The organism is Gordonia amarae NBRC 15530, from assembly GCF_000241345.1.
Taxonomy (GTDB): Bacteria; Actinomycetota; Actinomycetes; order Mycobacteriales; family Mycobacteriaceae; genus Gordonia; species Gordonia amarae.
This window is the reverse complement of sequence record NZ_BAED01000070.1, coordinates 1-44,193: the sequence shown is the minus strand read 5'-3', so window position 1 is coordinate 44,193 and position 44,193 is coordinate 1. Positions and strand designations below refer to the sequence as shown.

Annotated in this window: 40 protein-coding genes and 1 tRNA gene; 26 read left to right on the top strand and 15 right to left on the bottom strand. The window is 67.9% G+C overall.

Annotation, left to right across the window (positions count from 1 at the left end):
• Positions 1-53: 53 nt before the first annotated feature.
• Together GOAMR_RS20940 and GOAMR_RS20935 are read right to left on the bottom strand one after the other, a co-directional pair.
• Positions 54-941: a universal stress protein gene (locus GOAMR_RS20940; protein ID WP_005192686.1), complete on the bottom strand. Its 888-nt coding sequence runs from the start codon at positions 939-941 to the stop codon at positions 54-56.
• A 143-nt stretch (positions 942-1,084) separates the two neighbouring features.
• Positions 1,085-2,926 carry an NAD(P)/FAD-dependent oxidoreductase gene (locus GOAMR_RS20935; RefSeq protein WP_005192682.1) on the bottom strand — a complete coding sequence of 614 codons (1,842 nt, stop codon included), beginning with the start codon at positions 2,924-2,926 and terminating at the stop codon, positions 1,085-1,087.
• A 311-nt stretch (positions 2,927-3,237) separates the two neighbouring features.
• On the opposite strand from GOAMR_RS20935, the gene GOAMR_RS20930 reads away from it, so the two are divergent.
• The 3 genes from GOAMR_RS20930 to nucS all read left to right on the top strand — a co-directional run bounded on the left by GOAMR_RS20930 (position 3,238) and on the right by nucS (position 6,678).
• Positions 3,238-4,443 (top strand): helix-turn-helix domain-containing protein, encoded by a 1,206-nt coding sequence (locus GOAMR_RS20930; RefSeq protein ID WP_040516001.1) that lies wholly within the window; start codon positions 3,238-3,240, stop codon positions 4,441-4,443.
• A gap of 106 nt (positions 4,444-4,549) precedes the next feature.
• Positions 4,550-5,971 carry a glutaminase A gene (gene glsA, locus GOAMR_RS20925; RefSeq protein ID WP_005192677.1) on the top strand — a complete coding sequence of 474 codons (1,422 nt, stop codon included), beginning with the start codon at positions 4,550-4,552 and terminating at the stop codon, positions 5,969-5,971.
• Between the two features lie 23 nt (positions 5,972-5,994).
• On the top strand, positions 5,995-6,678 hold the full coding sequence (gene nucS, locus GOAMR_RS20920; RefSeq protein ID WP_005192676.1) for an endonuclease NucS: 684 nt from the start codon (positions 5,995-5,997) through the stop codon (positions 6,676-6,678).
• 42 nt (positions 6,679-6,720) lie between these two features.
• Here the strand turns inward: nucS and GOAMR_RS20915 are convergent, their stop codons facing one another.
• Together GOAMR_RS20915 and mce are read right to left on the bottom strand one after the other, a co-directional pair.
• Positions 6,721-7,770 (bottom strand): hypothetical protein, encoded by a 1,050-nt coding sequence (locus GOAMR_RS20915; RefSeq protein ID WP_040515993.1) that lies wholly within the window; start codon positions 7,768-7,770, stop codon positions 6,721-6,723.
• Positions 7,771-7,795: 25 nt separating this feature from the next.
• Positions 7,796-8,290 carry a methylmalonyl-CoA epimerase gene (gene mce / locus GOAMR_RS20910; RefSeq protein WP_005192672.1) on the bottom strand — a complete coding sequence of 165 codons (495 nt, stop codon included), beginning with the start codon at positions 8,288-8,290 and terminating at the stop codon, positions 7,796-7,798.
• 102 nt (positions 8,291-8,392) lie between these two features.
• On the opposite strand from mce, the gene GOAMR_RS20905 reads away from it, so the two are divergent.
• The 5 genes from GOAMR_RS20905 to GOAMR_RS20885 all read left to right on the top strand — a co-directional run bounded on the left by GOAMR_RS20905 (position 8,393) and on the right by GOAMR_RS20885 (position 14,527).
• Entirely contained in the window at positions 8,393-9,577 is a 1,185-nt protein-coding gene (locus GOAMR_RS20905; RefSeq protein ID WP_005192668.1) for an acetyl-CoA C-acetyltransferase, read from the top strand.
• Positions 9,578-9,629: 52 nt separating this feature from the next.
• On the top strand, positions 9,630-9,995 hold the full coding sequence (locus GOAMR_RS20900; RefSeq protein WP_005192666.1) for a DUF3817 domain-containing protein: 366 nt from the start codon (positions 9,630-9,632) through the stop codon (positions 9,993-9,995).
• An 8-nt stretch (positions 9,996-10,003) separates the two neighbouring features.
• On the top strand, positions 10,004-11,230 hold the full coding sequence (locus GOAMR_RS20895) for an MFS transporter (protein WP_005192664.1): 1,227 nt from the start codon (positions 10,004-10,006) through the stop codon (positions 11,228-11,230).
• A gap of 57 nt (positions 11,231-11,287) precedes the next feature.
• Entirely contained in the window at positions 11,288-12,217 is a 930-nt protein-coding gene (locus GOAMR_RS20890) for a tetratricopeptide repeat protein (RefSeq protein ID WP_005192662.1), read from the top strand.
• Positions 12,218-12,382: 165 nt separating this feature from the next.
• Complete coding sequence (locus GOAMR_RS20885; RefSeq protein WP_138943843.1) at positions 12,383-14,527, top strand: MMPL family transporter; 2,145 nt, start codon at positions 12,383-12,385, stop codon at positions 14,525-14,527.
• 239 nt (positions 14,528-14,766) lie between these two features.
• Here the strand turns inward: GOAMR_RS20885 and GOAMR_RS20880 are convergent, their stop codons facing one another.
• The 7 genes from GOAMR_RS20880 to GOAMR_RS20850 all read right to left on the bottom strand — a co-directional run bounded on the left by GOAMR_RS20880 (position 14,767) and on the right by GOAMR_RS20850 (position 27,807).
• Positions 14,767-18,096 carry a BTAD domain-containing putative transcriptional regulator gene (locus GOAMR_RS20880; RefSeq protein ID WP_005192655.1) on the bottom strand — a complete coding sequence of 1,110 codons (3,330 nt, stop codon included), beginning with the start codon at positions 18,094-18,096 and terminating at the stop codon, positions 14,767-14,769.
• A 127-nt stretch (positions 18,097-18,223) separates the two neighbouring features.
• Positions 18,224-19,489 carry an alpha-hydroxy acid oxidase gene (locus GOAMR_RS20875; RefSeq protein WP_005192652.1) on the bottom strand — a complete coding sequence of 422 codons (1,266 nt, stop codon included), beginning with the start codon at positions 19,487-19,489 and terminating at the stop codon, positions 18,224-18,226.
• A gap of 15 nt (positions 19,490-19,504) precedes the next feature.
• Positions 19,505-21,706: a 1,4-alpha-glucan branching protein GlgB gene (gene glgB, locus GOAMR_RS20870; protein WP_005192650.1), complete on the bottom strand. Its 2,202-nt coding sequence runs from the start codon at positions 21,704-21,706 to the stop codon at positions 19,505-19,507.
• 1 nt (position 21,707) lies between these two features.
• Positions 21,708-23,711, bottom strand: a complete 2,004-nt coding sequence (locus GOAMR_RS20865; RefSeq protein ID WP_005192647.1) for a maltotransferase domain-containing protein — start codon at positions 23,709-23,711, stop codon at positions 21,708-21,710.
• A gap of 121 nt (positions 23,712-23,832) precedes the next feature.
• Positions 23,833-25,905: an ATP-dependent DNA helicase gene (locus tag GOAMR_RS20860; protein ID WP_005192643.1), complete on the bottom strand. Its 2,073-nt coding sequence runs from the start codon at positions 25,903-25,905 to the stop codon at positions 23,833-23,835.
• Complete coding sequence (locus tag GOAMR_RS20855; RefSeq protein WP_005192640.1) at positions 25,902-26,495, bottom strand: isochorismatase family protein; 594 nt, start codon at positions 26,493-26,495, stop codon at positions 25,902-25,904. Before GOAMR_RS20855 ends, GOAMR_RS20860 begins: the two co-directional genes overlap by 4 nt.
• A gap of 10 nt (positions 26,496-26,505) precedes the next feature.
• Positions 26,506-27,807 carry a nicotinate phosphoribosyltransferase gene (locus GOAMR_RS20850; protein ID WP_005192637.1) on the bottom strand — a complete coding sequence of 434 codons (1,302 nt, stop codon included), beginning with the start codon at positions 27,805-27,807 and terminating at the stop codon, positions 26,506-26,508.
• A 19-nt stretch (positions 27,808-27,826) separates the two neighbouring features.
• Between GOAMR_RS20850 and clpS the strand changes: the two genes are divergently transcribed.
• From clpS to GOAMR_RS20800, 10 genes are all read left to right on the top strand, one after another.
• Positions 27,827-28,150 carry an ATP-dependent Clp protease adapter ClpS gene (clpS, locus tag GOAMR_RS20845; RefSeq protein ID WP_040515991.1) on the top strand — a complete coding sequence of 108 codons (324 nt, stop codon included), beginning with the start codon at positions 27,827-27,829 and terminating at the stop codon, positions 28,148-28,150.
• Positions 28,151-28,204: 54 nt separating this feature from the next.
• Positions 28,205-28,789, top strand: coding sequence for an oxidative stress transcriptional regulator AosR (aosR, locus tag GOAMR_RS20840; protein WP_005192630.1), 585 nt, complete (start codon positions 28,205-28,207; stop codon positions 28,787-28,789).
• 59 nt (positions 28,790-28,848) lie between these two features.
• Complete coding sequence (locus tag GOAMR_RS20835; RefSeq protein WP_005192628.1) at positions 28,849-29,259, top strand: M67 family metallopeptidase; 411 nt, start codon at positions 28,849-28,851, stop codon at positions 29,257-29,259.
• A 31-nt stretch (positions 29,260-29,290) separates the two neighbouring features.
• Positions 29,291-29,578 carry a MoaD/ThiS family protein gene (locus tag GOAMR_RS20830; protein WP_005192627.1) on the top strand — a complete coding sequence of 96 codons (288 nt, stop codon included), beginning with the start codon at positions 29,291-29,293 and terminating at the stop codon, positions 29,576-29,578.
• A 7-nt stretch (positions 29,579-29,585) separates the two neighbouring features.
• Complete coding sequence (locus GOAMR_RS20825; RefSeq protein WP_005192625.1) at positions 29,586-30,557, top strand: PLP-dependent cysteine synthase family protein; 972 nt, start codon at positions 29,586-29,588, stop codon at positions 30,555-30,557.
• Between the two features lie 56 nt (positions 30,558-30,613).
• Complete coding sequence (locus tag GOAMR_RS20820) at positions 30,614-31,261, top strand: rhomboid family intramembrane serine protease (protein WP_005192623.1); 648 nt, start codon at positions 30,614-30,616, stop codon at positions 31,259-31,261.
• Positions 31,258-32,061: a glutamate racemase gene (murI, locus tag GOAMR_RS20815; protein ID WP_050942834.1), complete on the top strand. Its 804-nt coding sequence runs from the start codon at positions 31,258-31,260 to the stop codon at positions 32,059-32,061. Before GOAMR_RS20820 ends, murI begins: the two co-directional genes overlap by 4 nt.
• 66 nt (positions 32,062-32,127) lie before the next feature.
• Positions 32,128-32,886: a cyclic nucleotide-degrading phosphodiesterase gene (locus tag GOAMR_RS20810; protein WP_040515989.1), complete on the top strand. Its 759-nt coding sequence runs from the start codon at positions 32,128-32,130 to the stop codon at positions 32,884-32,886.
• A gap of 58 nt (positions 32,887-32,944) precedes the next feature.
• Positions 32,945-33,700: a ribonuclease PH gene (gene rph, locus GOAMR_RS20805; RefSeq protein ID WP_005192617.1), complete on the top strand. Its 756-nt coding sequence runs from the start codon at positions 32,945-32,947 to the stop codon at positions 33,698-33,700.
• Positions 33,697-34,323, top strand: a complete 627-nt coding sequence (locus GOAMR_RS20800) for a non-canonical purine NTP pyrophosphatase (RefSeq protein WP_005192616.1) — start codon at positions 33,697-33,699, stop codon at positions 34,321-34,323. Before rph ends, GOAMR_RS20800 begins: the two co-directional genes overlap by 4 nt.
• A gap of 127 nt (positions 34,324-34,450) precedes the next feature.
• Here GOAMR_RS20800 and GOAMR_RS20795 read toward each other — a convergent pair whose 3' ends face one another.
• Both GOAMR_RS20795 and GOAMR_RS20790 read right to left on the bottom strand, forming a co-directional pair.
• Positions 34,451-34,795: a DUF3817 domain-containing protein gene (locus tag GOAMR_RS20795; protein WP_005192615.1), complete on the bottom strand. Its 345-nt coding sequence runs from the start codon at positions 34,793-34,795 to the stop codon at positions 34,451-34,453.
• 66 nt (positions 34,796-34,861) lie between these two features.
• Positions 34,862-35,305 (bottom strand): glucitol operon activator, encoded by a 444-nt coding sequence (locus GOAMR_RS20790; protein ID WP_040515988.1) that lies wholly within the window; start codon positions 35,303-35,305, stop codon positions 34,862-34,864.
• Between the two features lie 60 nt (positions 35,306-35,365).
• On the opposite strand from GOAMR_RS20790, the gene GOAMR_RS20785 reads away from it, so the two are divergent.
• A tRNA-Leu gene (locus tag GOAMR_RS20785) sits at positions 35,366-35,450 on the top strand.
• Between the two features lie 113 nt (positions 35,451-35,563).
• Here the strand turns inward: GOAMR_RS20785 and GOAMR_RS20780 are convergent.
• Positions 35,564-36,043, bottom strand: a complete 480-nt coding sequence (locus GOAMR_RS20780) for a hypothetical protein (RefSeq protein ID WP_040515995.1) — start codon at positions 36,041-36,043, stop codon at positions 35,564-35,566.
• A 122-nt stretch (positions 36,044-36,165) separates the two neighbouring features.
• Here GOAMR_RS20780 and GOAMR_RS20775 point away from each other — a divergent pair, with 122 nt between their 5' ends.
• The 7 genes from GOAMR_RS20775 (at position 36,166) to GOAMR_RS20745 (ending at position 42,231) form a co-directional block, all read left to right on the top strand.
• Positions 36,166-37,722, top strand: coding sequence for an AlkA N-terminal domain-containing protein (locus GOAMR_RS20775; protein WP_005192612.1), 1,557 nt, complete (start codon positions 36,166-36,168; stop codon positions 37,720-37,722).
• A 112-nt stretch (positions 37,723-37,834) separates the two neighbouring features.
• On the top strand, positions 37,835-38,347 hold the full coding sequence (locus GOAMR_RS20770; RefSeq protein WP_005192609.1) for a methylated-DNA--[protein]-cysteine S-methyltransferase: 513 nt from the start codon (positions 37,835-37,837) through the stop codon (positions 38,345-38,347).
• Positions 38,348-38,405: 58 nt separating this feature from the next.
• Positions 38,406-39,179, top strand: a complete 774-nt coding sequence (locus GOAMR_RS20765; protein WP_005192607.1) for a hypothetical protein — start codon at positions 38,406-38,408, stop codon at positions 39,177-39,179.
• A gap of 8 nt (positions 39,180-39,187) precedes the next feature.
• Entirely contained in the window at positions 39,188-39,580 is a 393-nt protein-coding gene (locus GOAMR_RS20760; protein ID WP_005192605.1) for a hypothetical protein, read from the top strand.
• Between the two features lie 95 nt (positions 39,581-39,675).
• On the top strand, positions 39,676-40,659 hold the full coding sequence (locus GOAMR_RS20755; RefSeq protein WP_005192603.1) for a daunorubicin resistance protein DrrA family ABC transporter ATP-binding protein: 984 nt from the start codon (positions 39,676-39,678) through the stop codon (positions 40,657-40,659).
• Positions 40,656-41,471, top strand: a complete 816-nt coding sequence (locus tag GOAMR_RS20750) for an ABC transporter permease (protein ID WP_005192601.1) — start codon at positions 40,656-40,658, stop codon at positions 41,469-41,471. The genes GOAMR_RS20755 and GOAMR_RS20750 overlap by 4 nt, the downstream gene beginning before the upstream one ends.
• A gap of 25 nt (positions 41,472-41,496) precedes the next feature.
• Positions 41,497-42,231, top strand: coding sequence for an ABC transporter permease (locus GOAMR_RS20745; protein WP_244427473.1), 735 nt, complete (start codon positions 41,497-41,499; stop codon positions 42,229-42,231).
• Between the two features lie 70 nt (positions 42,232-42,301).
• Here GOAMR_RS20745 and GOAMR_RS20740 read toward each other — a convergent pair whose 3' ends face one another.
• Positions 42,302-44,065, bottom strand: coding sequence for a hypothetical protein (locus tag GOAMR_RS20740; protein ID WP_005192589.1), 1,764 nt, complete (start codon positions 44,063-44,065; stop codon positions 42,302-42,304).
• Positions 44,066-44,193: the final 128 nt, after the last annotated feature.

The window sequence follows — 44,193 nt, the reverse complement described above, 5'->3', positions numbered from 1 at the left end:
GGGCCAAGATGGCCGGCTCTACCCGTCCGGGGACGAGGTAGAGCCGACAGCGATTAGGTGGCTTCCTGCTCGGTGGCGGGGACGACGATCATCGGAATGGCCAGGGCGCGCAGGATCTTGGACGCCGTGGAACCCAGGAAGGTGGTGTTCGGCGCGGCGAGCCGGCTCGAACCGACCATGATGACGTCACCGTCGTGCCATTCAAGGGAGGTGACGGCGTCTTCGATGGTGTGTCCCTGCGCGACCGCCGACGTGATCGGGTAGTCGTCGGGCAGCCGCTTGTGCGCCTCGTCGAGTGTTGACTGAGCGTGTTTGCGGGCGTCCTCGACGGCGACGTCGTCGGGTTGATCGGCCCAGGGCTGCACCTCGTCGAGTGCGACGAGTGAGACCATGCGGATCGGCCGGTGGGCGCGCAGACCGGCCCGGATGGCTGTCTGGAACAGGAGGTCGGTGCCGGGACGATGCCCGATCATCACCGTCAGTTCGCGCACCTGCTCGGCTCCGACATGGCTGAAGCCGAGCGGCGCCAGGGCCACCGGGAGCGGGGAGGAATGGAGGATGCCGTTGACCACGGTGCCCAGGGTGTGCCGGCCCAGGATCCCGCCGCCGGAACCACCCATGACGATGAGATCGGCACCTGACTTCCGGGCCTGACGGATGAGACCGAGCGCGGGGTTGGGATCGGTGGCGATCGTGGCGGTGGTCTCGATGTCGTCGGGAATCATGGCCGCGGCGTCGTCGAGCCATGCCTGCGCGGCGTGGTCGAGGGCGTCGGACAGTTTGTCGATATCGCTCTGCTCATCGGAGCCGGGAGCGTGTGGCTCGGGTGGGATCACGACGCAGAGTTCCAACTCGGCGTCGAGCGTGCGGGCCAGTGATGACCCGAGGGCAACGGCATCGGCCCCGCCGGCGGTGGCGATATAGGCGACGAGCAGTTTCATTGTGTGTCTCCGATCGGCAACTGACACAAGCGTAGTGCCCCGACCGCGCTCGCCGTCCGATTCCGTGCCCTTTGGTCACAGCGCATCCGAATGACGTTGAGCCCCCGGAACATACATTCCGGGGGCTCAACGGCGAGGGTCTGTCAGCTCAGGTGATGGACTTCCTGCAGCCCGTAGACGGGCGTGGGGATGCCCTCGTAACGGGCCTTGAGCTGCAGCGCCAGATACAGCGAGTAGTGGCGCGACTGGTGGAGGTTGCCGCCGTGGAACCACAGGTGCGGCTGCTGGGTGGGCTTCCACATGTTGCGTTGTTCACCCTCCCACGGCCCCGGATCCTTGGTCGTCTCCGAACCGAGGCCCCACACCTTGCCGACGCGGTCCGCCACCTCCTGGCCCATCAGGTCGGCCGCCCAGCCGTTCATCGAGCCGTAGCCGGTGGCGTACACGACGACGTCGGCCGGCAGTTCGGTGCCGTCATCGAGCACCACGCTGTTCTCGGTGAGATGGTCGACGTTGCCGTGGGCGAGCTTGATGCTCCCGTCGGCGACCAGCTCGGCCGCGCCGACATCGATGTAGTAGCCCGAGCCGCGGCGCAGGTACTTCATGAACAGGCCGGAGCCGTCGTCGCCGAAATCGAGGTCGAACCCGGCGGCGGTCAGGCCGTCGTAGAACTCCTTGTCTTGTTCGCGGATCGCGTCGTACACCGGGATCTGGAACTCGTGCATGATGCGGTACGGCAGCGAGGCGAAGGTGAAGTCGGCCTTCTTGGTGGTCATTCCGCTCTCGACGGCCCGCTGGCTGTAGAGGTCCCCGAGCGCGATCTCCATCAGCGAGTCGGACTTGACGATGTGCGTCGACGAACGCTGGATCATCGTGACGTCGATGCCGTTGTCGACGAGGGCCTTGGAGATGTCCATCGCCGAGTTGTTGGAGCCGACGACCACCACCTTCTTGCCCTTGTACCGGTCGGGACCAGGGTGCCCGCTCGAATGGTGCTGCTCGCCCTGGAAGACATCCTGGCCCGGGAACGTCGGCACGTTGGCCTTACCGGACATGCCGGTGGCCAGGACCAGTTCGGTCGGGTGCAGCGTCATCTTCTCGCCGTCCCGGTCGATCTCGACGGTCCAGGTGCCGGCATCCTCGTCATAGACGGCGGAGGTGCAGGTGGTCTTGGACCAGTAGGGCACCTCCATGACCCGCGTGTAGAACTCGAGCCAGTCGCCGATCTTGTCCTTGGGTGCGAATGTCGGCCAGTTCTCCGGGAACGGCAGATAGGGCAGGTGGTCGTACCACACCGGATCGTGCAGGCACAGCGTCTTGTACCGTCCGCGCCATTGGTCGCCGGGTCGGTCGTGCTTGTCGACGACGATCGAGGGCACACCGAGCTGGCGCAGGCGGGCACCGAGCGCGATGCCGCCCTGGCCACCGCCGATCACCAGCACAAACGGCTGGTGGCTGCGGCCGAGTTCGGTGGCCTCCGCCTCCTGCTTCTCGGCCCAGGACCGCGGGTCGGGGTCGCTGCCGTGGACGGCGCCGCGCGGGCGGCTGTGGCCGGTCGACTCCTCGTGACCCTTGAGTTCCTGGAGCGTGGTGAGCAGCGTCCAGCCCTTGTCTTCGCCGTTCTCGTCGCGCTTGATCCGCAGGTGTCCCTCGCCACGGCCGACGGCGGTCTCGAACCTGATGAACGCGGAGACAACACCGTCCCCGTCGTCGGAGGCAGGATCGGTGGTGGCGAATCCCTTCGGGTCGACGTCGTCGAGCCGGGAGCGGAGCATATCCACGATCTCGTCATGCCCCTCGACCGTCTTGATGTTCCAGGTGAAGGCGACCAGGTCGCGCCAGAAGCTGCTGGTCGCGAACAGTCCCGTGATCCGATCGATGTCGCGGGAGGCCAGGGCGTCGTTGAACGTGGTCAGCCAGGCGTCGATACGCTGTTGAGCCTCTCCGACGGATTCGGCGGCGGGTGGTTCAAGGGTCTGCGTCATGTGAGTGCACCTCCTGTGTGGGAGAGACGTGCCGACGGTTATCGGCACGGTTGTGATGTACAGCACACAACGAGGAAACGGCCTGGACAAGGGTTGCAACGGGTTGCGGTGCCGTGGGGTGGCGCTCGGTACCCCCACACCTGAGCACCATTCGGCAACGACAAGGCGCAGGCGTTGTCCGAGCCGTCCGTCGCCTCGGTGCCGTATGTGCTCGATCTGATCGAGCCGGCGCTGGCCAAGGTCACCTGACGTCGCGTGCTTGCGACCGGCTGCTTTGCGCAACTATGTGATGCGGAGCACAATCGGTGGTGATGGCACGCAGTGGAGCACTCGAACCGGCGGTGAATGTCGGTGACGACCCGAGACAGTTCGCGCAGGTCCTGAGCGCGGTGTACGACGCCGCGATGTCGGGTGCGCGGATGCCGGCACGCCCGAGGGCCGTGATCAGTGACTCGTGGCACCGCGTCCAGGGCGCCGGGGTCAATCCCGATACCGGCGGCCCCGACAGCGCCCTCGACCGCGATGAACTTGAGTCACGCAGGCAGTCGTCGGGGCTCTCGACCATCCTGCCCGACCTGACCAGCGGGCTCGATGCGGTCATCGACGGTGGCCACAACATCCTCGTGGTCGCCGACGCGCAGGGACGGGTGCTGTGGCGCAGTGGGTCACCGCGGGTGCTGATGAAGGCCGACCGGCTCGGCTTCGTCGAGGGCGCCGACTGGGCGGAGAACAACGTCGGCACCAATGCCATCGGTACCGCTCTCATGTCGGGCAGGCCGGTGCAGGTGTTCTCGGCCGAGCACTTCGTGCGCAGCCATCACGCGTGGACGTGCACCGGATCACCGATCAGGGATCCGCGCTCGGGCGAGATGCTCGGCGTCGTCGATGTCAGTGGCCCGGCGGCCACCATCCACCCGACGACGCTGGCGCTGGTCGACGCCGTCGCCCGGCTCGCCGAGTCCCAGCTGCGTGAACATCATCATCGTTCCCTCGACACATTGCGAGCGGTGGCCGCGCCCATCCTGGCGCGCTCGCCCGGTCCCGCGCTGGCCGTCGATCCGCACGGCTGGGTCGCGGCGCTCGACACCGTGTCCCCGCGCTCACGCCTGCTCCTGCCGCAGGTCGACTCCCCGGGCCGCTATTGGGTCAACACGCTCGGTGAATGCGACATCGAGGCGCTGCCCGGCGGCTGGCTGGTGCGGGTCACCGAGACGGCCGCTGCCGGGACCACCGTTGTCGAGTTGTCGGCGGCACCGAACGGTGGGTCCATCGTCACCGTCGAGAGCGGCAGCGGGAAATGGACCCACCGCCCGTCGCCCCGGCACGCGCAGATCCTCGCCTACCTCGCAGCGCACCCTGAGGGGGCGAGCGCCGCGCAGCTCTCGATGCACCTGTTCGGGGTGCCGGACCGGACGGTCACCGTCCGGGCCGAGATGTCGCGCCTGCGTAAGCATTTCGGCGGGTTGATCGTCGCCGGACCGTACCGCTTCGCCGACGCGGTCGACGTGCGCTCCTGACACCACGTCACCGCCGAATCATCGGCGCTGTCGAGAATCACGTGCACAGGGGCGATGCGGGTGCGCCGGGCGGATGAGGTGAAATCGGGCCAGTAGCGTTGGGCGCATGACCTCCTCGACCGAGGGCCGCACATCGCTGGTGGCCGGGTACCTGCAGCACATCGCCGACCAGTGTGCCGACGACCGCTCCGGCGCGGTGGCCGACTACATCCCCGAGCTTGCCGCGGTGGATCCGGATCAGTACGGGCTGTCGCTGTGCGCGCACGACGGATACCTCTACTCGGTCGGCGACACCACCACCGAGTTCACGATCCAGTCGATGTCCAAACCGCTGACGTACGCAATGGTGCTGGGCAGGCACGGCTCCGACGTCGTGGACGCGAAGATCGGGGTGGAGCCGTCGGGGGAGGCGTTCAACGAGATCAGCGTCGACAGCAGGCGCAGGCCCCGCAACCCGATGATCAATGCCGGTGCCATCACGGCGGCCTCGCTGCTGCTGCCGCAGCATCGCGAGGTGGAACCCGGCGTGGTCGATGAGGCATTCGCCGAGCTCGTCGAGTTCTACTCGGCCTGCGCCGGCCGGCGTCTGACCATCGACGACGAGGTCTATCTGTCGGAGAAGTCGACGGGCTCACGCAACCGGGCCATCGCCTACATGCTCGACAGCTTCGGGGTGCTCGGCACAGACCCGGACGCCGCCCTCGACCTGTACTTCCGGCAGTGTTCGTTGCGGGTGACCACCGCGGACCTCGCGGTCGTCGGCGTCACGATCGCCTGCGGCGGGGTCAATCCGCGCACCGGGCGGCGTGTGTTCAGCCGGCGCACCGCGCAGCGCCTGCTCAGTGTGATGACCACCTGCGGCATGTACGACGGTGCCGGCGACTGGGTGACGTCCGTGGGTATCCCCGCGAAAAGCGGGGTCGGGGGTGGAATCCTGGGGTCGCTGCCCGGACAACTCGGTATCGGGGTGTTCTCGCCCCGACTCGACGACCACGGCAACAGCGTGCGGGGCGTGGACACCTACCGGCATCTGTCGGCGGATCTGGGTCTGCACATGTTCAACATCACGCGGGAGAGCCGGGTGACGATCCGCGCCGTCTACGACATCGGCGAGTTCGAGATCGGCACGGAGTGGACCGGCGCTCAGCGCGCCCGCCTGCGCGGTTGCCGGGACCGGGTGCGGGTGTACGAGCTACAGGGCGATCTCACCTTCAGCGGTGCGGAAAGCGTCCTGCGGCGAATCGACCTCGACATCGATGCCTGTGACATCGTCATCGTCGAGATCTCCCGGATCGACGTGATCGACCCGGTGGCGCGGCGCATGGTTCTCGGCGCGGGCAGCACGCTGGCCGAACGGGGCAAGCGGGTGCTGCTCGTCGACCCCGACGGTGTGGTGCGCGAGGGCCTGCGCCGCGTCGAGAACGGATCCGGCGTGGATTCATCGTCGAAAATTATCCTGCCGCATGTGCATTCGACGATGGAGGCGGCAGTCGCCGATGCCGAGTCGATCCAGCTCGAGGGCGTGTAGGGCAGGCCACTAGACTCGGCGGGATGCGTTTGGTGATTGCGGAATGCCAGGTCGACTACGTCGGACGGCTCACGGCCCACCTCCCGATGGCAAAGCGGCTGCTGCTGGTCAAGTCCGACGGTTCAGTCAGCGTGCACGCCGACGACCGCGCCTACAAGCCGCTCAACTGGATGAGCCCGCCCTGCCGGCTCACCGAGGCGCAGGTGCCCGAGGGCACCGAGGCGCAGGCCTACTGGGTGGTCACCAACAAGGCGGGCGAGGAACTGCGGATCACCATCGCTTCGGTCGAACACGACTCCCAGCACGAACTCGGCGTCGACCCCGGCCTGGTGAAGGACGGTGTGGAGGCGCATCTGCAGGAACTGCTCGCCGAACATATCGAGACGCTCGGCGCCGGGCACACCCTGATCCGGCGCGAGTATATGACCGCGATCGGGCCCGTCGACATCCTGTGCCGTGACGCAGACGGTGCGACGGTGGCGGTGGAGATCAAGCGGCGCGGTGAGATCGACGGTGTCGAGCAACTCACCCGCTACCTCGAACTTCTCAACCGCGACACGACGATCGCTCCGGTGTCGGGGGTGTTCGCGGCCCAGCAGATCAAGCCGCAGGCGCGCACGCTCGCCGAGGACCGCGGCATCCGGTGCGTGGTGCTCGATTACGAGGAGCTGCGCGGTACCGAGAGCACCGAGTTCCGGTTGTTCTGACCGGGCGCCGGCCGATGGTGCGCCCGGTGCCCGGCCGGGTGGTCAGTGGCGTGCCTTGCCTGGTGTGATCTTCGCCTCGCCGGTCAGCGTCTTGTTGATCAGGTCGACGTCGTCGACCTCCGAGGCCAGCAGCAGTGGATCGTCTTTGCCCTCGTGGGTGAGCTTCTCGGGCAGTTCGTTGAGCAGGCTGCGGATCTCGATGACCTGACTGATGATGTTGCGGCGCACCGTGTCCGCGGAGCCGAGCAACTCGCGGGAGCGGGCCAGGCGGGCCTGCGCGATCTCGCGGGCGCGCTCCCGGGTGGCCTGTGCATCTGTATCCGCCTTCTCGCGGATCTCACGGGCGCGTTCGGTGGCCTCGGCGATGCGCTTGTCGCCGAGGGCCTTGGCCTCGTTGGTGGTCTTCTCGGCGAGCGCCTTGCTCTCGTCGGTGGTCGACTTGGCGAACGCCTGCGCCTCACCACGCGTCTTGTCGGAGAACGACTGGGCCTCGGTGCGCGTCTTCTCGGCGAAGGTCTGTGCCTCCTGGACCGTCTTCTCGGCGGTCGCCTGCGCATCTTTGACCGTCTTGTCGGCGAGCGAATGTGCCTCGCGGCGCACCTTCTCGGCGTCGGCGGTGGCGTCGCGCTTGGTCTTCTCTGCGTTGGTCTGCGCGTCACGCTTGAGTTTGTTCGCGAACGCCTGGGCCTCGGAACGGGTCTTCTCCGCATCGTCCTTGGCGGTCTTACGCAGGCCGTCGGACTCCTGGCGCGCGATGGACAGCGTCTCCGCGGCTTCCGAGGAGGCCTCCGCACGCATCTCGGAGGCCTCGTCGGAAGCGAGTTGCAACATCCGGGACAGACGTTCGCTCATGCCCTGGGCGGTGGTCGGCGGCACCGACAGCCGGTCGACCTCGCCGCGCAGTTCGGCGATCTCGTCGCGGGCGCTGTCGAGGTGCGCGGCCAGTTCCCGGGCGTTGGCCGCGGCCGCGTCCCGGTCGGCTGCGAGCAGCCGCATCTCGGCGTCGACGCGCCGCAGATGTTCGATCACTTGTTCGCGATCGAAACCGCGCATCACTACGGTGAATGTATCCGTCCCGGGTCCAGCTGCCATGCCGCAGAGTTTAGCCGAGTCGGCGTCAGTGGCCTACGTTGTGCGCGGCCGGCTCCACGAGCTCAAGAAGGACGCCACCAGCATCTTTGGGATGAACGAAATTGATTCGCGAATCTGCGGTGCCGCGCTTGGGGGCGGGGTACAGCACGCGCACGCCGGCACCGGTGAGTCGCTCGCAGACCGCGTCCACATCGGTGACCCGGACGGCGAGCTGCTGCAGGCCGGGGCCGCTGCGGGCGATGAACTTGGCGATCGTCGACTCCTCGTTGAGCGGGGCGAGGAGCTGGATGACGGCGGCACCCGAGGCGTCGGCGCCGGCGGGGCCGATCATGGCCTCCTCGACACCCTGCTCGGCGTTGGTCTCCTGATGCAGCGTGACGAAGCCGAGGTTGTCCTCATACCACTTCTTGGCGGCGTCGAGATCGGGCACCGCGATGCCGACATGATCGACGGCGGTGACGAGGTCGGCGATGAGGGCGGTGGCTGGGGTGGCAGCGGGGTCTGCCGATTGTGTGGTCATGGTCTCACGGTAGCGTTAATCGGGTACGCCCGAACGCCCGCTCGGTCGATTGGTGCCGGTGCGGGGCGGTTCGGACCCTGAACAACCGTGGAGGTCTTCCCAATGTCGACGGTCATAGTCGCCGGTGCACGCACGCCCTTCGGTCGCCTGAGCGGCGGGCTCAAAGATTTCAGCGGCGTCGACCTGGGTGCCGTCGCCATCAAGGGCGCACTGGAGAAGGCGGGTGTCCCGGCCTCCGAGGTGCAGTACGTGATCATGGGCCAGGTCCTCACCGCGGGCGCCGGCCAGATGCCCGCCCGGCAGACCGCCATCAAGGCCGGTATCGGCTGGGACGTGCCCGCGCTGAGCATCAACAAGATGTGCCTGTCGGGCATCGACGCGATCGCGCTGGCCGATCAGCTCATCCGCGCCGGCGAGTTCGACGTCGTCGTGGCCGGCGGCCAGGAGTCGATGACGCAGGCTCCTTACATCCTCCCGGGTGCGCGCGGCGGCTACCGGTACGGCAATGCCGAGATCCTCGATCACACCGCCTTCGACGGCCTGCACGACGTGTTCACCGATCAGGCGATGGGCCTGCTCACCGAGCAGGGCAACGACACCGACGGCTTCACCCGCGAGCAGCAGGACGAATTCGCCGCCCGCAGCCACCAGCTGGCCGCCGCCGCGCAGAAGAACGGCGTGTTCGCCGACGAGATCGTGCCGGTCAGCATCCCGCAGCGCAAGGGTGACCCGATCGAGTTCACCGTGGACGAGGGCGTGCGCGCCGACACCTCCACCGATTCGCTGGGCCGGCTGCGTCCGGCGTTCCGCAAGGACGGCACCCTGACCGCGGGCAACTCCTCGCAGATCTCCGACGGTGCCGCGGCGGTCGTGGTGATGAGCAAGGCCAAGGCCGAGGAACTCGGCGTCACCTGGCTGGCCGAGATCGGCGCACACGGCGTCGTCGCCGGGCCCGACTCCAGCCTGCAGGCGCAGCCCGCGAATGCCATCGAGAAGGCTTGTGCCCGTGAGGGAATCGCGGTGTCCGACCTGGATCTCGTCGAGATCAACGAGGCCTTCGCGGCCGTCGGACTGGCCTCGGCCAAGCAACTCGGAATCGACGATGCCATCGTCAACGTCAACGGCGGCGCCATCGCCATCGGCCACCCGATCGGCACCTCGGGCGCCCGCATCACCTTGCACCTCGCGCTCGAACTGCAGCGTCGTGGTGGCGGCATCGGTGCGGCCGCGCTGTGCGGTGCCGGTGGTCAGGGCGACGCCCTGATCGTGCGGGTTCCGAAGGCCTGAAAAGGAGATCTGTACTACACCTTGTCGTAGTCGGTCCGGGACGTTCGGCACAATGGTGGGCATGGTGAAAGACTTCTTCGATTTCAGCACGCCCGCCAAGCGGTTCCGTTTTGTCGCAATTCTTGAGGCGATCACGTGGTTCGCCCTGATCATCGCGATGATCGTCAAGCGGGTCGCCGACAACGACGGTGCGGTGCAGGTGCCGGGCATGGTGCACGGGATCGTGTTCATCGCCTTCGTGGCGATCTCCTTCCTCACCGCGAAGGCACTGGCCTGGAACGTCAAGGTGACCGGGCTGGCGCTGGTCTCCAGCATCCCGCCGTTCGGCACGCTCGTGTTCGAGTGGTGGGCCGCGCGTAACGGGCACCTCGCCGAGCTCTCGACCGGTTCCGCGTCGACATCTCCGGCGACCGCGTAGTCCGCGGGGTGACGCCCGCCGACGGTCCTCCCGCGGTCCGGGCCCGGCGCAGCGTCACCGCGGTCTTCGCGCTGAACGGTTTCCTCGCCGCGCTGTGGGTGGCCCACATCCCGGTGATCACGGAGCGGGCGCATGTGTCGCACGCCCAGCTCGGTGGCCTGCTGCTGCTGATCGGGGCGTCGGCCTTCGTGGCGATGCAACTGTGCGGCCCGGTGATCGACCGGTGGGGGTCACGTCCCACCACGATCGCCGCCGCGCTGCTGCTCAGCGTCGCGATCATCGGTCCGGCGCTGGCGCGCAATCCAGAGGCGCTCGCGGCGTCGCTGGCGCTGTTCGGGTTCGCCAACGGGGCGCTCGACGTGTCAATGAACGCGCAGGCCGTCGCCGTGGAGCGCGCGTACCGCAGGCCCATCATGTCGGCGTTCCACGGATACTTCTCCGTCGGGAGTCTGCTCGGCTCCGGCCTGGTGGCATTGACCCTGTGGCTCGATGCCGGGGTGGTGCCGACGGTGATCGGCGCCGCCGTGTTCGGTGCCGCGGCGGTGGCCGCTGTCCGGCGATGGCTGGTGCCGCGCGGATACGGCGATCCGACGATCGAGGTGCTGCCCGGCGAAGCCGCGGGGGAGCCGGAGACATCGAGCAGTCGTGGATCGCGGTGGTGGCATGAGGTGGATCTGCGGCAGCTGGGCTTGATGGCACTGGTCGCGTTCGCGCTGATGCTCGCCGAGGGCACGGCCTACGACTGGAGTGCGCTGCACGTCGTGGAGACCTTCGGCACCACCGAGGCGATCGGTGCCATCACTTTCGGCGCGTTCAGCGCGGCGATGACGGTGGCGCGCCTGGGTATCGACCGGATCACCGCGTCCGTCGGCGCGGTGCGCCTGGTCCGGTACGGCGCACTCATCGGGGCCGTGGGGATGACCGTTGCTGTGCTGGCACCCGTCGCACCGCTGGCCATCGCGGGCTGGACGGTGTTCGGCATCGGCCTGGCCGGGCTGATCCCGCAGATCTTCACCGCCGCCGGAAACCTCACGGTGCGGGCGAGCGGCCGGGCGATCTCGGTGGTCGTCGGGTGTGGCTACCTCGGCATGCTCGCCGGTCCCGCAGTCATCGGCTTCCTCAGCGGCGCCGTCGGGCTGAACGGGGCACTGGTCGTCGCCGTCGTGGCGCTGGCGTTTGCGGCGGCGGCCGCCGGTGTGGTCGCTCCCCGTAACCGCATCTCACCTACGTCGTGACACACTGGAGAGGTGACACGACCTACTCGTCGGCAGCAGGCCGCCGCTGCCGTTGCAATGTCCGGTGCGGTGGACCTCACAGCCTTGAAGGAACGCGCGGACGCCCAGCGGGCTGCATCCCAGAGTCGCGGACCCGCCCCGCAATCGCCACCGTCCGCGGCCCCCGGCCACGCCGGTCAGACACCTCCCGCCGGTGGTGGCCCGGCGGTCATCGACGTCACCGACGCCACGTTCGAGACGGACGTCATCGAACGCTCCACCCGTCAGCTCGTCGTCGTCGACCTGTGGGCCACGTGGTGCGGTCCGTGTAAGCAGCTCTCGCCGATCCTGGAGTCCCTGGCAGCGCAGGCCAACGGGGCGTGGGTGCTCGCGAAGGTGGATGTCGACGCCAATCCCGGTATCGCACAGGCATTCCGGGCGCAGTCGATCCCGATGGTCATCGCGATCGCCCAGGGGCAGCCGGTCACCGCGTTCCAGGGTGTGCAGCCCGCCGGGCAGGTCGCCGCCTGGATCGACGACATCCTGGCCAAGGTCGGCCATACCTTCACCGGTGCTCCCGGCGAGGCCGTGGACGAGCCCGTGGTCGATGAGCGGATGGCGGCTGCCGACGACAAGATGAACGCCGGCGATTTCGCCGGTGCGCTGGAGGCGTACAAGGCGATCGTCGCCGAGGAACCGGGCAACCTTGAGGCGGCGTCGCTGGTGCGCAACCTGGAGTTCATGATCCGGGCCAGTGCGCACGATCCGTCGATCGTGCAGACCGCCGCGCCCGGCGACGTCGACGCCCAGCTCGCGGCCGCCGACGTGCTGCTCGCCAATCAGCAACCGGAAGCCGCCTTCGACCGCATCATCGCCCTGGTCAAGGTGGCTTCGGGCGACGACCGCACCGCGGCCCGCACCCGCCTGCTGGAACTCTTCGAGCTCTTCGACCCGGCCGAACCGTTCGTGGTCACGGCGCGGCGCAAACTGGCCAGTGCCCTGTTCTGACTCGTAAACCTTGCCGGCAGTTCCGAAATCCGGAACTGCCGGCAACGTTTGGCGGAGAGTCTGGTGGTTGTAGAGCCACTTCACGCTGGGATGTGAACTGTGACCGGCGGCCTGCTCCAAGTCGGGTACAAGCGGTCGCCAAGTGGGGTCGGCGACGCTGTCGGCATGAAAACCACATTGCTGTACCGGCTGGGCCATCTCAGTGCCCGGCATCCGGTCCGGGCACTGCTCGGATGTCTCGGCGCGCTCGTCGTGCTGCTGGCCGTGTCGACGACGTTCGGCGGTGAGACCCAGGAGAACTGGGACGTCACCGGCGTGCCGTCCCAGCACGGCGTCGAACTGCTCCGGGAGCACCAGCCCGGGGTGGGGGATGCCTTCTCCCGCGTCGTCGTGCATTCGGGCGACGGTGCGCTCACGGGCGCCGAGACGGCGGACCTGCGGACCAGGCTTGAGGCGATGCCGCACGTTGTGTCGGTGTCGGAGCCGCGCCTCAGCGACGACCGGGACACCGCGGTGATCACCGTCGGCTACGACGTCCCGGTCACCCACAAGGACCTGATGGGCAACGACAAGCCGCTCAACGAGGCGGTCGCCGACGCGCGGGCGGCGGGTCTCACAGTGGAGATGAACGGTGCCGTGCCGGAGACCGCCGCCGCACCGGTGGAGGGATACGCCGAGATCATCGGTGTGGTGCTGGCACTGCTGATCATGGTGCTCGCCTTCGGTTCTGTGGTGGCAGCCGGCCTGCCGATCGTCTCGGCGATCGTCGGTGTCGTCGCCACGTCCGCAGGTGTCACACTGCTGGCGGCGGCGATGAAGGTCAGCCCCAACGCGCCGATGGTGGCCAGCATGGTGGGTCTCGGTGTGGGCATCGACTACGCACTGCTGGTGGTGAACCGGCATGTGGAGAACCTGCGCGATGGTCACATCGTGGTTGAGTCGGCGGCCAGGTCGGTTGCCACCGCGGGCCGTTCGGCGGTCATCGCGGCGACGACGGTTCTGGTGTCGCTGATGGGGCTGCGGTTGGCGGGGCTGCCCACCTATTCGTCGTTCGGGTTCGCCACCGCGATCGCCGTGGTCGCGATGCTGGCCGCGACACTCGTCGTGGTGCCCGCCCTGTGTGCGCTGGCCGGCAAGCGGTTGAGTCCGCGTAAGGAACGCAAGACCGACGCCGCACCCGTCGCCGCGACCGAGACGTTCATCGGTCGCTGGGCCGCTGCGGTCGGTCGTCGGCCGCTCGTCGCTGCGCTGTTGGCGGTGATCGTGATGGTCACCCTCGCCGCCCCGGCCGTCGCGATGCGGACCTGGCCCTCGGATGCCAGTGCGCAGTCGAGCGAGCTGACCACCCGCCGCGCCTACGACCTGCTGGCCGAAGAGTTCGGGCCGGGTGCCAACGCCGAGGTGCTGATCGTCACAGAGAACACCGGACCCGGCAAGGCCGACCCGGCGGCGGTGGCATCGGCACTCGATCGCATCTCCTACGAACACGGAGTGGTATCGGTGAGCCCGCTGATGCCGTCGCCCGACAAGGCGATCGGCGTCGCCCAGGTGACCATCGCCTACGGGCCGTCGGCCGAGCAGACCGGCGATGTGCTCGCGGCGATCCGCGACCAGTTGCCCGACGGTGCTGTACTGACCGGCGAGACCGCCTACTACAACGACATCTCCGACATGCTCGCCGTCCGGCTGTGGGTGGTCATCGGGTTCGTCGTCGCCGCGTCGGTGATCCTGCTGACGATCGTGTTCCGGTCGGTGATCATCCCGGTCAAGGCCGCGATCATGAACCTGCTGTCGGTCGCCGCCGCCTACGGCGTCATCACCGCGGTGTTCCAGTGGGGCTGGGGATCGTCGCTGCTGGGCGTGGATCAGCCTGTGGCCGTGTCGAGTTGGGTGCCGATCCTGATCTTCGCGATCCTGTTCGGGTTGTCCATGGACTACGAGGTGTTCCTGCTCTCCCGCATCCGCGAGGAGTGGCTCGCCACGGGCGATCCGCGCGGCAGCGTCATCAGCGGGCTGGCCAAGACCGGCCGGGTCATCACGGTCGCGGCTGCGGTGATGGTGGCGGTGTTCCTGAGCTTCTCCACCGAAACCGACATCATGCTGAAGATGGCGGGCCTCGGGATGGCCGTGGCGGTCTTCCTCGACGCGACCGTGGTCCGGATGGTGCTGGTGCCGGCGACGATGTCGCTGCTGGGCCGTTACAACTGGTGGCTGCCGGCGTGGCTCGACAGGATTCTGCCGACGATCGATCTTGAAGCAGCAGAAGAGGATCCGGACGCATCGCCGGAACTGGTCCCCACCGCTGTGTGAGCCCTTCGCCGGTTGAGGTGCGAGCCCCGCGAGCCTCGAAACCCCGTGAGATGACACTGTTCGCTCACCGGGTTTCGAGGCTCGGTCGCTGGGCGACCTCGCACCTCAACCAGCGGGGGTCGGGTCGGGGTAGTGGAGGTGGCCGATTGTCGTCGGAAGCCGAAGCGATCCCGCTCGCCGGCGAACTGTTGCCGCGCGGGTGGGGGTCGGGTCGGGGTAGTGGAGGTGGCCGATTGTCGTCAGAAGCCGAAGCGATCCCGCTCGCCGGCGAACCATTGCCGGACGGGCGGGATTCGCCATCGGTCCATCAGGCGTTCGGCGTCGTCGGCGTGCCGGGACGCGAGTTCGGTGTCACCCATCGAGAATGCGGCCAGTGCCAGGAAGGCATCGGCGGGACCGATCGCGGTGCCCGCACCCGCGTTCACCGACCACCCCGCCATCGGTGCGAGCAGATCGTAGGCCTGGCGGCCGAGATCGGGCAGCTCCAGATGGGCGGCGACCTCACCGGCCGCCGCCCACTCGGCCAGCGAATACCAGTCATGCGAGGACAGACCGGGATCTTCGACGATCGAGGCGCGCGCAGCTTCGTGATCGCCGATACGGAGATACAGTGCGGCCCGGAAACATCCGACGGGCATCTGATCGATGACGGGCCCGGAGAAGTGCGCGGCCACCGCAGACAGCGAACCGTCCCACAGGGCGATTCCCAGCTTGATACCCATGCTCGCGACCGGAGACTGGGTCAGCCGCACCCGGTGCTCGAGCTGAAAGTACTCGTCGGCCAGCGCACGGGCCCGGGCGAAATCACCCGACATCGCATGCCAGGTCACCGCTGTCGACAACACCACCATCACCAGAAACGGGCGTCGTCGGCGGCGGGCGTCGGCGAGGGCGATGTCCAGCAGCGGCCATATCCGTTCGGGATGGCCGAGCTGGGCGTGCGCATTCGCGCACAGGGACGTCGCCAGGATCCGGCTGTCGACATCGCCCACCCGCAGCGCCAGTTCCTTGGCGCGTTCGAGCATGGTGAGTCGCTGCTCGGCGTTGTCGGCCGACCACAACGCCTGCTGCCCGGCCAGCATCGCGGCCAGTTCCAGGCGGTCGTCGCCGAGCTCGATGGCAATCGAGGTGGCGGCCGCGACGAGCTCGCGGCGTTCGGTGATCGGGGAGGTGTAATAGATCTCGTTGGCCAGAGCCAGCATCACCTCGGCACGCAGCGCCGAGCTTTCACGCGACGGCGTGGCGGCGAGCATCGTGAGCGCCTCGCGCAGTGCTTCGACCACATGATCGTTCTGGTCGCCGACACCGACCGAGAACCAGGCCGAACCACGCGAGGGCAGAACCCCGGCCCGGGCGAGCCATGTCCCATTCCCCGATCGGTGGGCCAGGCCGATCGCCGCCTCCAACGGTTCTTCGAGCGCGGTCCAATCCCCGCGTCGGCGATGGCATTCGGCCAGATCCAGCAGCAACTCGAACTCGTCGGCGCCATCGGCGGTCCGATCACCGGGCAGTGCCTCCAGCGCGGCGGTGTACAGACTGACGCTCTCGTCGTCCGCGAATACCTCGGCAGCCTGATGGGCGGCGTCCCGTGCGGCCCGCCAGGCCCGCGCCCGGTGCGCCGGACCGGCCGACAGCCAATGGTGGGCGATCTCCGAACCCCGGCCCCCGAGGTCGGTGAGGGTCTGCGCGGCGCGGGCATGGACCGAGGCGCGCCGGGTCGGAGCCGACACCGAATAGATGTGATCGCGGACCAGGGCATGTGCGAAGACGAACTCGCCGATCCCTTCCTCACGGATCAGGCCCGCCGCGACTGCCGTGTCGAGCAGGTCCAGGGCGGTGTCGGGGTCTTCGTCCCGGACTCCGCACAGGACGGGCAGTGTGAACTCGCGACCCAGGACCGCTGCGGTCTGCAGGATGCGGGCGGTGTCGGCGCCGAGTCTGTCGATGCGCCGGCCGATCACCTCACCGACCGCCGTCGGTGGGCGCGGTTCGGCCAGCAACTGCGACACGCTACCCGAATGCTGTGCGAGACGGGCGTATTCGACGACGAAGAAGGGGTTGCCGTCGGTGCGGCCGGTGAGCTGGACGGCCTGGGAGTCCGATGTCGTGGTCCCGGCGACCGAGTGCATCACCTCGGCCACCGCATCGGAGTCGAGTCCGTCGAGCGGGATACGGGTGGCGTGGCGCCTGCCCAGCGATTCGGACAGTTCGGCGAGCGGAACGGTGCCGTCGACGCCGCGCCAGGTCAGCAGCACCATGAGCTGCGAATCGCCGGAGATCTCGCCGAGCAGTTGCAGCACCCGCAACGTCGACGGGTCGGCCCAGTGCAGGTCATCGATCGCGATGAGCACGGGCCTGCGCGACGATTCGGCCAGTACCTCCGCGACGATCCGTTCGCGCAACCGGAACGCGGCGCCCTCGTCGGTGTGGGCACCGGCGGTGATCGTCGGCAGGTCCCGGCCCCACCGCGTCAGGATCTGCGCCCACGGCCACAGCGGCGGCGCACCGTCGTCCTGGGAACAGCGGGCCCACCCGACGAGGGCGCCCTCGCGTGCGGCCGTGAGGGCCGTTTCGGTGACCAGCCGGGTCTTGCCGATGCCGGCTTCGCCGCTGATCACCACGAACTCCGTCGACCCTGCCACCGATCGCTGCCACGCCGACGACAATTCGGCCAGCTCAGCCGCCCGGCCGGCCGTGGGCCACGGTAGGGCGGGTACGGCGTCGGCCGCCGGTGGCGCCGGTGCCCGGTCGGGCCGGGTCGCCGCCTGCGGAACCGCCGATGCCGGACGATCCCAGGCGATGGACGAATCCTGTTGCAGGATGGCCGATTGCAGTTCCCGGATCGCCGGACCCGGCAGCAGTCCCAGCTCTTCGTCGAGAACCCTTCGCAGATCGTCGATCACCGCGAGCGCATCGGCCTGCCGCCCGCACCGTGCCAACGCGAGAGCCCTGATCCGCCAAAGGCTTTCGCGCAGCGGGTAACGGGTGATCAGCGCTTCGGCAGCCGCCGCGACCGCGGTGTGCCTGCCCAGCGCCGTCGACACCTCCAGGCGCAGTTCCTCACCGAGGACACGTAGTTCGTCCAGGCGTGATCGTTCGGCGGCCGCGGCGTCGCCCAGATCGGCGTACGCCTCACCACGCCACAGCGACAACGCGTCGGCCAGGTCGGCGTCAACCTGCTCCAAGCTCTCGGCGGTCAGACCGGCGAGACTGTCGCGGCGCGCGTCGACGCCGGTGATCACCGATTCGAAGACGTCGGCGTCGACGCTGCGCGGCGTGAGGTCCAGCGCGTAGCCGGGCGCCCGGGTCAATAGCACCGTGGCGGGTTGGCGCGGCTTACGATCGGGCTCCAGAGCCCGCCGCAAGCCCGACACATACGCCTGCAACGTGGTCATCACCGACGCCGGCGGATGCTCGCCCCACAACTGCGCGATCAGCGAATCCACCGACACGGCGTGCGGCCGCGCCAGCACCAGCGCCGCCAGCAGGGCCCGGGCCTTTGGGGTGCCCAGGTCGACGGGAACGCCGTCGCGGGTCACCTCCAGGTGGCTGAGGATCGCGAACTTCACCGGCCAAGGATACGGCTCGACTCAGTGTGTCCGGGCGATGCTGTGAGCATGCCGGAAATGAGGGAAGCGAATGAGACCGGCGCCAGGTTCTGATCGGTCCACCTTGATGGATGGGAAGTGTGTTCGGTCAGGTGTGCTGCACGCTGGGGCAATCGGGCAGCGGGACCAGCCGGGTGAGCTGGGTGACGTGGTGGGGGCCGAGTTCGGTGAGGGAGGAGACGCCAAGCAGGGCCATGGTGCGTTCGATCTCGGTGCGCAGGATCTCGATGGTCTTGTCGACACCTTCGCGGCCGCCGGCCATCAGGCCGTACAGGTAGGCGCGGCCGATCAGGGTGAAATCGGCGCCGAGTGCGACGGCGGCGACGATGTCGGCGCCGTTCATGATGCCGGTATCGACCATCACGGTGAAGTCTTCGCCGACGGCGGCCCGCACCTTGGGTAGCAGGTGGAACGGGATAGGTGCCCGGTCGAGCTGTCGCCCACCATGATTGGACAGCACGATGCCGTCGACGCCCACATCGCGCAGCCGCACCGAATCCGCCACGGTCTGCACGCCTTTGACGAGGATCTTGCCCGGCCACAGCTCGCGGATGATGTCGAGGTCCGCGAAGCTGATGGTGGGGTCCATCGCAGCGTTGAGCAACTCGCCGACGGTGCCGCCGGTGGAACTGAGTGAGGCGAACTCCAGCGTCGGTGTGGTGAGGAAGTCGATCCACCACCACGGCCGGGGGATGGCGTTCACGATGGTGCCGAGCGTGAGCTGCGGCGGGATCGAGAACCCGTTGCGTTTATCGCGCAGGCGGGCACCGGCGATCAGGGTGTCGACGGTGAACATCAGGGTGTCGAAACCGGCGTCGGCGGCGCGGCGGGCCAGGCCGTAGGAGATCTCCCGTTCCCGCATCACATACAGCTGGAACCAGTTGCGGCCATCCGGGTTCGCCGCGCGCACATCCTCGATCGAGGTGGTTCCGAGAGTGGACAGCGTGAACGGGATACCCGCCGCACCGGCCGCGCCGGCACCGGCCACCTCACCCTCGGTCTGCATCAGCCGGGTGAATCCGGTAGGGGCGATCCCGAACGGCAGGGCACTGCGGGCGCCGAGAACCTCGCACGAGGTGTCGACGCTGGGGGCGGGCGCGAGGATGCCCGGATGAAACTCGATGTCCTTGAACGCCTGCCGCGCCCTGGCCAGCGACAACTCGCCCTCGGCGGCGCCGTCGGTGTAGTCGAACGCGGCCTTGGGGGTGCGGCGTTTGGCGATGATGCGCAGATCGTCGATGGTGAGAGCCTTACCGAGCCTGCGTGTGCGCGAGTTCAATTCGGGCTTCTTGAACTGCATCAGTTCGAGAAGCTCCGCGGGCTTGGGGAATTGGCGCTGGATGCCGCTCATCATCGAGCCTTCCTTCCGCTAGGACTCCGGCGTCAGCCAGATCGCCGAATTGGCCGGGATCGTCACCGCCGCCGACGTGGGCTGTCCGTGCAGTCCCGGGCCGTCCGCGGCGACGCTGCCCATGTTGCCGATACCGCGGCCGTTGTACGCCGCCGAATCGGTGTTGAGGATCTCCGTCCAGGTTCCGCCCCGGGGCAGCCCGATCCGGTAGCCGGCCCGGTCGCTGCCGGAGAAGTTGAACACACAGGCCATCACCGACCCGTCTGAACCGAACCGCAGGAACGAGATCACATTGTTGGCGGAATCGTCGGCCTCGATCCACGAGAATCCGTCAGGCGTCGCGTCCTGGCTGTACAGCGCGGGTGATCCGCGGTAGACGCGGTTCAGGTCGCCGACGAGTGCCGAGATGCCCGCATGCAGTTCGCCCTCCCAGCCCTGCAGCTGATCCCAGTCCAGACTCCGGTTGTCGGCCCATTCCCGGGACTGCCCGAACTCCTGGCCCATGAACAGCAGTTGCTTGCCCGGGTGCGACCACATGAACGCCAGGAACACCCGCACACCACACGCCTTGATGAAGGCGTCGCCGGGCATCCGGGTCCACAGCGTCCCCTTGCCATGCACCACCTCGTCGTGCGAGATCGGTAGCACGAAATTCTCACTCCATGCGTACATCAGTGAGAACGTCAGATCCTGATGGTGGAAACTGCGGTGCACCTGATCGCGCGAGAGATACCCCAGGGTGTCGTGCATCCAGCCCATGTTCCATTTCAGGGTGAATCCCAGACCGCCCGCATCTGTCATCCTGGTGACTCCCGGCCAGGCGGTGGATTCCTCGGCAATGGTGACCACACCCGGAAAGTGTTTGTGCACAGTCGCATTGGTTTCCTGCAGGAACTGCACCGCCTCCAGGTTCTCGCGGCCACCGTGAATGTTGGGCCGCCACTGACCCGACGGCCGCGAATAGTCCAGATACAGCATCGATGCGACTGCGTCCACGCGCAGGCCGTCGATGTGGAACTCGCTGAACCAGAACAGCGCGTTGGCCACCAGGAAGTTGCGCACCTCGTGCCGGCCGAAGTCGAAAACGTAGGTGCCCCAGTCCAGTTGTTCGCCGCGCAGCGGATCGGCGTGCTCGTACAGCGGGGTGCCGTCGAAGCGGGCCAGCGCCCAGTCGTCCTTGGGGAAGTGTGCCGGCACCCAGTCGACGATGACCGCCACGCCCAGCGAATGCAGATGGTCGATCAGGTAGCGCAGGTCGTCGGGGCTGCCGAAGCGGGAGGTGGGGGCGTAGTAGGAGGTGACCTGATAACCCCACGAGCCGCCGAACGGGTGCTCGGCCACCGGCAGGAACTCGACGTGCGTGAAACCCTTCTCCACGACATAGGCGCCCAGCTGATCGGCGAGTTCGCGATAGTCCAGGCCGAGACGCCAGGACCCCAGGTGCACCTCGTAGATGCTCATCGGCCGCTCGACGGGATGCTCCGCCGTGCGCCGTGCCAGCCAGTCGTCGTCGCCCCACTCGTACGTCGACTCGTTGACGATCGACGAGGTGGCGGGCGGTGGATTGGTCTGCCGCGCCATGGGATCGGCCTTGTCCCGGATCACGCCGTCGGCGCCGTGGATGCGGAACTTGTAGCGCGCGCCGCCGCGCACATCGGGGATGAACACCTCCCACACACCGCTGGAACCGACCATCCGCATCGGATGGGCCCGCCCGCCCCACGCGTCGAAATCACCGACGACGGCAACACCTTTGGCGTTGGGCGCCCACACCGAGAACGCCGTGCCGGTGACCTCACCGTCGGCGGTCTTGTAGCTGACCACCCGCGCACCCAGTGCCTCCCAGAGGGTTTCGTGACGGCCCTCGGCGAACAGGTGCACATCGATCTCGCCGATGCTGGGCAGGAAGCGGTAGCCGTCAGCGACGACGAACTCGCCGGTGCCGCCCGAGCCGTTCGGGTACACAATCCGATAGCGGTAATCGACGAGATCGGAGATCGGTACGGCCACGGAGAACAGGTCGCCATCCGATCGCATCGGATAGTCGACGCCGCCGATGACCGCGGCCACCGAGAGTGCAGAGGGCCGCAGTGTGCGCAGAATGGTGTACCCGTCACCGGTGTCATGGGCGCCGAGGAAGGCATGCGGATCGGGATGGGTGAGGCTACCGAGCCGGTTCAGATCGTGCTGCGGTGCACGGGCGTCGGGTGCGTCGGTCATGTCAGCGCACCCGGTAGGAGAGCTGTTCGGCCGCGGCCGGGGTGAGCGGCGGCAGCGACACGATGTGCGCGACGGCCTTCCATGGTTCGAGCTGGATGAAATTTGCCTGACCCCAATGGAATTCCTCTCCGCTGACCTCATCGCGACCGGCGAACCGGTCCTGCCAGTCGAAACCGAGCGCGGGCATGTCCAACCACAGCGTGGAGGATTCGGTACCGAACGGGTTGAGGTTGATCACCACCACCACCCGATCGCCGGTCACCGGGTCGACCTTCGAGTACGCGATGAGTGCCGGATTGTCGAGATGGTGAAAGGTGATGTTGCGCAACTGCTGTAGCGCCGGGTGCCGTCTGCGGATCATGTTCAGTGACGTGATCCAGGGTTCGAGCGACATACCGTTGGAGGCGGCGGCCTTGTAGTCGCGCGGCCGCAGCTCGTACTTCTCGGAGCTCAGGTACTCCTCACTGCCCGCCTTCACCGCCACATGCTCATACAGTTCGTAACCGCTGTACACCCCCCACGTGGGGGCCAGGGTGGCTGCGAGAGCGGCCCGCAGCGCGAACACGCCCGGACCCCCGTGCTGCAGGCTCTCGTGCAGGATGTCGGGGGTGTTCACGAACAGATTGGGCCGGGCCTCGTCGGCGTGCTCGGCCAGCTCCCGGCCGAACTGCTCGAGTTCCCACTTCTGGGTCTTCCACGTGAAATACGTGTAGGACTGGGTGAAGCCGAGCCGGGCCAGGCCGTACAGCCGCGCCGGCCGGGTGAACGCCTCGGCCAGGAACAGCACCTCCGGATGCCGCTTCTTCACCTCGACGATCAGCCACTCCCAGAAGTTCGGCGGCTTGGTGTGTGGATTGTCGACCCGGAAGATCTTGACGCCCAGCTCGATCCAGTGCACTACGACGTCGAGCACGGCCTTGTAGATGCCGTTACGGTCGTTGTCGAAGTTCAGCGGGTAGATGTCCTGGTACTTCTTGGGCGGATTCTCGGCGTAGGCGATGGTGCCGTCGGGCAGGGTGGTGAACCATTCGGGATGTTCCGACGACCAGGGATGATCGGGTGCGCACTGCAGCGCCAGGTCGAGAGCCACCTCGAGGTCGAGTTCGCGTGCGCGACTGACGAAATAGGTGAAGTCATCGACCGTACCGAGCTTGGGGTGGATGGCGTCGTGGCCGCCGTCGGCTGAGCCGATCGCCCACGGCGAACCCACGTCGTCGGGGCCGGCGATGAGCGTGTTGTTGGGGCCCTTGCGGTTGACCTCTCCGATCGGGTGGATCGGCGGCAGATACACCACGTCGAAACCCATTCCGGCGATCCGGGGCAGGTCGTTGACGGCGGTGAGGAAGGTGCCGTGCACCGGATTGCCCTCGGTGTCCCAGCCGCCGGTCGACCTCGGGAAGAACTCGTACCAGGAGCCGTACAGCGCGCGGCGGCGGTCCACCCACACACGGTAGGTGCGGGACTTGGTGACCAGCTCGCGCACCGGATACCGCCCGAGCAGGTCGGCGATGTCGTCGCCGGTGCCGGGCCCGACCCGGTTCTCGATGCGCCGCCGCGGTGAGCGCAGCGCGGCGATCGCCTCATCGAGCCGGGCGCGTGACTCCTCCGGGACCAGGTCCAGTGCGCGGGTCAGCACGCCGACACCGATCTCGATGTCGTTGGCGAGGTCGGCGGCGCCCTGCCCGGCGTCGACCTTCTTGATGACGGCCGAACGCCAGGTGGCGTACGGGTCGCTCCAGGCGTCGATGCGGAACGTCCAGAAGCCGGGTGCGTCGGGCACGAAGGCGCCGTTGAACACATCGGGTTCGACTGACGGGGTCATCGGGATGTCGCGGCGCCTGCCCCGGCCGGGGCCGTCGATGTGCAGGGTGACGCCGATGGCGTCGTGACCCTCCCGCCAGGCTGCGGTACTGACCGGAACAAGTTCGCCCACAACGGCTTTCGCTGGATATAATCCAGCGGAAACCATCGGTGAGATGTCGTCGATGCCCATCCGGCCGATCACGCGGCCTCCTCTCGGCTGCTTGCGCTGACACCTAACCGTAGGCGATCACGGCGCATGTCTCAGCGTGATGGACTCAGTCTCTCACTGTGTGGACCGCCACATGGCCGGGATCGGGAACCGATCAGGCCGGATCGCTCAACCGGCGCAACGCCGCCCGGGTCACCGCCGGGTCGGTGGTGCGCCAGAACGGCGGCAGCGAGGCCACCAGGTAGCCGCCGTATCCGGCGGTGGCCAGCCGGGAATCGAGTACCGCCACCACACCGCGGTCGGATGTCGCGCGCAGCAACCGGCCCGCGCCCTGGGCCAGCAGCAGCGCCGCGTGATTGGCCGCGACCGCCAGAAATCCGTTGCCGCCGCGGGCGCTGACCGCCCGCTGCCGGGCCGTCATCAGCGGATCGTCGGGCCGTGGGAACGGGATCCGGTCGATCAGCACCAGGCTCAGGGACGGCCCCGGCACGTCGACGCCCTGCCACAGCGACAGCGTGCCGAACAGACAGGTCTCCGGGTCGTCGGCGAATTTCTTCACCAGCGTCGACGTGGAGTCGTCGCCCTGGCACAGGATGGTGCGATCGGAGTGCCCGCGCATGAACTCGGTCGCCTCTTTGGCCGCCCGCATCGACGAGAACAACCCGAGGGTGCGGCCGCCGGCGGCGTCGACGAGTTCGGCGATCTCAGCGCGCACCGGCTCCGACAGGGCGTCGCGGCCCGGCCGCGGCAGATGCTTGGCCACGTACAGGATCGCCGAGCGCGGATAGTCGAACGGCGAGCCCGCGTCCAGCCCGTTCCAGCGCATCGACGAGGAGTCCGACGGCGCCGTCTTGCCGGTCGCGGTGACGTCGACCGCGGCCCCCGCGGTACCGCCGCCGTGGGCGGGCAGTCCCCAGTTGACGGCGAGTGCGTCGAAGTTGCCGCCGATCGTGAGGGTGGCCGAGGTGAGGATCACCGTCGCCCCGGCGAACAGGCTGCTGCGCAGCAGCCCGCCGACGCTCAGCGGGGCCATACACAGCACCCGGCGGGTGTCGCCGGCGCGGTTGATCGGTTCGGCGCTCACCCACACCACGTCGCGGCGTTTGGCCATGTCCTGCTCGTCGAACGCGCCAAGCAGCCGGACCACCGCGTCGTGCGTGTTCTCCAGCGAGGTCAGCGCGGCGGAGCGGGCCGCGGCACTGTCGGCGTCCTGGCCGGTACCGCGCACGGGCCCGATGGCGGTGTGTGCCTGCCACAGCCGGTCACGCAGTACCGCGAACACCGCGTCGCCGCCCGAGGGCATCGTGGTCCATTCGCCGGTGCGGACCTCGTCGAGGAACTCGCCGAACTGTTCACCCGCACCCAGCAGGGCGTCGGTGGTCTCCTCGTCGATGAGCTTGCCGCAGCGGCGGGCGATCAACGCGATCGACGCCGCCGACAACTCGTCGGTGGACACCGAGGTGATGCGGTCGACCAGCTCATGCGCCTCGTCGACCACCACCACGTCGTGTTCGGGCAGGATCGTCGCCGGGCTCATCGCGTCGATCGCGAGCATCGCGTGGTTGGTGACCACCAGATCCGACTGGCCGGCCTTGCGGCGGGACTGCTCGGCGAAGCAGTCCTCGGCGTACGAGCAGTTCGCGGCGCCCAGGCATTCGCGGGCGGACACGCTGACCTGCCGCCAGGCCCGGTCGGAGACGCCGGGCACCAGGTCGTCGCGGTCGCCGGTCTCGGTGTCCGAGGACCACTCGTGCAGCCGGGTCACCTCGCGGCCGGTACGGGAGATCTCGAACGGGTCGAACAGCTCACCCTCGGGTTCTTCGGTGCTGGCTGTGTGAATCTTGTTCAGGCACAGGTAGTTCGAACGTCCCTTGAGGATCGCGAATGACGGTTCGCGGCCGAGGGGGGCCTTGAGGGCCGTCGCCAGCCGCGGCAGATCCCGGTCGATCAGCTGACGCTGCAGGGCGATGGTGGCCGTCGAGACCACCACGGTGTGACCGGTCGTCACGGCGTGCCGGATCGACGGCACCAGATAGGCCAGGGACTTGCCGGTGCCGGTGCCCGCCTGCACGGCCAGGTGTTCACCGGTGTCGATGGAGTGCGCCACCGCCGACGCCATCCGCAGCTGTCCGTCGCGACGGGCTCCGCCGAGCGCGGTGACCGCGATGTCGAGCAGCTCGGGGACCTCCGGAATCGTCGTCACCGAGTTCTTGCCGGCCCGGCTCACCCGGAGTACGCCGACGAGCCGTCGTAGAGCAGGTCGCCGTCGAGGACGACGCCGGCCTCACGCATCTGCGCCAGGGCGTTCCGGCAGGTCTCGGTGGCCACGCCCGCGGTGAAGTTCAGCAGCACCCGCGTCGACAGCCCGTCGGCAACCGCATCGAGGGCGGTGGCGCGGACGCAGTGATCGGTGGCGATACCGACCACGTCGACGGCGGTGATGTCGCGGGCCGCGAGCCAGTCGGCCAGGGTCGTGCCATCTTCGGCTGCCCCCTCAAAACCCGAATAGGCCGCGCTGTAATGCCCTTTGGCGAACACCTCGGCGACGGCGCCGGTGTCGAAGGCGGGATGAAAACCGACCCCGTCGGTGCCCACCCGGCAGTGCGGCGGCCAACTGTCGACGTAGTCGGGGTTGTCGGAGAAATGGTCACCCGGGTCGATGTGGTAGTCGCGGGTGGCCACGACGGTCGCGTACCCGGGCAGCAGGCCGGTGATGGCCTCGGCGACGCGGGCGCCGCCGTTGACGCCGAGTGCACCGCCCTCACAGAAATCGTTCTGCACGTCGACGACGATCAGGGCCCGATCCTTGTGCGGCATGGCGGTTCTCCTAGAGCTCGTAGCGGGTCGGGATCGCGGGATCGCCGTGCGAGAGGCCCAGCCCCTCCCACGGCAGGCTCACCAGCCCGTCGGCGAGGTGGGCGCGGCTGTCGGTGAGCGACGGGACGTCGGCGACCGGCTCGCCGCCGCGCACCAGCGGGATCTGCAGGGGCCGTACCGAATGTCCCTCGCCGTCGGGGGTGGGGGAGCCGGTGCGGTACACCACTTCCTCGACGACCGTGCCGCTGGCGCGGGCCAGCCGGACCGCGGATTTGGCGCCGCCCACCGACGCCTTGTGGCTGGCCCGTTTGGCGACGGGGATGCCGTCGACCTCCACCAGTTTGTAGACCATTCCGGCGGTGGGGGCGCCGCTGCCGGTGACCAGCGAGGTGCCCACCCCGTAGGTGTCGACGGGTTCGGCGCGCAGGGAGGCGATCGCGTACTCATCCAGGTCCCCGGACACCACGATCTTCACATCCGGGGCGCCGAGGGAGTCGAGCTGATCGCGCACCTGCCGGGCCAGGACACCGAGATCACCTGAGTCGATCCGCACCGCACCCAGACCGGGACCGGCCACGTCGATGGCGTTGCGCACACCCTGGGTGATGTCGTAGGTGTCGACGAGCAGCGTGGTGCCCACGCCGAGCGCCTCGACCTGCGCGGCGAACGCCGCTTTCTCGTCGGGGCCGTCGGGTCCGGCGAATCCGAGGGTGAATGCGTGCGCGGCCGTACCCGCGCTGGGCACGCCGAACGTGCGGGCCGCCTCCAGATTCGACGTCGCGGCCACCCCGGCCAGATAGGCGGCGCGCGAGGAGGCGACCGCGGCCCGCTCATGGGTGCGCCTGCTGCCCATCTCGATGATCGGGCGCTTGGCGGCCGCGCTCACCATGCGTGCGGCGGCCGAGGCGATCGCCGAATCGTGGTTGAGGATCGACAGGATCAGGGTCTCGAGGAGGACCGCCTCGGCGAACGTGCCGCGGACGGTGAGGATGGGGGAACCGGGAAAATACAGCTCACCCTCGCGGTAACCGTCGATATCGCCGGTGAAGCGGTAGTCGCGCAGCCACGCGACGGTGTCCTCGTCGAGGAACTGCGACACCTGGGCGATCTCGTCGTCGCCGAACCGGAAGCGGGTCAGCTCGTCGATCACCCGCCCGGTGCCGGCGACGACACCGTAGCGGCGGCCGTCGGGCAGGCGCCGGGCGAAGACCTCGAAGACGCACGACCGGGATGCCAGCGGACCGCGCAGCGCCGCCGACACCATGGTCAGTTCGTAGTGGTCGGTCAGCAGGGCTGTGTTGTCGAGACTCACAATCGCCTACCCTATTCGTATGCATGCGGACATATGGTGTGCGCACGAGGCTACTCCCGGTTCCACGGCGGTGGCCGAACCCGAGGTCGCCGATCCACAGCTCGGAATTGATCGCCCTTGGGTGACCATCGTGTGGGATGACCCGGTCAATCTGATGCGGTACGTGACCTTCGTGTTCCAGAAGATCTTCGGGTACTCAGAGACCAAGGCCAACGAACTGATGCTGCAGGTCCACAACGAGGGCAAGGCCGTCGTGTCGGCAGGCGACCGCGACAAGATGGAGACGGACGTGCGCAAGCTGCACGCCGCCGGCCTGTGGGCCACCATGCAGCGCGACACCTGACCCGGTCCCACGGCCGACGCCGGACGACGCCCGGACCGGCCTACCATGTGAGGCGTGCGCAACTGGAAACGTGAAGGCCGAGGGCAGTCGCGGCGGATCTGTTCGGTCCTCGAACCGCACGAGGCCGAACTGCTGATCTCGATGGTCACCTCGCTCACCGACCTGCTCGGCGAACGCGTGTCGACCGCCCCGCCCGCCGACGAACTGGCCGCGCTCACCGGCATCCGCACCGGGCACCGCGACGCGCCCGGCGACCTCACCCTCGGCCGGTTGCTGCCCGATTTCCATCGTCCCGACCAAGACAGCGAACTGTCGGCGGACGTGATCAACGGGGAACTGAACGCCGGCCTGCGCAGCGTCAACGAACCCCTCATCATCGACGCCAAACTCGCCGCGGCCAAGGGCATGCTCGACACCATCCCGCCCGACGGCGGCCGGATCGCGCTCACCGACGACGAGGCCGAACAATGGCTGACCGCACTCAACGACGTGCGGCTCGCGCTCGGCGCGATGCTCGGCATCACCGAGGACACCCCGGCCGAACTGCCCCCTGACCACCCGCACGCAGCCCACCTCGACGTCTATCACTGGCTCACGTTCATGCAGGACATGCTGGTCGACGTGCTGATGTCGCGCTGATCCGGCGGCGCCGAGCCTGCCCGGGAATGTCCGGTGGAGATCGCCGTGTTGACTGAGCCATGTTGACTATCAGCCGCGAACTGGTCGACCGCATGGTCGCCCATGCGCGTGCCGACCACCCGGACGAGGCCTGCGGGGTGATCGCCGGACCGGAGGGTTCGGATCGTCCGGAGCGGTTCATCCCGATGCTGAACGCCGAACGGTCGCCCACCTTCTACCGATTCGACTCGGCCGAGCAGCTCAAGGTGTGGCGTGAGATGGACAGGGCCGACGAAGAGCCGGTGGTGATCTACCACTCGCACACCGCCACCGAGGCCTATCCGAGCCGCACCGACATCTCGTACGCAGGGGAACCGGGCGCTCACTATGTGCTCATCTCCACCCGCGACCCACAGGTCGAGGAGATCCGCAGTTACCGCATCGTCGATGGTGCGGTCACCGAGGAACCCGTCGAGATCAACCCCGCATAACCGCTTTTCAGCCCAGACATCAGGAGACCTCATGGCTGTGACCGTGTCCATCCCCACCATCCTGCGCCCGCACACGGGCGGCGAGAAGCGGGTCGAGTCGTCCGGCGCCACCCTCGCCGAACTGATCGACACCCTCGAATCGGCGCATCCGGGCCTCAAGGAACGTCTCGTCGCCCCTGACGATGCCGGCACCGACAAGCTGCACCGCTTCGTCAACGTGTACGTCAACGACGAGGACGTGCGGTTCACCGGTGGCCTGGGCACCGCCGTCGACGACGGCGACGAGGTGACCATCCTGCCGGCCGTCGCGGGCGGCTGATCCGGCCGTGGCACGGTACAACTCGCTCATCGACTCGGTGGGCCACACGCCGCTGATCGGTTTGCGGCGGCTCTCACCCCGCTGGGACGACGGCGAGCAGGGCCCGCACGTGCGGCTGTGGGCCAAACTCGAGGACCGCAATCCCACCGGATCGATCAAGGACCGGCCGGCGCTGCGGATGATCGAGGCCGCCGAACGCGACGGGACATTGCGGCCCGGCGCGACGATCCTCGAACCGACCAGCGGCAACACCGGTATCTCGCTGGCCATGGCCGCCAAACTCAAGGGCTACCGGCTCATCTGCGTGATGCCCGAGAACACCTCCGACGAACGCCGGTCGTTGCTGCGGATGTTCGGTGCCGAGGTCATCTCGTCGCCGGCCGCGGGCGGATCGAACACGGCGGTGGCCATGGCCAAGGACCTCGCCGCCGCCAACCCGGGCTGGGTGATGCTGTACCAGTACGGCAACGAGGCGAACATGCTCGCCCACTACGAGGGCACCGGGCCCGAGCTGTACGCCGACCTGCCCGAGATCACCCACTTCGTCGCGGGCCTGGGCACCACCGGCACCCTGATGGGGGTGGGCCGGTACCTGCGCGAACAGCAGCCCGACGTGCAGATCGTCGCGGCCGAACCCCGGTACGGGGACGAGGTGTACGGCCTGCGCAATATCGACGAGGGTTTTGTGCCCGAACTGTACGACGACACCGTGCTGACGCGCCGATTCTCGGTGACCGGGGCCGACGCGGTGGCCCGGGTGCGCGAGCTCATCGACCTCGAAGGGATCTTCGCGGGTGTCTCCACCGGGGCGATCCTGCACGCTGCCCGCGCCATCGGGCGGCAGGCTGTCAAACGGAACGAACGTGCCGATATCGGCTTGGTGGTGCCCGACGCGGGATGGAAGTATCTGTCGACCGGGGCGTACGAAGGTAGCCTGGACGATGCCGAGGCGGCGCTCGCCGGGCAGCTCTGGGCCTGACCACGGCTGCGCTGCAACCACCGATGAGGGCCGCACCCACCGATGAGGGACGACACGTGACCTACCCGATGCCGGCCGCTCCCGCCGAGCAGCCCCGAAAGCCACGCCCGCTGTGGCTGACGTCGGCGATCACGATGGCCGCGATCGCCACGGTACTGATCGCGATCGAGCTGATCGACGCGCTGACCCCGAACCATGATCTCGACGCCAACGGCATCGAACCCCGCGAGGTGGGCGGACTCGACGGCATTCTGTGGTCACCGTTCCTGCACGGGGACTGGTCGCACCTGTTCGGCAACCTCGGCCCCGGCGTCGTCCTGGGTTTCCTGCTGCTGATGGCCAAGCGGTTCCTGGCGGTCACCGGCGTCGTCTGGCTGACCTCCGGTGTCGGGGTGTGGCTGACCGCGCCGTCGTACACGGTCACCATCGGGGCGTCGGGCATCATCTTCGGCTGGCTCACCTACCTGCTGATCCGGGGGATCTTCAACCGCAATCTGAAGCAGATCCTCATCGGGGTGGTGCTGTTCCTGGTCTACGGCTCGGTGCTGTGGGGTGTGCTGCCCACCGACGAATCGATCTCGTGGCAGGGGCACCTGTTCGGCGCGGTCGGCGGGGTCGCGGCCGCCTGGTACCTCGCAAGCCGTGATCGCCGCAGGCGTCCCGCGCCGTCGCAGCCGCTTCCGTCGTCAGGGGTGGGATTCTGAGTACCGACCCCACCGCGCCCATCGGGATCTTCGATTCCGGAGTCGGCGGCCTGACGGTCGCGCGCGCGATCATCGACCTGCTGCCCGACGAGGACATCATCTACATCGGGGACACCGCCAACGGCCCCTACGGCGGGCTCACCATCCCCGAGATCCGCAAGCACGCCCTGGCCATCGGCGACGACCTCGCCGGACGCGGGGTGAAGGCGATCATCATCGCCTGCAACACCGCCTCGGCGGCCTGCCTGCGTGATGCCCGCGAACGGTACGCGCCGATACCGGTCATCGAGGTGATCCTGCCCGCCGTGCGCCGGGCGGTGGTGGCCACCAAGACCGGCCGTATCGGGGTGCTCGGCACCGCGGCCACGATCGCCTCGCACGCCTACCAGGACTCGTTCGCCGCGGCCCGCGATACCGTGATCACCGCGGTACCGTGCCCGCGGTTCGTCGACTTCGTCGAACGCGGGGTCACCAGCGGCAGGCAGATCCTGGGGCTGGCGCAGGGCTATCTGGAACCGTTGCAGCAGGCCGACGTCGACACGGTGGTGCTCGGCTGCACCCACTACCCGCTGCTGTCGGGGGTGATCGCGCTGGCGATGGGCGATCAGGTGACGCTGGTCTCGAGCGCGGAGGAGACGGCCAAGGACGTGTTCCGGGTGCTCACCGAACGTGACCTGCTGTCCCCGCATACCGGGCGGGAAGCGGTGCGGCTGTTCCAGTCGACCGGTGACCCGGAGTTCTTCGCGCGGTTGTCGTCGCGGTTCCTCGGTCCGGCGGTCGGGCAGGTCCAGCATCTGTAGTGCCGCCGCGTGAACTTGTGACCGGATATCTGCCGTCCTGAGGTGACGGCATGGCAAGGTAGGACCATGCGCCTAACCGTGCTCGGATGTTCAGGGAGTGTGGGTGGCCCCGGTGCTGCGTGCTCGGGGTACCTTCTGCAGCTTCCCGGACATCAGCCAGTGATGATGGACTGCGGTCCAGGGGCGTTCGGGGAACTTCAGCGGATCATCAACCCGCGCGAGGTGGCGGTGATGCTGAGCCATCTGCACGCCGACCACTGCATGGACCTGGCCGCGATGCTGGTGTGGCGGCGGTACTCACCCGAACCGGCCACCGGCCGAACGCACCTGTGGGGGCCGCCGGGCGTGTGCGAACGGATCGGCGCCGGGTCGTCGGAGGTTCCCGGCGAGGTCGACGACATCACCGACACCTTCGACGTCCACGAATGGGGCACCGAGGAGGTGCAGCTGGGTGGTTTCGCCATCCGGCCCGTCGTCGTCGACCATGTGCCCAACTCCTACGGCTTCCGGCTCACCGCGCCCGACGGCAAGGTCCTGGCCTACAGCGGTGACACCGCGCCGTGCGACGAGCTGATCGATCTGGCCACCGACGCCGACCTGTTCCTGTGCGAGGCGTCGTGGACTCACGCGCCGTCCGAACGCCCGCCGCACCTGCACCTGTCGGGTGTCGAGGCGGGTGAGGCCGCCACCAAGGCCAACGTCAAACTCTTGGCGATCACGCATGTACCGCCGTGGACGTCCAAACAGGACATCTACGACGAGGTGCGCAGAACCTACAGCGGCCCCATCGAAATGGTTTCCCAGGGGCAGACTTTCGAGCTGTGACCTCTCGGGCGGCGGGGGCGTCCGGGCCGGTCACCGGTCAGCGATAGAGTTGGATACCGTGACGACACGAGCAGACGGCCGAGCCGACGACGAACTCCGCCCCATCTCCTTCACCCGTGGTTTCACCTCCCATCCGGCGGGTTCGGTGCTCGTCGAGTTCGGCGGCACCCGGGTGCTGTGCACCGCGAGCGTCACCGACGGTGTGCCGCGCTGGCGCAAGGGGTCGGGCCTGGGCTGGCTCACCGCCGAGTACGCGATGCTGCCGTCGTCGACGCACGAGCGGTCGTCGCGGGAGTCGGTGCGCGGCAAGATCGGTGGCCGCACCCACGAGATCAGCCGGCTGGTGGGCCGGTCGCTGCGTGCCTGCATCGATCTGGCCGCACTCGGTGAGAACACCATCGCCATCGACTGCGACGTGCTGCAGGCCGACGGCGGCACCCGCACCGCCTCCATCACCGGCGCGTATGTCGCCCTCGCCGACGCAGTCGCCTGGCTGGGCGCCGCCGGCAAGCTCAAGGATCCGCAGCCGCTGTCGTGCGCGATCGCCGCGGTCAGCGTCGGCGTCGTCGACGGCCGGGTGCGCCTGGACCTGCCGTACGAGGAGGACTCGCGGGCCGAGGTCGACATGAATGTGGTGGCCACCGACGCCGGCACCCTCGTCGAGGTGCAGGGCACGGGGGAGGGGGCGACGTTCCCGCGTGCGACCCTGGAGAAGCTGCTCGACATGGCCGAGGTGGGTACCAGCGCCCTGTTCGAGGCGCAGAAGGCCGCGCTCGCGCTCCCGTACCCGGGTGACCTGCCGGGTGCCAAGTGACGACGATCCTGCTCGCGAGCCGTAACGCCAAGAAGCTCAAGGAACTCCGCCGGGTGGTGGCCGCGGCCGGGATCACCGGTCTGGATGTGGTGGGTCTGGACGACGTACCCGAGTTCGCCGAACTCCCCGAGGACGGTGCCACGTTCGAGGACAACGCGCTGATCAAGGCCCGCACCGGTGCTGCGGCCACCGGCCTGCCCACCCTCGCCGACGATTCCGGGATCAGCGTCGACGCCCTCAACGGGATGCCCGGGGTGCTGTCGGCACGGTGGAGTGGCACCCACGGCAACGACGAGGCCAACAACACCCTGCTGCTCGCCCAGCTCTCGGACGTGCCCGACGACCGCCGCGGCGCCGCCTTCGTGTCGGCGTGCGCGCTGGTCCGTCCCGACGGCACCGAAACGGTGGTCCGCGGCGAGTGGCGCGGCACCCTGGCCCGCGAACCCCACGGCGTCAACGGCTTCGGCTACGACCCGCTGTTCCTGCCCGCCGACGACCTCGCCGCCGGCCGCTCCTCAGCGGAACTGTCACCGGAAGAGAAGGACTCCCTGAGCCATCGCGGCAAAGCCCTCGCCGCCCTCGTCCCCGACCTCCGAGCACTCGCCACCGGCCAACCAGCGTGATCCCGAACACCGCCGCGACCACACCTCTTGATCCCTGAGGCCGAGCGACGAAGGAGCGAGGGTCACGAAGGTCCGGCGACCCGCCCGCATGACGCACCCAGGACACCCCTGACCCGATCCCCGACGATCAGATCCCGAACTGCGCCTTCACTTCCCTCGTCCGCTGATGCTCGATGACGAACGACAGGAACGGAATGGTCCCGGCGAGCGCGGTCCACACGATCTTCCCCGCGGGCCAGCGCACCTTGATGGCCAGGTCGACGGCCATGATCAGGTACACGAAGTACACCCAGCCGTGCACGATGGGCACGAAATCGAGCGCGTCGACGTCGAAGCCGTACTTGAGGATCAGCTCGACGACCAGCAGCAGCAACCACAGACCGGTGACCCAGGCGAGCACCCGGTAACGCACAAGCGCGTTCTTGACCGACGCGGTGGAGGCAGTGGGTTTGCTGGTGCTGGTATCGGTCACGAGGGACTTCCTAACGGTGTGTGAGAACAAACTGCTGTTGACCTGAGCTGCTGACCGGATAGGGGGTCAGCGCACGGTGGTTTCGGGATCGTCGGCGGTCTCCCGGGATCGGTCGGTGCGATGGAGCTCGGCCAGATACCGGTTGTACTCCCGCAACCCGGAATCGGCGGTCGGATCATCCTTGGCCGCAAGCGATCCGGCGCTGGGGAAACTCTGGCGCTCGGGCAGGATCCCCTCGGGGATCTCCACGGCACCCTTGCTGCGCGGCGAGAGTTTCTCCACCTCGTCGGCATCGTTCTCCAGCACCACGAACCGGCGGTAGGCATAGACCACGGCACCCGCGAACGCCGGCCACTGCAACGCGTACCCCAGGTTCTGGGCGGTACCCGACGCGGACTCGTACCGCGACCACTGCCACCAGGCCAGCGCCAGACACACCGCCGCGGCCACCACGACCAGCGCGATCAGTGCGGGCCGGTGACGTGTGCGGGCGGGACGGGCAGAATCCATAACCTCGACGGTACCCGTACGACGCACGTCACAGCCCACGCGGTACGCTTGTTCGCGCACGCGCGAGTGGCGGAATTGGCAGACGCGCTGGATTTAGGTTCCAGTGTCCTAGGACGTGGGGGTTCAAGTCCCCCCTCGCGCACCACTACCACTTCTCTCGCGCACCCTTTTTCCCGCGTCGAAAACTCCGTCGCGCTTATCGGATACCGCGAAAGTCAATTCGCGGGACGAAGTCTGTGACGCGGGAGCGCCGGTGGCTCAGCGGACGGTGATGGTTCCACCGCAGGTGGTGGCGGGCACCGACCACAGGGCATTGCGGTTGACGGTGTTGAGGGTGACGCCGACCTTCCCGGTGCCGATCGTCTTGGTGGGAATCGTGAAGTTGTGGACGCCCTGGTACGGCGGGCTGACGTGGCTGCGTGAGGTAAGCGTGCCGCGCTTGCCGGTGCGCAGGTTGTGCCAGTCGAGAGTGGCGGTGGAGTCGTAACCCACGCCGATCCAGTAGCTGGTGTAGTCGATGGCGAGGTAGGTGGTGCCTGCGTAGTCGGAGACGATGACCCGGCGCGGCATGTACGGGACGTCGACCACATTGGGACTCATCCCAAAGCAGGTGCCGATCGGATACTCGGCGCTGGGGGCCGCGTTCGCGTCGCCCGGCCCGGTGCTCAGGGCGAGCCCGGCGGCTCCGAAGACGGCGACTGCGGCAGCGGCTGCTCGGGTGCGTGTGTTAGTCGACATATCGGTGGTATCGGTCACATCGGACGTATCGTTACGCAAGCGAACGGCCAGGAACGCCGGCGCCGACTGTCGTGTCCGATTCCCGCCGGTGCGGCGGTGGTGGGTCGTGCCAGAGTGGAGCTATGACCCCGGCCCCGACCGCCTTCGACACGCGGATGACCTTCGACGAGCGCTACGGCGCCGTCAAGGCGCGTGACCGGCGTTTCGACGGCCAGTTCATCATTGCGGTGCGCAGCACCGGAATCTACTGCCGGCCGTCGTGTCCGGCCCGCACACCCAAACCTTCGAATGTGGAGTTCTATCCGACGAGCGCGGCCGCACACGAAGCCGGGTACCGGGCCTGCAAACGTTGTCTGCCGGAGGCCGCACCCGGGTCGCCGGAGTGGAATCTGCGGCGCGACACCGTCGGTCGTGCGATGCGGCTCATCGCCGACGGCGTCGTCGAACGCGAGGGCGTGGCGACGCTCGCGGCCAGGCTCGGGTACTCGCCGCGGCATCTGACCCGGTTGCTCACCGCGGAACTGGGGGCGGGACCGCTGGCCCTGGCACGTTCGCAGCGGGCACATACCGCGCGAATGTTGTTGACCGGCACCGACCTTCCGGTGTCCGACGTCGCGTTCTCGGCCGGTTTCGGGAGCATTCGCCAATGCAACGACACCATCCGCGAGGTCTTCGCGATGACCCCCACCCAGCTGCGCGAGCAAAGTCGCACGGCCACAACGACTCCCGGCGTCATCGATCTGGTGCTGCCGGTCCGGGAACCGTTCGATGCGACCGGCATCTTCCGGTGGATGGTGGCACGGTGTCTGCCTGGGATGGAACACGCCACAGACACTTCCTTCGCCCGGGGCCTCTCGTTGCCTGGTGGCACGGCATGGTTCGAGGTGCGTGCCGACACCGCAGGCCGAATCCGGTTGCGCGCAAGCCTCTCCGATCCTGCCGACCTCGGACCGCTCGTCGTGCGTGTCCGGCGCCTGTTCGATCTCGACTCCGACCCGCTCGCCGTCGATACCGCGCTGGCCGAGCACGCTGAACTGAAGCCACTCGTCGCAAGGACGCCCGGGATGCGGGTTCCCGGTGCCGCAGATCCCCACGAGATGCTGATTCGGGCGATGGTCGGACAGCAGGTCACGGTGGCGGCGGCGCGCACCGCCCTCACTCGGCTGGTCGACGAACTCGGCGCCACCGTCGACGCCCCCGACGGCGCATCGGACCTGCTGTTCCCGACGCGGCTGTTCCCGACGCGGCTGTTCCCGACGCGGCTGTTCCCGACAATGGCGGCGATTGCCGAGCACGGCCACGAGGTCCTGCGCGGACCGGCGGCCCGGATCCGGGCGATCACCGGTGCCGCCACCGCACTCGCCGCCGGTACCCTAACGCTGACCAGCGCCGACGACGGCGCCGAACAACGCACCGCGCTGTTGGCACTCCCCGGTATCGGGCCGTGGACCGCCGACTACGTGCGGATGCGAGTGCTCGGCGACCCCGACGTGTTGTTGCCCGGCGACAGCGGGGTGCGGACGGGCGCGGCGACGGCCGGTTTGCCTTCCGAGCCGCGGAGCCTCTCCGAATGGGCGTCGCGAGTAGCGCCCTGGCGCAGCTACCTGACCGCGCACCTGTGGCGAACCGATTCGATGGAAGATGCGCAGGCCTGCCCGCCCCGAAACCCGGTGCGCTGACAATGTTGTTGCACCGGGTTTCGAGGCTAGGCGCCAGGGCTCCGCACACCTCAACCAGCGGTTTGCGGCTCACCGACGAGCCCTTCCCACGGAAACAACGACCAGGAGAATCATGACTGGCAGCAAGCAAGGCACGGTGCAGACCGTCGACACCCCGGACGGACCGTTCACGCTGATCGTCGACGACGACGGGCGGGTGCTGGGATCGGGATGGACCACCGACCGGCAGGCGGTGCTCGACCGCATTCACCGGGACATCCGGCCGACCGAGGTGGCCGAGGGAATCACCCGGGCCGCCGAGGACGTGGCCGCCTACTACGCCGGCGATCTGGCGGCCGTGATAGCCACCCCTGTGCTGCAGCAGGGGACCGACCTGCAGCGGCTCGGCTGGTCGGCGCTGCGTGAGATCCCGCCGGGGCAGCCGTTGAGCTACACCGGATTCGCCGCCGTCGTCGGCAACCCCGGTGCCGTGCGTGCCGCGGCGTCGATCTGCGCCCGCAACGCGCCCGCGCTGTTCGTGCCCTGCCACCGGGTGCTGCGCAGCGACGGCAGCCTCGGCGGTTTCGCGTGGGGGACCGACGTCAAGGATTCGCTGCTGCGCCGTGAACATCAGCAATCGCAATGATGTTGAATGGTCACAGCACCACAGACAGCGAACGTGACCGGCGGGAGGGCGGCGAACAGTGGCACCGCGCAAACTCCGCCCCGGTCTCCGGCTCGACGAGCTCGTCCGTGTAGATGACCCCGATGATCCGGACGCACCCGAAACCTATTGGGGCCGTTCGTGGATGCACGTCACCAAGCACGACCCCGACGAGCCGTACCTGATCGCCAACGAACTGATCTGCTCCCGCCTCGCCGCCGCGCTCGGCCTGCCCGTACTGCCCGGTGAGGTGGCCCGGGACCAGGACGGAACCACCTACTGGGCCATCCCGGGTGTGCGTTCGGACGGTGGGATCTCGGTGCCGCCCTCGACCGCCGAGGACATCGCCGTAGCCCAGCCGCAGATCGTGGCCGGCATGATCGTCTTTGACGCCTGGGTCAACAACACCCACCGTTTCGCCGACAGCGTCCTCTACGACGAACGACTCGGCATCTGGCTCGTCGACCACGGGCATTCACTCGCTCAGCCGCGCGGGCACGCGTTCACCGAGAAGCCCGACGATGAGGCGCTCCTCCCACTGTCGTGGCATGAATTCGCCGACGAGGCCATCGACAAGGAGTTGCTGCGGTTCTGGGAGCAACGCGTGCAGGCGATCTCGGCACACGTGATCGGACGCCCGCTGCTCGAGGCCAACCAGCGGGGCCTGATCACGCAGAAGCAACAGTCGTGGCTGGCCAAGTACCTGCTGGCCCGTCGCGACAAGATCGTGAGCCTCGTACCCTCGGCCGATACACCCGCCGAACCCGAATTCGCCCGGCCGATGCTGCGGCTCGTCCCCGACACCCTGTTCTAGGAGCCGCCGTGACGCAGATGGCTTTTCCGCAGACGGTGACCTGGCATCTCATCCAGTACACGGCTGACATGCGCCGGCGCGAACCCCGCAATGTCGGCGTCGCCGCCACCGACGGCGCCGGGTGGGTGGTGCGGATGCTGGGTGTCGGCAGGTCGGGTGTGATCGATGCCAAGGCGCTGCGCCGGCTCAACCTGGCCAAATCCGACTACGAACCCTGGGTGCGGTACTACGCGGACACCTTGGGCGAAGGCGGGATCGAGCGGGTGATGGCGTCGCAGCGCCGCAGGCCGGGCGAGTTCCGGGTGATTCCGGGTGGTGACGACGAACTGTCGGGGAGTCTCGACGAGTGTGCCGGTCAGTTGTTCGCCGAGCTCGTCGAGGACGGTCTGCGCGCCGTGTGATGCCGGGACCGGGCGAATCCTGTTCGGAGGGTTCTGCCGGGCCGGTCACAGTGCTAACCTCCGCGTTAGGGTTGCCTAACTTAAGGAGGGGTGCGGTGATAGTCGAGGCTACAGGCCTGACAAAGACGTTCGCGTCGCGGAATGCACCGGTACGTGCGTTGCGTGGCATAGACCTGAGTGTCGCCGAAGGCGAGATCCTGGGCTTGCTGGGTCCCAACGGCGCCGGCAAGACGACCACCATCAACGTCTTGACCACGTTGCTGCGTCCGGATGAGGGGCAGGTGCGGATCGCCGGGATCGACGTGCTCACCGATCCGGCCGCGGTGCGCCCGCTGATCGGGCTCACCGGACAGTTCGCGGCCCTGGACGAACAACTGACCGCCCGGGAAAACCTGGTGCTGTTCGGGCGGCTGTTCAAACTGGGAACCGCACGGGCCAAGGAACGCGCGGCGGACCTGCTCGACCAATTCGACCTGACCGAGGCCGCCGACCGGCGCACGGTGACCTTCTCCGGCGGCATGCGCCGCAGGCTCGACCTGGCGGCGTCGATGATCGGCGACCCCAAGGTGCTGTTCCTGGACGAACCCACCACCGGCCTCGACCCGCGCAGCCGGAACATGCTGTGGGAGATCGTCCAACGCCTGCGCGCCGACGGCATGACCATCATCCTCACCACCCAATATCTTGCCGAGGCAGACGAACTCGCCGACCGGATCGTGGTGATCGACCACGGAGCGGTGATCGCCGAGGGCACCCCGGGCAGACTCAAGGAACTCGTCGGCGGGTCGGTGTGCGAGGTGTCGGTCACGGGTGCCGACCAAGCCCGGGTGATCCGGGCGCTGGAAACGCAGTGGACGGTCACCCACACATCCGGCACGGTCAGTGTTCCGGCGGAGGGTCCGCAGACGCTGTTCGACGTCGTGCGGTTGCTCGACCGGCATGAGGTGATCCCCGACGATGTGGGCCTACGCTATCCCACCCTCGACGACGTATTCCTCGCGCTGACCGGTGACCTGGCCGGAGACGGCGAACAGACGGACGACAACGCGCCGGCCGACACGACCGGTGCGCGACGATGACGGCGACAACACGCAGCGCCCCGCCGACCGATGAGCGCACGACGCCGCGGCCATCGTTGATCACCGACTCGCTGACGCTGGCCGGGCGGCACCTGCGGATGATGGCGCGCCGGCCGGCCTCGGTGATCGGCGCGCTGGTTCTGCCGGTGGTCTTCGCGGTGCTGTTCCTGACGGTGTTCGGGCGGGTGATGGACCGCGCCGGAATCGATTACGCCCAATTCATGGTTCCCGCCATCGTTCTGCAGTCGGTGTTCTTCTCCGGCATGTCCATCTCGATCTGGGCGGCCGAGGACGCGGGATCGGGGATGATGGACCGGCTGCGCTCCATGCCCGTCTCACGGCTCGCCCCTGCGCTCGCCCTGCTGATCGGTGAGATGATCCGGACCGTCGTCGGATCGCTCGTGCTGATAGTGGTGGGCTATATCGCCGGGTTCCGGTTCGAGACAGGTGTTCTCGGCTTTCTCGGTTTCCTCGGGATCGTCGTCTGCGCGGCGGCGGCGATCTGTCTGCCGTATCTGGTGCTCGGTTACGGGCTGGCGAAGATGGAGCCGGTCCAGGCCATCGGCAACCTGGTCTACTTCCCGCTGTTGCTGGTGTCGACGCTGTTCGTGCCCGCGGTGGCCTATCCCGGATGGATGCGGCCCATCGTCGAGAACCAGCCGATCTCCCGGCTCGGTGAGGCGCTGCGGGCGGCGTCGACGCTCGGGATGGAGCACACCACCTCGACGGTGCTGATCGCCCTGGCATGGTGTGCGGGGCTGGTCGTGGTGTTCGGCGCCGCGGTGCCGCGGGTCATCGGAAAGGTGGGTTGAGAAGATGGTCACCGATGTACAAGTGATGACACGGCGCGGACTGACGCTGATGGTGCGGTCGCCGATGACGATCGCGATGGCCGTGTTCATGCCGATCATCCTGCTCACGTTGATGTCGGTGTCGTTCGGCAAGATGGTCCTGCCCGGTGCGAGCCTCGCCGGCTACGTCCAGTACGCGGCACCGGTGTTCGTCGTCATGGGCGTGACATTCGGGGCACTGGGGACGGCTGTCGCCACGCTGGAGGACCGGACCTCGGGTTTCGACGACAGACTCCGCGTCTCACCGGTCTCACCGGTGGCGCCCTTCGCCGGACGCATCTTCGCCGACGCCCTGCGCAATGCGGGTTCGGTCGTGGTGGTCATGCTCGTGGCGGTGGCGATGGGATTCCGCTGGCACAACGGTTTCGGCGGCGCGGTGCTCTACTTCGTGCTGCCGGTGGTTCTCGGCTTCGGGGTGGCCTGGATGATGGTGGCGATCGCGACCTACGTGGATTCCGTGGAAACGGCGGTCTCATCGACCAACGCACTCCTCCTGCTGTTGTCCTTCCTGTCGACCGGCTTCGTGCAACTCCACGACCTGCCGGGCTGGGCGCAGCCGATCGCTGCGGCCAACCCCATTTCGCATGTGGCGCAGGCGATGCGCGGAGCAGCCTCGGGCGGTGACTACGCGGGCGATGTCATGGCCACCATCGCGTGGGCCATCGGCCTGACCCTTGTGTGCGGCTTCCTCGCCGTCCGCGGCTACAGCCGTCGCCCGTGATCTGACAGCACAGACGAAGAAACCCGGAATGCCTTGGGACATTCCGGGTTTCTTTGTCAGCTATCGGGGATCAGCGGATCCACGGCGGGATCTCGTCGTCCGGGTCCGCCTTCTTCTTGGGCTTCGGCGTGGTGGTCGAAGGCGTCGACTCGCCGCTGTCCGATGCCGGAGCGGGCTTCTTGGTGGTGGTGGAGCTGGCCCGCTTGGTGGTACCGGTGCTCTCCTTGTCCGCCTTCTCCTTGTTCTTGGCGATGTTCTCTTGCGCCTCGTCCTTGCGCTTGTGGGCCTCGGCGCCCAGACCCGAACCGGTGGTGTCGTCGTCGGTGAAGCACATCGAGCGGACCACGTTGTGGTACGTGGTGATGCCGTAGGTCAGCGGAAGAGTGAGCACTGTCGAGATCATCCGCACCGGGTTGAACTTGTTGACGCCCGGGATCAGTTCGACGGGTGCCAGTGCGGGGATTCCGGCGTAGGTGCCGATGGTGCGGAACAGCCACACCGACAAGGCGTAGGTGTAGTAGACGCCGGTGATCGACTTGGTCACCGTCAACTTGGACAGCGGGATCTGATGCCCCAGGCTCTGGCCCTGACGCACGTTGCTGCTCAGGCCGAGGATCACGTCGAGGGGAGCGCCACCGAGGACCGGGATGAAACCACCGATCGTGGAAACAGCCTGCTCGGTGCCGTCGAAGTCGGCCTTGTCCTTCGGGATCAGGTTGGCCGGAATGTAGTTGGAACGCAGGATTCCCATCATCTGACGGCCTTCGGCGGCCACGCGGGCACGGGCCTGCGCATTGGGCGCGGCGTCCTTGGCCTGCTTGATGGTCCGCTCGGTGATTTCACCCAGCGTCTTGGCCCCGACAGGCTTGCAGTTGTCCTTGTCGGCCAGGGCGAGCTGGTTGGCGGTGTTCTTGATGATCGCGGGGATCGGGATGTTGTAGCGGATGTGCTCGTGTGCCTTACCCGCGTTCTCCTTCTGCTCCTCCGTGACGCGCGCGACGCACTGGTTCAGCAGAGAGGTAGCGGTCTGGTTGTAGAGCGCCGTCAGACCCGCCTGCCCGCCGGCGAAGAAGATGCCGACGAGTGTGTTGTAGCTGAGGAACGATCCGAGGATGCCGGTGATGTTCTGCGGCAGCGGCAGATATGCGGCGGGGCTGGACTGCTGGTTGATGTCGGTGAACTCGGGGGCCATGCCGAGAGCGAAGTTGATCGGGGCGAGCACACCGGTGAAGAAGTACAGCCACGCCGTCTCCACAGCCTGGGACAGGGTGATATTGGCGACCGGGATGGCCTCATTCTGCTTGCCGTCACGGATTTTGAGCAGTTGGTTGACGATGTAGGTCGAATGCGGCGACTTGTACTTGTTCGCCGGATCCTGCATGTCGGCGCCGAGGGCACGCGGGTCATCGCTCAGCGACAGCGTGGAGACCGTGACGTTCTTGAGACTGCGCTGCAGGCTCTTCTGCTGCTGCTTGACCGCTGCCTGAGCGGCGGGCGGCAGCGAGGGCAGCAGCGAGTCGTAGATGGAGTCGAAGACAACGCTCAGGGTGGTGAATTCGCTACTGACGCAGGTGGTGTCCTCGTTCTTGGTCTCCGCGCTCTGACGCAGCACCGGCCGCTTCTGCTTGGCGATGCGCTCCTGCCGCTGCTCGTAGGTCTCGGTCTTCGGGTTGTACCGCTGGACCTTCTTCTTGGCGTACGGCGAGACCTGCTCGGGCGCAACGGTGTTGTTCTTGGCGACAGGCGTGTCACTGATCGGTGCGGCCGAACCGTTGGCGGTTGCGGTCACCGCGGCCAGGCTCGCGAGCGTGGCGACAGCCGTCGCCCGCACCACGTTGCGCTTGGTTTGACCTGTGTTTACGACACGCGCTGACTGCACAGTTGCGCCCTACGCTTTCCATCGACTTGCCCTGACCCCCGCGGCTCGGGCGCCTGTTTCGAAACGGACGTTAGCATACCCTG

Coding starts and splice junctions, on each gene's coding strand:
- GOAMR_RS20750 (WP_005192601.1), top strand. CDS start 40,656: ATGACGGCGACAACACGCAGCGCCCCGCCGACCGATGAGCGCACGACG.
- GOAMR_RS20940 (WP_005192686.1), bottom strand. CDS start 941: ATGAAACTGCTCGTCGCCTATATCGCCACCGCCGGCGGGGCCGATGCC.
- GOAMR_RS20905 (WP_005192668.1), top strand. CDS start 8,393: ATGTCGACGGTCATAGTCGCCGGTGCACGCACGCCCTTCGGTCGCCTG.
- mce (WP_005192672.1), bottom strand. CDS start 8,290: ATGACCACACAATCGGCAGACCCCGCTGCCACCCCAGCCACCGCCCTC.
- GOAMR_RS20745 (WP_244427473.1), top strand. CDS start 41,497: ATGACACGGCGCGGACTGACGCTGATGGTGCGGTCGCCGATGACGATC.
- glgB (WP_005192650.1), bottom strand. CDS start 21,706: ATGACCGACGCACCCGACGCCCGTGCACCGCAGCACGATCTGAACCGG.
- GOAMR_RS20885 (WP_138943843.1), top strand. CDS start 12,383: ATGAAAACCACATTGCTGTACCGGCTGGGCCATCTCAGTGCCCGGCAT.
- GOAMR_RS20775 (WP_005192612.1), top strand. CDS start 36,166: ATGACCCCGGCCCCGACCGCCTTCGACACGCGGATGACCTTCGACGAG.
- GOAMR_RS20935 (WP_005192682.1), bottom strand. CDS start 2,926: ATGACGCAGACCCTTGAACCACCCGCCGCCGAATCCGTCGGAGAGGCT.
- GOAMR_RS20900 (WP_005192666.1), top strand. CDS start 9,630: ATGGTGGGCATGGTGAAAGACTTCTTCGATTTCAGCACGCCCGCCAAG.
- GOAMR_RS20890 (WP_005192662.1), top strand. CDS start 11,288: ATGTCCGGTGCGGTGGACCTCACAGCCTTGAAGGAACGCGCGGACGCC.
- GOAMR_RS20915 (WP_040515993.1), bottom strand. CDS start 7,770: ATGGCAGCTGGACCCGGGACGGATACATTCACCGTAGTGATGCGCGGT.
- glsA (WP_005192677.1), top strand. CDS start 4,550: ATGACCTCCTCGACCGAGGGCCGCACATCGCTGGTGGCCGGGTACCTG.
- GOAMR_RS20810 (WP_040515989.1), top strand. CDS start 32,128: ATGCGCCTAACCGTGCTCGGATGTTCAGGGAGTGTGGGTGGCCCCGGT.
- clpS (WP_040515991.1), top strand. CDS start 27,827: ATGCATGCGGACATATGGTGTGCGCACGAGGCTACTCCCGGTTCCACG.
- GOAMR_RS20830 (WP_005192627.1), top strand. CDS start 29,291: ATGGCTGTGACCGTGTCCATCCCCACCATCCTGCGCCCGCACACGGGC.
- GOAMR_RS20875 (WP_005192652.1), bottom strand. CDS start 19,489: ATGATGAGCGGCATCCAGCGCCAATTCCCCAAGCCCGCGGAGCTTCTC.
- nucS (WP_005192676.1), top strand. CDS start 5,995: ATGCGTTTGGTGATTGCGGAATGCCAGGTCGACTACGTCGGACGGCTC.
- GOAMR_RS20930 (WP_040516001.1), top strand. CDS start 3,238: ATGGCACGCAGTGGAGCACTCGAACCGGCGGTGAATGTCGGTGACGAC.
- GOAMR_RS20835 (WP_005192628.1), top strand. CDS start 28,849: ATGTTGACTATCAGCCGCGAACTGGTCGACCGCATGGTCGCCCATGCG.
- GOAMR_RS20770 (WP_005192609.1), top strand. CDS start 37,835: ATGACTGGCAGCAAGCAAGGCACGGTGCAGACCGTCGACACCCCGGAC.
- GOAMR_RS20790 (WP_040515988.1), bottom strand. CDS start 35,305: ATGGATTCTGCCCGTCCCGCCCGCACACGTCACCGGCCCGCACTGATC.
- GOAMR_RS20855 (WP_005192640.1), bottom strand. CDS start 26,495: ATGCCGCACAAGGATCGGGCCCTGATCGTCGTCGACGTGCAGAACGAT.
- GOAMR_RS20780 (WP_040515995.1), bottom strand. CDS start 36,043: ATGTCGACTAACACACGCACCCGAGCAGCCGCTGCCGCAGTCGCCGTC.